This is a genomic window from Vagococcus hydrophili (assembly GCF_011304195.1).
Lineage (GTDB): Bacteria > Bacillota > Bacilli > Lactobacillales > Vagococcaceae > Vagococcus > Vagococcus hydrophili.
The window spans coordinates 346,028-403,698 of the sequence record NZ_CP049887.1; the positions used below are offsets into that span (position 1 = coordinate 346,028).

Annotated in this window: 51 protein-coding genes and 1 pseudogene (1 of these 52 cut by a window edge); 10 read left to right on the forward strand and 42 right to left on the reverse strand. The window is 34.6% G+C overall.

What is annotated here, in order from left to right; genetic code table 11:
• Both G7082_RS01720 and G7082_RS01725 read left to right on the forward strand, forming a co-directional pair.
• A protein-coding gene (locus tag G7082_RS01720; RefSeq protein WP_166033447.1) for a quaternary amine ABC transporter ATP-binding protein crosses the window boundary here: on the forward strand, positions 1–995 show its 3' portion. It extends 211 nt beyond the left edge of the window; 995 of the gene's 1,206 nt are visible here — the last part of the coding sequence; its start codon lies beyond the left edge, outside the window; the stop codon is at positions 993–995.
• Positions 988–2,723 (forward strand): annotated as a pseudogene (locus G7082_RS01725) (ABC transporter permease/substrate binding protein). Before G7082_RS01720 ends, G7082_RS01725 begins: the two are co-directional and overlap by 8 nt.
• A 59-nt stretch (positions 2,724–2,782) precedes the next feature.
• Here G7082_RS01725 and G7082_RS01730 read toward each other — a convergent pair.
• From G7082_RS01730 to G7082_RS01740, 3 genes are read right to left on the reverse strand one after another with little or no spacing between them, the layout of a single operon-like run.
• A complete protein-coding gene (locus G7082_RS01730) occupies positions 2,783–3,496 on the reverse strand; it encodes an HAD family hydrolase (RefSeq protein ID WP_166033448.1) in 714 nt (237 codons plus the stop codon).
• A gap of 16 nt (positions 3,497–3,512) precedes the next feature.
• The gene (locus G7082_RS01735; protein ID WP_166033449.1) at positions 3,513–5,318 is read right to left on the reverse strand and encodes a glycerophosphoryl diester phosphodiesterase membrane domain-containing protein; all 1,806 of its coding nucleotides are present in this window, start codon (positions 5,316–5,318) and stop codon (positions 3,513–3,515) included.
• 32 nt (positions 5,319–5,350) lie between these two features.
• The gene (locus G7082_RS01740) at positions 5,351–5,890 is read right to left on the reverse strand and encodes a DUF924 family protein (RefSeq protein WP_166033450.1); all 540 of its coding nucleotides are present in this window, start codon (positions 5,888–5,890) and stop codon (positions 5,351–5,353) included.
• Positions 5,891–5,970: 80 nt separating this feature from the next.
• Here G7082_RS01740 and G7082_RS01745 point away from each other — a divergent pair, with 80 nt between their 5' ends.
• A complete protein-coding gene (locus tag G7082_RS01745) occupies positions 5,971–6,336 on the forward strand; it encodes a YbgA family protein (RefSeq protein ID WP_166033451.1) in 366 nt (121 codons plus the stop codon).
• A 43-nt stretch (positions 6,337–6,379) separates the two neighbouring features.
• Here the strand turns inward: G7082_RS01745 and G7082_RS01750 are convergent, their stop codons facing one another.
• The 4 genes from G7082_RS01750 to G7082_RS01765 all read right to left on the reverse strand — a co-directional run bounded on the left by G7082_RS01750 (position 6,380) and on the right by G7082_RS01765 (position 12,203).
• Positions 6,380–7,630 carry a PTS sugar transporter subunit IIC gene (locus tag G7082_RS01750; protein ID WP_166033452.1) on the reverse strand — a complete coding sequence of 417 codons (1,251 nt, stop codon included), beginning with the start codon at positions 7,628–7,630 and terminating at the stop codon, positions 6,380–6,382.
• Between the two features lie 414 nt (positions 7,631–8,044).
• Positions 8,045–9,055: a LacI family DNA-binding transcriptional regulator gene (locus G7082_RS01755; RefSeq protein WP_166033453.1), complete on the reverse strand. Its 1,011-nt coding sequence runs from the start codon at positions 9,053–9,055 to the stop codon at positions 8,045–8,047.
• A 13-nt stretch (positions 9,056–9,068) separates the two neighbouring features.
• Entirely contained in the window at positions 9,069–9,887 is an 819-nt protein-coding gene (locus tag G7082_RS01760) for an endonuclease/exonuclease/phosphatase family protein (protein ID WP_166033454.1), read from the reverse strand.
• Positions 9,888–10,028: 141 nt separating this feature from the next.
• Positions 10,029–12,203: a PTS transporter subunit IIBC gene (locus G7082_RS01765; RefSeq protein ID WP_166033455.1), complete on the reverse strand. Its 2,175-nt coding sequence runs from the start codon at positions 12,201–12,203 to the stop codon at positions 10,029–10,031.
• A gap of 221 nt (positions 12,204–12,424) precedes the next feature.
• Between G7082_RS01765 and G7082_RS01770 the strand changes: the two genes are divergently transcribed.
• The 3 genes from G7082_RS01770 (at position 12,425) to G7082_RS01780 (ending at position 16,439) form a co-directional block, all read left to right on the forward strand.
• The gene (locus G7082_RS01770) at positions 12,425–14,689 is read left to right on the forward strand and encodes a glycoside hydrolase family 65 protein (protein WP_166033456.1); all 2,265 of its coding nucleotides are present in this window, start codon (positions 12,425–12,427) and stop codon (positions 14,687–14,689) included.
• A gap of 108 nt (positions 14,690–14,797) precedes the next feature.
• Complete coding sequence (pgmB, locus tag G7082_RS01775; RefSeq protein ID WP_166033457.1) at positions 14,798–15,460, forward strand: beta-phosphoglucomutase; 663 nt, start codon at positions 14,798–14,800, stop codon at positions 15,458–15,460.
• Position 15,461: 1 nt separating this feature from the next.
• On the forward strand, positions 15,462–16,439 hold the full coding sequence (locus G7082_RS01780; RefSeq protein ID WP_166033458.1) for an aldose epimerase family protein: 978 nt from the start codon (positions 15,462–15,464) through the stop codon (positions 16,437–16,439).
• Between the two features lie 329 nt (positions 16,440–16,768).
• Here the strand turns inward: G7082_RS01780 and G7082_RS01785 are convergent, their stop codons facing one another.
• Positions 16,769–17,164: a hypothetical protein gene (locus G7082_RS01785; RefSeq protein ID WP_166033459.1), complete on the reverse strand. Its 396-nt coding sequence runs from the start codon at positions 17,162–17,164 to the stop codon at positions 16,769–16,771.
• 161 nt (positions 17,165–17,325) lie between these two features.
• Here G7082_RS01785 and G7082_RS01790 point away from each other — a divergent pair, with 161 nt between their 5' ends.
• The gene (locus G7082_RS01790) at positions 17,326–17,553 is read left to right on the forward strand and encodes a helix-turn-helix domain-containing protein (RefSeq protein WP_166033460.1); all 228 of its coding nucleotides are present in this window, start codon (positions 17,326–17,328) and stop codon (positions 17,551–17,553) included.
• A gap of 24 nt (positions 17,554–17,577) precedes the next feature.
• On the opposite strand, the gene G7082_RS01795 is transcribed toward G7082_RS01790, so the two are convergent.
• From G7082_RS01795 to G7082_RS01830, 8 genes are all read right to left on the reverse strand, one after another.
• Positions 17,578–18,441: an ROK family protein gene (locus G7082_RS01795; RefSeq protein ID WP_166033461.1), complete on the reverse strand. Its 864-nt coding sequence runs from the start codon at positions 18,439–18,441 to the stop codon at positions 17,578–17,580.
• A complete protein-coding gene (locus G7082_RS01800) occupies positions 18,441–19,829 on the reverse strand; it encodes a glycoside hydrolase family 1 protein (RefSeq protein WP_166033462.1) in 1,389 nt (462 codons plus the stop codon). Before G7082_RS01800 ends, G7082_RS01795 begins: the two co-directional genes overlap by 1 nt.
• 195 nt (positions 19,830–20,024) lie before the next feature.
• Entirely contained in the window at positions 20,025–21,080 is a 1,056-nt protein-coding gene (locus G7082_RS01805; RefSeq protein ID WP_166033463.1) for a WxLIP family cell surface protein, read from the reverse strand.
• Between the two features lie 169 nt (positions 21,081–21,249).
• Entirely contained in the window at positions 21,250–21,855 is a 606-nt protein-coding gene (locus G7082_RS01810) for a WxL domain-containing protein (RefSeq protein WP_238842679.1), read from the reverse strand.
• 52 nt (positions 21,856–21,907) lie between these two features.
• On the reverse strand, positions 21,908–22,480 hold the full coding sequence (locus G7082_RS01815) for a hypothetical protein (RefSeq protein ID WP_166033464.1): 573 nt from the start codon (positions 22,478–22,480) through the stop codon (positions 21,908–21,910).
• Positions 22,473–22,769, reverse strand: coding sequence for an LPXTG cell wall anchor domain-containing protein (locus G7082_RS01820; RefSeq protein ID WP_166033465.1), 297 nt, complete (start codon positions 22,767–22,769; stop codon positions 22,473–22,475). The genes G7082_RS01815 and G7082_RS01820 overlap by 8 nt, the downstream gene beginning before the upstream one ends.
• Before the next feature lie 9 nt (positions 22,770–22,778).
• Positions 22,779–25,064 carry a lectin-like domain-containing protein gene (locus tag G7082_RS01825; protein ID WP_166033466.1) on the reverse strand — a complete coding sequence of 762 codons (2,286 nt, stop codon included), beginning with the start codon at positions 25,062–25,064 and terminating at the stop codon, positions 22,779–22,781.
• Positions 25,065–25,398: 334 nt separating this feature from the next.
• The gene (locus tag G7082_RS01830) at positions 25,399–26,223 is read right to left on the reverse strand and encodes a MerR family transcriptional regulator (protein WP_166033467.1); all 825 of its coding nucleotides are present in this window, start codon (positions 26,221–26,223) and stop codon (positions 25,399–25,401) included.
• 325 nt (positions 26,224–26,548) lie between these two features.
• Between G7082_RS01830 and G7082_RS01835 the strand changes: the two genes are divergently transcribed.
• Entirely contained in the window at positions 26,549–27,886 is a 1,338-nt protein-coding gene (locus G7082_RS01835) for an FAD-dependent oxidoreductase (RefSeq protein WP_166033468.1), read from the forward strand.
• A 41-nt stretch (positions 27,887–27,927) separates the two neighbouring features.
• Here G7082_RS01835 and G7082_RS01840 read toward each other — a convergent pair whose 3' ends face one another.
• Positions 27,928–28,770 (reverse strand): VOC family protein, encoded by an 843-nt coding sequence (locus G7082_RS01840; protein WP_238842680.1) that lies wholly within the window; start codon positions 28,768–28,770, stop codon positions 27,928–27,930.
• 103 nt (positions 28,771–28,873) lie between these two features.
• Entirely contained in the window at positions 28,874–29,722 is an 849-nt protein-coding gene (locus G7082_RS01845) for a hypothetical protein (RefSeq protein ID WP_166033470.1), read from the reverse strand.
• Positions 29,723–30,238: 516 nt separating this feature from the next.
• Between G7082_RS01845 and apf the strand changes: the two genes are divergently transcribed.
• Positions 30,239–30,805, forward strand: coding sequence for an aggregation-promoting factor (gene apf / locus G7082_RS01850; RefSeq protein ID WP_166033471.1), 567 nt, complete (start codon positions 30,239–30,241; stop codon positions 30,803–30,805).
• 507 nt (positions 30,806–31,312) lie between these two features.
• On the opposite strand, the gene G7082_RS01855 is transcribed toward apf, so the two are convergent.
• From G7082_RS01855 to G7082_RS01915, 13 genes are all read right to left on the reverse strand, one after another.
• On the reverse strand, positions 31,313–32,650 hold the full coding sequence (locus tag G7082_RS01855) for an amidohydrolase (RefSeq protein WP_166033472.1): 1,338 nt from the start codon (positions 32,648–32,650) through the stop codon (positions 31,313–31,315).
• Complete coding sequence (locus G7082_RS01860) at positions 32,634–34,379, reverse strand: adenine deaminase C-terminal domain-containing protein (RefSeq protein WP_166033473.1); 1,746 nt, start codon at positions 34,377–34,379, stop codon at positions 32,634–32,636. Before G7082_RS01860 ends, G7082_RS01855 begins: the two co-directional genes overlap by 17 nt.
• A gap of 19 nt (positions 34,380–34,398) precedes the next feature.
• Complete coding sequence (locus G7082_RS01865; protein ID WP_166033474.1) at positions 34,399–35,463, reverse strand: ABC transporter substrate-binding protein; 1,065 nt, start codon at positions 35,461–35,463, stop codon at positions 34,399–34,401.
• Positions 35,464–35,482: 19 nt separating this feature from the next.
• On the reverse strand, positions 35,483–36,514 hold the full coding sequence (locus G7082_RS01870; RefSeq protein WP_166033475.1) for an ABC transporter ATP-binding protein: 1,032 nt from the start codon (positions 36,512–36,514) through the stop codon (positions 35,483–35,485).
• A 16-nt stretch (positions 36,515–36,530) separates the two neighbouring features.
• On the reverse strand, positions 36,531–37,310 hold the full coding sequence (locus tag G7082_RS01875; protein WP_166033476.1) for an ABC transporter permease: 780 nt from the start codon (positions 37,308–37,310) through the stop codon (positions 36,531–36,533).
• On the reverse strand, positions 37,303–38,139 hold the full coding sequence (locus tag G7082_RS01880) for an ABC transporter permease (RefSeq protein WP_166033477.1): 837 nt from the start codon (positions 38,137–38,139) through the stop codon (positions 37,303–37,305). Before G7082_RS01880 ends, G7082_RS01875 begins: the two co-directional genes overlap by 8 nt.
• A gap of 166 nt (positions 38,140–38,305) precedes the next feature.
• Positions 38,306–40,765 (reverse strand): heavy metal translocating P-type ATPase, encoded by a 2,460-nt coding sequence (locus tag G7082_RS01885; protein ID WP_166035994.1) that lies wholly within the window; start codon positions 40,763–40,765, stop codon positions 38,306–38,308.
• A 24-nt stretch (positions 40,766–40,789) separates the two neighbouring features.
• A complete protein-coding gene (locus tag G7082_RS01890; RefSeq protein ID WP_166033478.1) occupies positions 40,790–41,218 on the reverse strand; it encodes a CopY/TcrY family copper transport repressor in 429 nt (142 codons plus the stop codon).
• A 125-nt stretch (positions 41,219–41,343) separates the two neighbouring features.
• On the reverse strand, positions 41,344–42,405 hold the full coding sequence (locus G7082_RS01895; RefSeq protein WP_166033479.1) for a sensor histidine kinase: 1,062 nt from the start codon (positions 42,403–42,405) through the stop codon (positions 41,344–41,346).
• Complete coding sequence (locus G7082_RS01900; protein ID WP_166033480.1) at positions 42,393–43,085, reverse strand: hypothetical protein; 693 nt, start codon at positions 43,083–43,085, stop codon at positions 42,393–42,395. Before G7082_RS01900 ends, G7082_RS01895 begins: the two co-directional genes overlap by 13 nt.
• Positions 43,082–43,789: a response regulator transcription factor gene (locus tag G7082_RS01905; RefSeq protein ID WP_166033481.1), complete on the reverse strand. Its 708-nt coding sequence runs from the start codon at positions 43,787–43,789 to the stop codon at positions 43,082–43,084. Before G7082_RS01905 ends, G7082_RS01900 begins: the two co-directional genes overlap by 4 nt.
• 71 nt (positions 43,790–43,860) lie before the next feature.
• A complete protein-coding gene (locus tag G7082_RS01910) occupies positions 43,861–44,757 on the reverse strand; it encodes a phosphate ABC transporter substrate-binding protein PstS family protein (protein ID WP_166033482.1) in 897 nt (298 codons plus the stop codon).
• Positions 44,758–44,940: 183 nt separating this feature from the next.
• Entirely contained in the window at positions 44,941–45,450 is a 510-nt protein-coding gene (locus tag G7082_RS01915; protein ID WP_166033483.1) for a DUF4865 family protein, read from the reverse strand.
• Positions 45,451–45,570: 120 nt separating this feature from the next.
• Between G7082_RS01915 and G7082_RS01920 the strand changes: the two genes are divergently transcribed.
• Positions 45,571–46,374, forward strand: a complete 804-nt coding sequence (locus tag G7082_RS01920) for a LysR family transcriptional regulator (protein WP_166033484.1) — start codon at positions 45,571–45,573, stop codon at positions 46,372–46,374.
• Between the two features lie 292 nt (positions 46,375–46,666).
• On the opposite strand, the gene clpX is transcribed toward G7082_RS01920, so the two are convergent.
• From clpX to G7082_RS01975, 11 genes are all read right to left on the reverse strand, one after another.
• Positions 46,667–47,917 carry an ATP-dependent Clp protease ATP-binding subunit ClpX gene (gene clpX / locus G7082_RS01925; protein WP_166033485.1) on the reverse strand — a complete coding sequence of 417 codons (1,251 nt, stop codon included), beginning with the start codon at positions 47,915–47,917 and terminating at the stop codon, positions 46,667–46,669.
• A gap of 153 nt (positions 47,918–48,070) precedes the next feature.
• Positions 48,071–49,354, reverse strand: coding sequence for a trigger factor (gene tig, locus G7082_RS01930; RefSeq protein ID WP_166033486.1), 1,284 nt, complete (start codon positions 49,352–49,354; stop codon positions 48,071–48,073).
• A gap of 103 nt (positions 49,355–49,457) precedes the next feature.
• Complete coding sequence (locus tag G7082_RS01935) at positions 49,458–50,393, reverse strand: hypothetical protein (RefSeq protein WP_166033487.1); 936 nt, start codon at positions 50,391–50,393, stop codon at positions 49,458–49,460.
• A 108-nt stretch (positions 50,394–50,501) separates the two neighbouring features.
• Complete coding sequence (locus G7082_RS01940) at positions 50,502–50,735, reverse strand: YkuJ family protein (RefSeq protein WP_166033488.1); 234 nt, start codon at positions 50,733–50,735, stop codon at positions 50,502–50,504.
• Between the two features lie 98 nt (positions 50,736–50,833).
• Positions 50,834–51,700 (reverse strand): NAD(P)-dependent oxidoreductase, encoded by an 867-nt coding sequence (locus G7082_RS01945; RefSeq protein ID WP_166033489.1) that lies wholly within the window; start codon positions 51,698–51,700, stop codon positions 50,834–50,836.
• Positions 51,701–51,766: 66 nt separating this feature from the next.
• Positions 51,767–52,801 carry a lysylphosphatidylglycerol synthase transmembrane domain-containing protein gene (locus G7082_RS01950; RefSeq protein ID WP_166033490.1) on the reverse strand — a complete coding sequence of 345 codons (1,035 nt, stop codon included), beginning with the start codon at positions 52,799–52,801 and terminating at the stop codon, positions 51,767–51,769.
• A 12-nt stretch (positions 52,802–52,813) separates the two neighbouring features.
• Positions 52,814–54,028 carry a glycosyltransferase family 4 protein gene (locus G7082_RS01955; RefSeq protein ID WP_166033491.1) on the reverse strand — a complete coding sequence of 405 codons (1,215 nt, stop codon included), beginning with the start codon at positions 54,026–54,028 and terminating at the stop codon, positions 52,814–52,816.
• 15 nt (positions 54,029–54,043) lie between these two features.
• On the reverse strand, positions 54,044–55,066 hold the full coding sequence (locus G7082_RS01960) for a glycosyltransferase family 4 protein (protein ID WP_166033492.1): 1,023 nt from the start codon (positions 55,064–55,066) through the stop codon (positions 54,044–54,046).
• Positions 55,067–55,310: 244 nt separating this feature from the next.
• Positions 55,311–57,035 carry a phosphoenolpyruvate--protein phosphotransferase gene (gene ptsP / locus G7082_RS01965; protein ID WP_166033493.1) on the reverse strand — a complete coding sequence of 575 codons (1,725 nt, stop codon included), beginning with the start codon at positions 57,033–57,035 and terminating at the stop codon, positions 55,311–55,313.
• Positions 57,035–57,301: a phosphocarrier protein HPr gene (locus G7082_RS01970; RefSeq protein ID WP_086950570.1), complete on the reverse strand. Its 267-nt coding sequence runs from the start codon at positions 57,299–57,301 to the stop codon at positions 57,035–57,037. Before G7082_RS01970 ends, ptsP begins: the two co-directional genes overlap by 1 nt.
• Before the next feature lie 171 nt (positions 57,302–57,472).
• A complete protein-coding gene (locus G7082_RS01975) occupies positions 57,473–57,655 on the reverse strand; it encodes a hypothetical protein (protein ID WP_166033494.1) in 183 nt (60 codons plus the stop codon).
• Between the last annotated feature and the right edge of the window lie 16 nt (positions 57,656–57,671).

The window sequence follows — 57,671 nt, forward strand, 5'->3', positions numbered from 1 at the left end:
GCTTAATCAATCGCCTCATCGAACCAACATCTGGTGATATTTATATCGACGGCAAAGACATTGCCAAAATGGATAAAGATGAATTGAGAGAAGTCAGAAGACACAAAATGAGCATGGTTTTCCAAAACTTTGGTCTCTTCCCTCATCGAACAATTTTAGAAAATACCGAATTTGGTTTAGAAGTTCGTGGTATTTCTAAAGAAGAAAGAACCCAACGTGCTGAAAAAGCTTTAGAAAATTCAGGTTTAATTTCTTTTAAAGACCAATACCCAGGTCAACTTTCAGGTGGGATGCAACAACGTGTAGGTTTAGCACGTGCCTTAGCCAATGATCCTGAAATTTTATTAATGGATGAGGCTTTCTCAGCTCTTGATCCTTTAATCAGAAGAGAAATGCAAGATGAGTTAATTGATCTCCAAGCAAATGTGCAAAAGACAATTATTTTTATCACTCATGATTTAAACGAAGCCCTTCGTATTGGGGACAGAATTGCGCTGATGAAGGACGGTCAAATTATGCAGATTGGAACAGGTGAAGAAATTCTAACGAACCCTGCTAATGACTACGTACGTGAATTTGTGGAAGATGTGGATCGCTCGAAAGTCTTAACTGCCAACAATATTATGGTACCAGCTTTAACAACTAATATTGAATTAGACGGACCAAACGTGGCTCTTCAAAGAATGCGTAACGAAGAAGTGAGTATGTTACTTGCCGTCAACAAAAAGCGTCAACTGAAAGGTTATATTACCGCTGACAACGCCCATCGTGCTAGAAAGAAAGGCTTGTCTTTAGAGGAAGTTATGACTGAAGAAGTGACTACCGTTCCAAAAGACATGCTAGTCAGTGACATTTTCAATATTATTTATGACTCACCAATGCCACTTGCAGTTGTTGAAAATGACCGTTTGCTTGGCGTTATTATTCGCGGTCGCGTTATCGAAGCCTTAACTGGTACAAGTGACCAAACTGAGGAAGGAGAATCACATGAATAACCTATTACTCGTTTCAAAAATACCTGTCGCTGATTGGGTGGAGTCTATCACTGCTTGGACAACAGATACCTTTTCAGGTCTCTTCTCCTTTATTCAAGTCTTAGGACAAAATATCATGGACGGGATAACCAATGGCTTATTATTCATCCCGCCAATCGTGTTTATTTTATTATTAACAGTCGCAGCCTTCTTTGTTTCTAATAAAAAATGGGGCTTAACCTCTTTTACATTCTTTGGCTTAGCCTTTATTTTAAATCAAGGACTATGGACAGATTTAATGAATACATTGACCCTTGTTTTAATATCTAGTGTGATCTCGATTATTATTGGGGTACCATTAGGAATTTTAATGGCTAAAAATGAGACAGCTCAAAAAATTATTACACCAATTCTTGATTTCATGCAGACAATGCCAGGGTTTGTTTACTTGATTCCGGCAGTTGCTTTCTTTGGAATTGGAATGGTTCCTGGGGTATTTGCCTCAGTGATTTTCGCCTTACCTCCAACCGTTCGTTTTACCAATTTAGGGATTCGACAAGTGCCTAAAGAACTCGTTGAAGCGAGTGATTCTTTTGGTGGAACTGGGAAACAAAAATTATTCAAACTAGAATTACCTCTTGCTAAAAACACAATTTTAGCAGGAATTAATCAAACAACGATGTTATCACTATCAATGGTAGTCATTGCATCAATGATTGGTGCTCCTGGTCTTGGACGTGGTGTTTTATCAGCTTTACAACGTGCTCAAGTCGGTAATGGTTTTGTGAATGGTGTTGCTTTGGTTATCTTAGCGATTATTATTGATCGTTTTACCCAACACTTAAATAAACCAAAACAGCTAGCTGAAAAGAAAGTTGTTTCAAAAGAAGCTAAAAAAAGAAAAATTATCATTGCTTCAACTGCAGTTATTTTATTAATCGGTGGGTCGGTTGTTAGTTCAATTTTTGCCAATAAAAACAGCAAAGACAACACCATTAATTTAACTTATGTTGAATGGGATTCAGAAGTTGCTTCAACACACGTTTTAGGTGAAGTTTTAAAACAACAAGGTTTCAAAGTTAATATGACACCTCTTGATAATGCGATCATGTGGGAATCTGTTGCTAAAGGTGAATCAGATGCTATGGTCTCTGCTTGGTTGCCAAGTACTCATGAGGCTCAATTTAAACAATATAAAGATTCAATCGATCTTTTAGGAACTAACCTTGAAGGCGCAAAAGTCGGCTTAGTTGTTCCTAGCTATATGGATGTGGATAGTATTGATGACTTGAAAGACGAAGCTGGTAAAGTAATTACGGGGATCGAACCTGGTGCTGGTGTCGTTTCTGCGGCTGAAAGAACGATGTCTGATTATTCTAATCTAAGTGATTGGAAATTAGAAACTTCATCATCTGGTGCTATGGTGGTTACATTAGATCAAGCCATTAAAAACAAAGAACCCATCGTTATTACAGGTTGGTCACCTCACTGGATGTTTTCAAAATATGATTTAAAATATCTAGAAGATCCTAAAAAATCTATGGGGACGCAGAATCAATTAATACAATTGCTCGTAAAGGGTTAAAAGAAGATCAACCAGACGCTTATAAAATCATAGAAAAATTCAATTGGGAAACCAAAGATATTGAAGAAGTGATGTTAAAAGTGAATAACGGAACTTCTCCAGAAGATGCTGCTAAAGAATGGATTGAAGCAAATCCTAAAAAAGTAGCTGAATGGACTAAGTAATGAGATAAAAACGCCAACAGATGAAGGTATATATTTCCTTCGTATCTGTTGACGTTTTTTTATTTGATCATTTCCAAAAGTACTTGGCGAATTTGTGTATAGTCTACTAATTCAATATCTGGTTGAATGACTTCTTCTCTGATATCTTTTTCGTATTTATTTAACCAAATACATTGCCAATCAGATGATTTAGCACCAACCACATCGTTCTCGTAGGAATCCCCAATGTAGATAAATTGCTCACTACGTTTACCTAACTTCGTCTCAATATGCTTAAAAATTTCTCGGCTAGGTTTGGCTAGACCAACTTCACCTGAAATAAAAATAGTTTCACTCGAGATTAAACTAGCTATTCCTAATTGTTCCAACTTAGCTTTTTGATGCTCAGTTGGTCCATTAGTTAAAATACCTAAATCAATATCCAGAGCCAATAATTCATTCATCAGCCTCGTCATCTCAGGCTTCATTACTAATTTCCCTTGGTTATCTCGGTAAGCTTGTTGGAAATCCTCCGCCTCTTTATTAGTGATACTTATCCCAAAATCTTTTAATGCTTCTTGGATTCGGTAAACGCGCATCTCCTCTAAAGAAAGAGTCCCCTCTTCAGTTAAGTGAAACACCTTATCACTGTAATAGCGAAAGCGAATATAAAGAGATTTTAACTCTTTTTTAAGCTCTTGACTTGCATGAGGTAAACTTACTTGTAACGCCTCTTCAAAAGGAACTATCTGATCATAAAGAGTATCATCTACATCAAAAATAACGACTTTCATCTCTTCCTCCATATCTTTAACCCATTCCAATCACAAAATAGAGTAGTTTATCTGAATAGGTTATTTGTGTTTCATCAACCAATGTACTATTTAACATGTCCATCTGGTCTGTAATAATCCCATCAATTCCGTAGAACATCATTCGTGTCATCGTTTCTTCGTCATTAGGCGTCCATGCGTACACATCCTTACCTTCTGCGTTGGCTGTATTAATAAAACTTGAATTTAAGGTCGTATATTCTAAGGTAAAGAAATCCATTTCTCCTTCTGGTGGTCCAGCCACACTAAACGGCATAATGTAACCAACCACGATCTTAGGCTCTTTCTTTTTAAGTTCCTCTACAATATCAAAAGATAAGGACTGAATAATATGCCCATGTTCCAAAATATCTGCTTTGTACTTCGCTAAGAAATTATCAATCATCTCTGGACTATCATTTTTAGTCGGTTTAATTTCAATCATTAGCTTTTGATTCTGACGATTAGCTTCTGCTAAATACTCATCAAAAGAAGCAATCTTTTCTTCCATACCGTTTTCGTGAACAGTGATTTCAGTTAATTCTTTCAGGTTTAGTTCATAAGGTTTCTTCTTAACGCCTGTTAAACCCTTCAAATTAAAATCATGATAGACCACAAATTGATGATCTTTGGTTTCTTGAATATCCATTTCAATGTAGTCTGGATGTGTGTCTTGACTCGTTTTTTTAAGTGCTGCTATCGAATTTTGAACCCCATTAGCATTATCCACACCTCTATGGGAAACGGTAATCGGTCTTGTCGTAGATGGGTTACTTAAAAAATCTTCATTAAAAGTTCCCACAACGACAGCCACACAAAGAACTAATACGAAAGTGCCTGCATATTTTAACCCTTTGATAATTTTTCTTGTTTCTCTTTTTTCTTCTTCTTCAAACCATGAAGGACGAGCTGGCAAGAAGTCTCCTTGCGCCATATAGTCGATAGTAACAAAGAAAATACCCACAGTAGATAGAATTAAATTTAGTAACCAAACCATTTGCAAGGTGGTCATTAAAACGATTGCTGTTCCTAGTGCATATTGCGGAATATTCTCTTCCACTAAGTACTGTACAAAAATAATCAGTGCATAAGATATCCCACTTAGTCCAACAAAGGTTCCCATTACCACTAAAAATTGACTCAATATTTTAATAAAATTACCTTTTGTTTCATTCCAACTAAATCTAACCGAATCCTTAAATTTACGATCTTTTAAAATCATCTCTGGTAAGGCAAAAATAAAGCGAATCGCTAAATAGATAAGTAAAAGATAGAATAGTACAAATAACGCCACAAAGATAATTCGGTTCTCAAAAATAAAATCCAATAAAAAGACGGGGATTTTAAATTTCGTTAATAACTCTGAATTAAACTTAATGCCACTAATCGGTAAAACTAAGAAAAAATAAAAAAGGAAAAATAATAGTGTTCCTGGTTTAATTTTCTTAAGTTGTAATAAGGTCCCTTTGATTAACTGTTTCAATGAAATTGGTTGTCTGATTTGAATAAAATAAATACTCAAAAGTAAAAACGTAAATTCAAAAAAGACGGCGACCACTAAGAGTAGCATCATGGTAATCAATCCTAAAAATACAAAAGGATGGTCTTTGGCAATCATGCCTATATTGTCATAAGACACATAAGCCACGTTCCCTTGTCTCAAAATAAAGCGAGTGGCACTTAGTAAAAATGGGTTCAGAATAAACATTAAAAACCCATGCATCAATAAAACATCTCTAAAATAGGACTTAGCTTCTCCAATAAACGCCCACGTCTTAATAAAATTCTCTCTAATATACTTCATCATAAACTCCTAACTAAATCCTTTTTACTCTTTTAAAAAGATGAACCTGGTTCCTTTAAAAACGTGATTTCTTCTTGGGTTGACTCTCTATCTAAAATCTCATTTCTATGTGGATATCTTGAAAAACGTTTGATAATCTCAAAATGACGCTTTTCAAAATCAAGCTGATTTTCTAAACCTTCCTCTGAAAATAAGAGCAGTGCCTCTTCATGAATTTTGACAGATTCCGAATGCATAAAAGGCATATACAAAAAGCCTCTTTCATTCACAGTTAATTGATCTAACTTACCTGTTGCAATGGCTTCTTGGGCTAAAATAAGCGCCATGCCATCAAAAGTAAAAGATTCTTTTTTATCTCTAAATAGATTCCTAGAAAACTGATCTAACACAATAATCTCAGCAAGTCGTCCGTGAACTGTTTGGCGCCACTCTGCATATTCACCTTGCGCTACTTTAGTGTGTAATTCTAAAAAACGCTCCTTGATTAACGCGTCAAAGTTATCATCTTTTTTAAAATGTTGTGCTGGTGTGGCTTCTTTAAACCAGAAATCTAATATTTCTCGGTAGTTCATTATCTAAATATCCCTTTCATTTCATCTTGTGATAGTTTTATTATATAATACTTTTAATAAAAAAGTGGAGGTATTTGATTATGAAGCAAACACTTGAAAAAGAATGGGCGTATCAAAAATACTTTATCATGTCACATTCACAAAAAGAATACTTATATATTAGACAATTGTTTTCGACTAATAATGATGATTTAGAAAAAAAGTTTAACGAATCGATCTTACGAGCAGAACAAACACCACCTACAAAAGGTTCTCTAACCAATGCCTACCAACATGTTTGGGGCTATTTCAAAAAAAGTGCCACATCAGAAGAAAAAGAAAAGTTTCAAGCATTGTTAAATAGTCTGCCCCTTGATGAAAAAGACATTCAAAGATTTTGTCAAAAGCTGAGTATTCAATATGATAAAAAATATCTCTTACAATCCCGAATTTTATTTCCAAAGTAAAAAATCATCTCACCCGAAATAACTGTCGAGTGAGATGATTTTTTTAAATATTAGCTTCTTTTTTCAATTCTTGAATCACACTAATTTTTACAAATGGAATGTAGATGACGATTGAAATTAATAAGTTAACGGCCGCTAAGATAGCGCCTTTGAAACTTGCTGTTGCAATTAAGCCTCCTAAAATTGGAGGTGTTACCCAAGGTGGGATAACCGTTGCAACTGGTACAATGCCCATTTTAGTTGAGAAGTACGCTGTTGTTACTAAAATCATTGGTACTAAAATAAACGGAATAAACATAATTGGGTTTAATACAATTGGTAAACCAAATAGCATTGGCTCATTAATATTGAACAAACCAGGTCCTGCACTTAATTTATTAACCATCATGAAAGATTTATGCTTTCTTCCTACTAAAAAGATAGCAATAATTAATCCTAATGTTGCACCTGTTCCACCTAAGTTTACAAAAGAATCAATAAATGGTTTGTTAACGATATAAGGTGCTTTTTCTCCTGCTGATACTGCTAATGCGTTAGCATCGATTGCTGGTATATTGATTGTTTGTAAAAACGGATCAATCATATTAGCACCATGTAAACCAAAGAACCATAAGAACGGTGTAATAAAAGCAATTAAAAGTGCTGATGGATAAGTATTAGCTAGTCCCATAAACGGCTCTTGGACTGCTGCATAGAATGAGGCAACAATATCTGTTACACCAAAAGCAGCAAAAATAGCAGCTACTAAACCAAATAAACTAATAATAATCATAGCTGGTAGTAAAGAAGCAAAAGATTTTGCCACAGCTGGTGGAACACCCTCAGGCATTTTAATCACTAATTTTTCATTCCCAATTAAGCGAACAAATAATTCTGCTGAAACGATAGCGACGATTAAAGCGATAAAAAGACCTGTTGAAGCCATCCCTGTCGCGCCACCTAAAGCAAAGAATGAACCTAAAGATACAATCCCAGATGCTACACCATCTTTTCCGTATCCTGTTGCTAAGTTATATGCTACTAAAAAGGCAATTGCCACTGAAATAATTGCAAATGTTCCGTTCCAAACACTACCACCGAAACCTTTCCAAGCTTCGCCACCGAAAATACTGTTCATGAAATCTTGGAAAAATTGGATTGGCAGGTTATTAATCATTACTGCTAACGCACCAAGAATCATTAGTGGCATTGTTACCATAAATGAATCACGAATCGCTACTAAATGACGTTGTGCCCCAATTTTTGAAGCAACAGGTATAAATTTTGCTTCCATGAATTTGACAAATCCATCCATTAAAAACTCCCCCTAAAAATTTTTATTTTTATCAGTAAGTTATCTGATACCTTACTATATGCAATCATCGTGCCAACTCTTAAAACGCTTTCTACAATTGGCATAGTCCTTTACTGATTGCACACTAATTATACTGTGTTACACACTAGAGTGGTGAAAAAGGCGTACAGCTCTGAGTAACTGGAAGAAACTAGAAATAATCCACGCTTTTCGGATTGTTTCTAGTTTTTGAAGTTACCGAAGGAGCTGCCTTTTGAACCCGGACTACACTAGAGTGGTGAAAAATCCGCTTAGCTCTGAGTAACTGGCGGAACGTAAAAAAAGAGGATTAGCCTGCACGCTAGTCCTCTTTGGCATTGATACACAACACTTCTTTATGTATAAACTATACAATATTTAGTAAATTCTCTCAAACTACTTTATCTTCATCACCGTTTCATTCTCAATCAACATATGAGGAATAATCACTCTTTTTTTCAATTCTGTGGGTTCTTTCAACTGAGTTAAGAATTCTTCCACAGCTGTTTTTCCTAATTGGGTCGCATTTACATCAATCGACGTGATATAAGGATGTAACAATGTAGTGAAAACTGAATTATTAAAACTAATCACTGAAATATCATCAGGCACTTTGTAACCTGATAAGTTGATCATTTGAATTAATCTTAAAGCAAACATGTCATCAATGGCGATACATGCTGTTGGTTTTTCTTCCTTTAAAAATTTGTCAAAGGCTAAATAACTTTCTGGCTCAATTAAAGGCATCGCTTGATACATCTCTAAATTTTCTTCCATTAAGCATTTTTGATAACCAAAGAAGCGCTCTTTAAAGAAGTTTTCTTTTTGATTGTTGGTTGTGAAGACAATTTTTGTATGTCCTTTATCAAGTAAATGCTTCGTGGCTGTATATCCTAGCAACTGGTTATCATTATCCACACAACTTGTTTCATTAAAGTATTTGTAAGGTTGACCAATCATAGTGAATGGCACTTTGTTTTTAACGAGATAATCAAGAACCATGTCGTCTTCTTCTACGTAAAGTAAGATAAAACCATCCACTCGTTTTTGACGGTACATGAGTTCCACATTGGCTAACAACTCTTCTTGCGTTGGGGCTGAAGCAACCGAAATCGTCACTTTTTGTTTACTGGCTTCTTCGTTCATCGCTGTTATAATTTCTAGATAGAAGGGATTACTCTTTCTTTCTTTTGAACCAATCACAGGTAAAATAATTCCGATGGTATCCACATACTTATTGGCTAAATTTTGTGCTGAAACATTCGGCACATAACCTAGCTTATCCATGGCCTTACGAACTTTTTCTTTTGTTTCTTGAGAAATACTTGGATGATCTTTTAAAGTTCTTGAAACAGTTGAAGGTGCCACACCAACTTCTTTCGCAACATCTTTAATCGTTACACTCATATACTCTCTCCTCTTACAGTTTCATGTCTAATAAAATACCAAAGTGATCACTCACAACAGGTCCTGTTACACCATTAAAAATAACTTCATAAGACGCTACTTCGACCTGTTGCTTAACAAATCCAAAATCAATTCGTAATCGCTCTTTATTATCTGCCCAACCATCAATGTTACTTTCTACTGTAAACTCGCCCTTTTTCTCTTTAGCTAAATGGTAAACATCTGAGAATGTTTGACTAACTAAAGAATAGCCTTCTCCTTCGAGATGAGCAGGTGCATTAAAATCACCTAATAACAAAACTTGATGAGTCACTTTTTGCGTATTTTCTAATAGTTGATTCCATTCATAGATAAAACCTTCGTCAGGATCTTCTGAATACCATGAATAATGGCAACTTCCTACAGTTAACTTTTCTTGATTTAAATGAGCGAGTAAAATTCGGCGGGTATGATAATCTGTTCTATCTTTTGTAGGAGAAACAAGCAAGCTCTCTGCTTCAAAAGGATATTTTGATAGGATAGCAGAACCTTCATCATAAATATCATAACCAATATGGCTACATGTCCAACCCCAATAAAAAGTTTGCCCCTTCTCTTTTAGATAATCAACTAACAATTTAGCAAAATTATCTGCTTTAATCTCAACTTCTGCTCCTTCATATGAACAATAAAATTCATCTGGGTTAATCGCTTCAGCTGAAATTCTTTGATTCACTTCTTGAAGAGCAATGATTTCTGCTCCTTCCTTTAAAATAAAATCCCCTATTTGAACTAATTTCTCTAAAGGATTTTCTTCAATCCAACTATGGGTGTTTAAACTAATAACTTTCATTTTATATCCTTCCTATTCAAAAGAAAAAGACTAGGCATCGTGCCATAGCCTTTTCTTATACATGATTTTGATCATTGGCGGGGTAAATTCAGCTTTTCACTCCAGTTACTCAGAGCAAAACGACTTTTCTATCACCCTTATTTACAAACTAACTTTTCCAACCACACTAGCTTTTGTTTGTTGTCCGACTTGGTCTAATGTTAATGATTGTAATTTATCGCTATTGGTAAATATTACCACAATTGTTGTGCCTTTGCCTGCTTTTTTAACGGCATCCCAATCAGCTTTTGCTAATAATTCACCTGCTGCTAATGTGTCGCCTTCTTTGACAACCACATCAAAGGCTGAGTTTTCCATCTCAACTGTGTCTAAGCCCATGTGAACTAAGATTTCTAAGCCATCTTCTGTGACTAAACCAATGGCATGTTTTGAAGGGAATACTGTCATAACTTTTGCTGCTACTGGTGAAACGACTTCACCACTTGTTGGGATAACACCAAATCCGTCACCCATCATTTTTTGTGAGAATACTTCATCTTGAACTTCTTCAATTGAAATAACTTCACCTTCAGCAACAGCTAATAATTCAACTGTTTTGTTTAACGCACTTGTTTCTGTTACAACTTCTTCTTTTGCTGCATTATCGAAGTTTGATTTTGGAATTTCGATATTGGCATCTAATGCATCTTGAATATCTGATTTTAAGATATCCGCTTTAGGTCCATAAACTGCTTGAACACCATTATCTTTAATGATTAAGCCCATTGCACCACATTTTTTCCATGCTTCTTCACTACCAACTAAACCACGGTCATTGACTGAAACACGTAAACGCGTCATACAAGCATCCACATCATCGATATTTTCTTTACCACCTAAAAGGTTGATGACATCAATGACTTGTTGGCTAATGCCTGAAGCATCTGTACTTGGTGCTGCAGTATCAGTTGCCATATCTACTTCATAGTTTCCATTACGTCCTGGTGTTCCAAAGTTAAATTTCTTGATTAAGAAGTTAGCTAAGAAGTAAGTACCTACTCCAAAGACAACCGTACAAATCACAAAGTTAACAATATCCATACCTAGTCCAGCTTTAATTGAAATTGGTAATCTTGTTAATAACTCAATGTTACCGAATGAGTGAATACGTAAGTTAATAATATCTGCCATAGCAAATGCTAACCCTTGAATTACAGCATAAACACCGTATAAAGGCATTGCGACAAACATGAACATAAATTCTAGAGGTTCTGTTACCCCTGTTAAGAATACTGCAAGTGCTGCTGAGAAATACATTGATTTATATTGAGGTTTTTTGTCAGCGTCAACGTTTTTATACATTGCATACGCCATCCCCATTAAAATACCTGAAGAACCAATCATTTGACCAACTTTGAAACGTGCTGGTGTGAAGCTTGTTAAAACATGGTTATATTGGCTCATGTCACCTGATTGTTTCAAGTTTAATAAGTCCGTTGCCCATGCTAACCATAATGGATCTTGACCGTAAACCATTGTCCCAGCTTGTGCACCTGAAAGAATTTCATAAGTACCACCAAGTTGTGTGTAGTTAATAGGAATTGTTAACATATGGTGTAAACCAAATGGTAATAATAAACGCTCTAATGTTCCGTATAGGAATGGTGCTAAGATTGGTGCTGTGTCTTGACTTGTTGCAATCCATAAACCAAAGTTGTTAATTCCTGATTGGATAAATGGCCAAATGATTGCTAATGCGAATGACACTAGAACTGACCAAAGGATAACAACAAATGGGACAAAACGTTTACCATTAAAGAATGATAACGCATCTGGTAATTTACGATAGTTGTAATATTTGTTGAAAGCCATTGCCCCAACAAAACCGGCAATAATACCAACAAAAACACCCATGTTTAAGGCTGGTGCTTCTAAAACACTTGTAAAGAAACCTTTAACCATGATTTTAGTACCAAATAAAGTATGTGTGTAAGCGTCAGGATTACTTAACATGTCGCTTGTTACACCAAAAATTGATCCTGTAATACGGTTAATTAAAACAAAAGAGATACCAGCGGCAAATGCACCACCTGCTTTATCTTTCGCCCAGCTACCACCGATGGCTAATGCAAATAGTAAATGAAGATTTCCAATAATTGCCCAACCGATGTTTTCAACAACACCACCTGTCGTAACTAACATGCCCATATCTGGATTGATTAGTGGAATGGATTTACCAATACTAATCATTAATCCTGCTGCTGGCATAACTGCGATAACAACCATTAAGGCTTTACCAAATTTTTGCCAAAACTCAAAACTTAATAATTTTTTCATTTTATTCACCTTTCTTAATTCAATTACGTTAAGTGCCTCTTAACGCAATCGGTTTCGTAATTAAATTATATCCTCCCCCACTTTTTTTGTAAAGATGTATTAATAGAAACAAAATAAATCGTTACCGGTAACAAGTTTCATTATCTGACTATTTATTATTGCTTTCGCAAACGATTGCGTTTATCATGAATTCATACATCAAACTAAGGGGGAATTTTTAAGTGGAACATTTAAAAAGATTATTCGATATCGATCCATGGAAATTAGCAACGAATGAATTACACAACACTGACATTCGCTTACAAGAATCATTAACAAGTACTGGTAATGGTTATATGGGAATGCGCGGGAACTTTGAAGAAGGATTTAGCGGTGACAACCATCAAGGAACTTATATTGCAGGAGTTTGGTATCCAGACAAAACGCGTGTAGGTTGGTGGAAAAATGGTTACCCAGAATATTTTGGTAAAGTAATCAATGCCATTAACTTCATCGCAATGGACTTATACATCAACGACACAAAAGTTGACTTAGCGACACAAACTGTTTCAGACTTCTACCAAGAATTAGATATGGAACACGGTGTTTTATCTCGTCACTTCACAATTGAAACAAATGACATGAAAGTTAAGTTCTCTTTTGAGCGTTTCTTAAGTATCACGACGAAAGAATTAGGTGTGGTTTCACTTAAAGCTGAAGTTTTAGAAGGAAATGGAACAATCAAAGTTGTCTCAAAATTAGATAATAACGTTCATAACGAAGATAGCAACTACGAAGAAATGTTCTGGGAAGAACGTCAAGTTTCTGAAAATGTAGTGACTGCTCGTACTGTACCAAATAACTTTGGTATTGAGCAATTCACTATTACTGCTTTAATGGAAAACACTGCAACTGGTACTCACACAAGTGAAAAAGAAACAGCTGCCTTCTTAGCAACTGAAAGCTTCACTTTTGAGGTTAAATCTGGTGACGTGGTTTCTCTAGATAAAAAAGTAGTCATTACAACAAGTCGTGACATCGAAGAAGCGAAACAATTAACAGCTGCTCAAACTATCATGACGGAAGTTAACGCCTCTTCTATTGAAGAATTAAAACAAGCTCATGCTACTGCATGGGAAAAACGTTGGGAATTAGCTGATGTGGTTATCGAAGGTGATGACGAAGCACAACAAGGAATTCGTTTTAACTTATTCCAATTATTCTCTACTTATTACGGTGAAGATGATCGCTTAAACATTGGACCAAAAGGCTTCACTGGTGAAAAATACGGCGGTGCTACTTATTGGGATACTGAAGCTTACGCCGTTCCTTTATACTTAGCTTTAGCTGATCCAAGTGTGACTAAAAACTTATTAAAATACCGTCACAACCAATTACCACAAGCACAACACAATGCCCGCCAACAAGGTCTTAAAGGTGCATTATACCCAATGGTTACTTTCACTGGTGTGGAGTGTCACAACGAGTGGGAAATTACTTTTGAAGAAATTCACCGTAATGGCGCGATTGCTTATGCTGTTTATAACTATACAAACTACACAGGCGATACCGAATATATTAAAAATGAAGGTTTAGAAGTGCTTTCTGAAATCGCTCGTTTCTGGGCTGATCGTATTCACTATTCTAAACGTAACAAACAATACATGATGCACGGTGTGACTGGTCCTAACGAATATGAAAACAACGTTAACAACAACTGGTACACTAACTACATCGCTGTTTGGGTTCTTAAATACACATTAGAAAACTACAAAAAATACCAAGCTGAAACAACTGTTAAATTAACTGATGAAGAAATCAGCCACTGGGAAGATATCATTGCGAACATGTACTTCCCTAAAGATGATGAATTAGGTGTTTACGTTCAACATGATACTTTCTTAGATAAAGAATTAATGCCAGTTTCTGATTTAGCAGCAACTGATGTGCCTTTAAACCAAAACTGGTCATGGGATCACATCTTACGTTCATGCTTCATCAAACAAGCGGATGTTCTTCAAGGAATTTACTTCTTTAACGATGAGTTCACTATGGAAGAAAAACGTAAAAACTTTGAATTCTATGAACCAATGACAGTACATGAATCATCACTTTCTCCATGTATTCACTCGATCTTAGCTGCTGAATTAGGCATGGAAGAAAAAGCAGTTGAAATGTATCAACGTACAGCCCGACTAGACCTTGATAACTACAACAATGATACTGATGACGGATTACATATCACTTCAATGACAGGTAGCTGGTTAGGAATCGTTCAAGGATTCGCTCAAATGAAGACTTACAACGAAAAATTAAGCTTTGCCCCATTCTTACCTGAAAAATGGAGTAAATATGCTTTCCACATTAACTACCGCGGACGTTTACTACATGTCTTAATTGATACTGATGTAACCATTACTTTATTAAGTGGCGATGCTCTTGATATTGAAGTTTATGGTGACGTTCATCACGTTGAAGGAACAATGACTACCCCAGTCAAAAAATAAACTTGTATAGACAACTAGTTTGAAATACATTAAAATAAAGATAATTATAAATAGAGAGTGTGACACGATTGTCCCACTCTCCTTTTTAAAACGAAAGGATGTTTTATTATGTTTAAAGGTGTTTTATTTGATTTAGATGGTGTTATTACTGATACAGCTGAGTACCATTTCTTAGCTTGGAAAAAATTAGCGGATGATTTAGGAATTTCAATTGACCGTGAGTTCAATGAAAAATTAAAAGGTGTATCTCGTGAAGATTCATTAACTTTAATTTTAGAACACGGCAATAAAGCTGGAGAAATCAGTGCTGAAAAATTTGCTGAATTAGCTAAAGTTAAAAATGACAACTATGTTGAAATGATTCAAGCTATTTCACCTAAAGATATCTACCCTGGTATTTTAGAATTATTAGAAGAATTAAAAGCTGCGGACATTAAGATTGCTTTAGCTTCTGCAAGTAAAAACGGTCCTCTTTTATTAGATAAAATGGAAATCAGTCACTTCTTCGACGCAATTGTTGATCCAGGATCAGTTGCTGCTGGAAAACCAGCTCCAGATATCTTTGTTGCTGCTGCTGAAGCAGTGAATGTTTCAATTAAAGAAGCTGTTGGGATTGAAGATTCTCAAGCTGGAATTACAGCCATTAAAGCAAGTGGTTCTCTTCCAGTCGGTGTGGGCTCACCTAAAGACTTAGGAGACGATATTGCGATTGTTCCAGATACAAGTAAACTTTCTTTAGCTTATTTAGAAACTGTTTGGAACGGTAAATAAGATGTCTCATCAAATTAAGATCGATGAAAAAACAGGAATTGCTTATATTACCTTAATAAATGGTGATTTATCTGCAACTTTCTTAAACTTTGGTGCAAGATGGCATAACTTTTTAACCCCTGATAAAGATGGCAACAAAGAAAATATCTTACTTTCTTTAGATACACCAGAAAGTATTTTAGCTGACAACGCTCAATTTGGTGCTTTAGTGGGACCCGTTGCTGGTCGTATCAAAAATGCAGAGTGGAACGGTGTTACTTTAGAAAAAAACTTTCATGAAGCTCACCATATTCATGGCGGTAGTCATGGTTGGTGGTGTCAATTTTGGGACTACGAGATGATGAGTGACACAAAAGTTGCGTTTACTTTAGTTGATACTGCTTCAGGTTTCCCAGGTCCAATAACGGTTGTTAATACTTATGAATTAACATCAACAGCCGTTGTCATGACTACAAAGGTGACTTCAGAAAGTCAAACAATTGTGAATCCGACCAATCATGTTTACTTTAACCTTTCAGGTAATGCTAAACGAGATATTACAAGTCATGATTTACTCGTTAAAAGTAATGGGATTCTTGAAACAGATAGCATCAACTTACCCACAGGAAAAATCTTAACTGTTGATAACACAGGCTATGATTTTAGAAAAACAACCTCTTTAGCTGATAATTTAGCTAAATTATCAGCTGGAATTGATGATGCTTTCATTTTAGAATCAAGTCATCCACAGATTTGTTTAACTGAAACAAAAAGTGGTCGTAAATTAAACATCTCTTCTAACCGAGAAGCAGCCGTTATCTTCTCCACAACTGGATTTAACGATGACTTTAAAGTGAACGGACAAAGCATGCATTCTGAAATCGGGATTGCCATCGAAACCCAAGAATTACCTGATATCGTCAACCACCCAGAATGGGGTTCGATTGAATTAAACCCAGGACATACTAAAGTGTTTAAGACTGTGTATGAAATAGAGTGATGAAAAAGGTGTTTAGCTTTGAGTAACTGGAGGAAATTAAAAATAATTCACGCATTTCGAATTAATTTTGATTTTTGAAGTTACCGAAAGAGCTGCCTTTTGAATCCGGACTACACAGCGTGATGAAAAAGGCGTTTAGCTTTGAGTAACTGGAGGAAATTAAAAATAATTCACGCATTTCGAATTAATTTTGATTTTTGAAGTTACCGAAAGAGCTGCCTTTTGAATCCGGACTACACAGCGTGATGAAAAAGGCGTTTAGCTCCAAGCAACTGACATGGAGCTAAACGCCTTTTTATTTGATGATATCTTTTGTTAGAAACTAATCCCTACAACCCAAAAACAACAACTCTCTTATCCATCTCAATCGCCTTTTCACAGATAGAAACAATCTGAGTCAACTGGTTCATGATGTCTTTCTTTTGATAAATACACGGTATTGCTTCACCTGTTTGTGAATCAATACTTGTTGAGATATCAATGGTGTCAGGTAATAATTCAAATGACTTTTGCCAATTCACTAAAATTTCCATTAATTTCTTGATATCTTTTTCCACAGTTGAAACGCCACAGTAGTCAAAACCCTTTCGTTTAATGCCATCGACCCAAACAGATTCTAGTGTATCAAATGACAAATAAATATAATCATACAACTCATCATCCATATCACATTCACCTAAACTAGGCATTTTCTCACCTTCAATACTAAATGTAAAAAATGACACTGCCTTCCACCTCTTTCAGCTAGATACTTCAATTATTCCATAAAGTAAACTAACTACCTAGCACCTTTTAGTTTACATTCTAAATAATTTATCCGTCTCTATTAACTACTGAAAAAAGAAGTCGATATAGTTTATAAAAATATCGAAGGAGGCGATTTTAAATGACTTTAGGAAAACAATTGAAAAAAAGTAGGATTGAGAAACATCTCTCTCAAATTGATGTTTCTCATCATTTAAATATTTCTAGACAGTCTATTTCTAAATGGGAAACTGATAGAACTTTTCCAAGTCTTGAAAATTTATTACGCTTAAGTATCCTTTATGATATTTCACCAAATAATTTAATTAGATATTATAAAGTGGCTCAATCAAAAAATAAGGAAGCATGATAAAATTATCACACTTCCCTTTCATTATTTATTCAAATTAATAAAATTCATAGCTGCCCCAACTAAATTAGCATCATTTAAATAATGACATCTCTTAATCTCTGGCATGATTTCTCGAACGAGATGTTTTTCTAACAATTCTTGAAGTCTACGACCAATTTCAATGGGTAGTTCTTCTCTTGCTGACACACCCCCACCAATAATCACTAATTCTGGATCTATCGAAACTTGCACATTGTATAACGCATGAGCAATTACCCAGTACATGTCATCTAAAAGCTTCATTGCTAGTTCATCTTTGTTCTCAACTAACTCAAAAATATCTTTCCCATTAACTTCTTTCCCAGTTAATTCCTTGTATTTGTTAGCCACTTTTACAATGGTTCCGATACTACTTAAGGTTGTCTCTTGATCATTAACAAGTAAACCAAGTTCGCCACCAAATAAATGAGACCCTTTATAGATTTGACGGTTAATAAAAATCGAACCGCCTACACCTGTACCAAGAACGATGAACACCGCATTGGTTGCATTTTTCCCCGCACCTAGTTCAATCTCAGAAATCCCTGCACAGTTCGCATCATTTTCAATCGTCACTGGTAAGGCAAAATAACTTTCTAACTCATCAAAAATGGGGCAATGATGTAAATAGGGTACCGCACTGATTCCGTCAATTCGACGTTCTTTGACATTTACCGCACCAGGAGAGCTGATTCCTACACCTGTAACACTTTTATTCTTATGGGCTTCAATGACTTCAAGCATTTGTTCCTTCATCTCTTTTAGTGTTTCTGGTGTTTTAAATTGAGCTTGTTCTGACAAGGTTTCGTCTTGCCAAAAACCATGTTTGACTGCTGAGCCACCAATATCAAAAACGACTAATCCCATTATCTTTCTCCTATTTCAAAGCCATTATTTTGACTTAACTCTTTATACCATAAACCACTTTTCTTAAGTGAACGCTCAAAATTATTATCTAAATCTACACGGTAGAAACCATATCTGTTACGGTAGCCATTTAACCATGACCAACAATCCACGAAAGTCCAAGTATGGTAACCAAAACAATTACTGCCTGCTTCAATCCCTTTATGTAACTGCTCCAAATGATCTTCCATAAATTCAATGCGGTAATCATCTTCAATCATGCCATTGTCATTCATAAAGCGTTCTTCCTCAGCCACACCCATACCGTTTTCAGAGACATACCACGGAATATTATTGTAATCATTTTTCATCATTAAAGAAACATCGTATAATGCTTCTGGATAAATTTCCCAACCACGATATGGATTCATGCGTTTTTCTGGCCAGTCGTAATGGGCAAACAAGTCACTCGTCGTCACAGCTGGTGTGCGTGGGTTTTCTGCTGCTTGGACACGCATTGGTTGGTAGTAATTAATCCCAATAAAATCAACTGGATACTCTTTAATAATCTCTTTATCACCTGCTTCAGTGACAGGTGTTAATTCGTGTTCATTCACTAAATCAACTAATTCAGCCGGAATAGTTCCTAAAACACATGGATCTAAGAAACTTTTGATAATTAATACGTCTGCATTTTGTTTGGCTTTTTGATCCATAGTTTCTTCACTTCTAGCGTAAGTTGGCGTGACATTTAAAATAATCCCGATACGTCCTGTTTGTTTTGTTTCACGATATGCTTTAACAGCCAAGAAATGAGCCATTAAGGTATGATAACCTACTTGAATTGCTTTTTTAAAATCAACAATCGCTGGGTAGTGGAACCCGTATAGGTAACCGCATTCAATATGAACTAAAGGTTCGTTGAAAGTTGCCCATTCATCCACTAAATCACCGAATTCTTCAAAGGCGGTCTTAGCATAAAAAGCAAAGGCATCTACTGATTCCCGAGTTTCCCAACCACCTTTTTCCATTAACCACCAAGGCATATCAAAATGGAATAAATTGATAATTGGTTTAATTCCTGCTTGATTCATTTTTTCAAAATAATCACGGTAAAAAGCAACCGCTTCTTTGTTTAATGTTTTGCCATCCGGCAGTAAACGCGCCCAAGAAATAGAAGTGCGGTATGAGTTCATGCCAATCTCCACCATACGTTTGATGTCATCTTCATATAATTCATACACATTAGATGTGTCTTTTGGTCCTTGACCTGCGTTGAATTTTTCTGGATTTAGTTCAATCCACTTATCCCATGTTGTGTGACTTTTACCGTTTAATAGTGCGTGCCCTTCTGTTTGAGGTGCAGATGCTGCTGAACCCCACAAAAAGTTATCTGGAAATTTTATCATTAGCTTAACCCCTTACTTAAGTCTTTTTATAAATATCGATTCAAAGACATTCTAACATTATCTAGACCAAAATATAAAGCATTTTCATAAATACTAAAAATAGTTTATAGATTACCATTGTTTGTTGCTTATTCTTCCAAAATAAAAAAGCAATCCTATTCTAAAATGAATAAAATTGCTTTAAGATATACTTGATTACTTACTACTTTTTTTCTTCTTTTTCTTAGATTTTGATTTCTTATTGTTAGCAGAATTCTTTTTCTTTCTTACGTAAATAATTATGCCAATCACTAGCACTAATACTATTACACCTATGATAATCCATAGATATGGGAAATCTTTCTGATTGTCTTCTGTTACCGTTAGATCATTGACTTTTTTAGCATCCTCACTAGTAATTTCAAATTTTTCATTGAATTCCCATTTATTATCCTTGGCATCCGAAACAATTAAATGTAGCTTATAGTTTCCTTTTTTCAATGACTTGTTATCCCAATCGATTGCTAAACGATAAGAGGAGGTCGGTGCCATTTGCATATCTCCGCCGTAAGTCGTCTCTTTAATGGTTTCTTCAGTCTTCTCATCTGTAATTTTCACGTCATACTTTAAGTGTCCAATTGAATCCATTGTAGGATTTTCAAGTTCTACAACGACACTGGTTTTTCCAAAAGAAACAGCTGGTTCAATTTTTTTTAACTTAATATCTCTTTTAACTGCTTTATCCGTTTCTGTTAATTTTAATCCTAGAACATAACCATAGCTATTAGTAATTTTACTTGATTCTTTTTTGCCTTTTTTGATCACTTGAATTCCTGAAAGAATCTGACCGTCAAAGCTTTCTTTTGGCATCGTTAATTTTATTGGTACTTTTTTTACTGATCTAGGAGCTACTTTGACACTCTTTTCTACTTCAGCAATATCTTCAATGGCATACTTTACTAATTTACTTTTTTTAGGCTCACTGTAATCGATAAATCCTTGAGCATTTGTGTAGGCTTGATTAACAGCGACTTCATATTCAGACTCTTCTTCAGACGTATTACTAATCGCAAATTCGATTGTTTGTTTTTCTCCTGGTTTCATTCTCAAATCAAAATAACTTTTTTCTTTATCCAATTGATTTTTAGGTATCATCGCTTGGATATGGTAACCAATATCCGATTCTGATTCTTCTGCTTGAGAAGTGTTTCCAGTTACAAAGATTAACACTAGCCCAATAATGACCCATAACCATTTTTTATTTTTTTTCATTTCATATTTTCCCCTTCAAAATAAGACTATTTTTCTCTTCTTTATACATTAATCACTCATTGTTGTATATCTAAACTAGTTAAAAAAACTAACTTAGATATGCATCAATAAATTGATTGAAATAGAAGAATAAGGAGCTCTTCCAAATTCTTCTATTTCATCGTTAGTACTATTCTGCTGTAGCTGTGTTATATAATTTATATTGAATTGTACCGTTGATTTTATCATTTACTTTTAAGACGTTACTTGCATCTGAAAAATCAATGTTAACTTTATTTACTGCTGTTTTTAATGAACCCGTGTTGTTTTCAGCTGTCATACCCTCAGCATTTTTAGCAACGATACCATTTGCACCAGTTTTGGCGATTTCAATGTCATTAATTTTGAATGAAGTGATTGGTAGTTTATTAGCACTTTCACCCACAGTAATTTCATCACCTTTTACGTTGGCTTTTACTGACCATTCGCGTGAAACACGATCGTTGAATACTTCAATTGTATTTTCGCTATCTAAAACTGCACTTAAAGCATAGTTTTTATTTTGTAGCTTACTTGTAAAATCATAATTAGCTGGTACTTTTTCTAATGTTAAGTGTTTTTGATCTGGATCTGTTGGATCAAGTGGATCTGTTGGATCAACTTCATCTTGGATTGTTACTTGAGTTTTTGTTTCTTTTTCTTGACCGACAAGAGGTGCTGCATGAGTAGTTGCTGCTCCTAATCCTAAAACTGTCATACTTAATAAACTAATACTTACTATTTTTTTTGCTTTCATTTTTACTGCCTCCACAATTTATTTATATCATTATTTAAAATTGATATCTCGTTTAGTCTGGTAACTCGGCATTGACCAAAGTTACCGTTTGTAACGCTTCATACTTTCCTACTTCTATATTCTTGGGGATTATCAGCTCAATATCTTGATTAGAAATGATGTATCGATATTTTTTACCGCTGCTCTTACCCACTCTTAAAATCTCCTTCTCATGCTCATCATTGATCGTCGCATTTAAAGAAGTAACATTATCTTTTTTTAGTTTTCCATCTTGATAAAAATTACCTTTACCTAGTGAAATTTGTGTTCTTATCTTCTTATCCGTCTGGTCTTTTCTTTCAAACATTGAAAGGTTATAAAATAATTGCCATGGACTATTTTTTTGCTCTCTATTATCTTCCACATCAATGAAAATATCTGACTGTGAATTAATTTTTTGAACCTTAGAAGTTGCTATGTATTTACCAAAAACTGGGGCTTTTACTTTTGTAATTCGAATGGGACTTGGCTGTATTTCAATACTTAATGCCGATTCAGATTTACCCACAGAACTAGCAAAAACTTCATGAAAGGATATCCAAGGAACAATCAACAATAATAACAATCTTACTTTTTTCTTATTCACTTGGCACCTTCTTTTTTCTTAACCACAACACACTAGCTAGAGATAGAAATATAAATCCTTCAAAAAATAAATACCTATCTACTTGCTCATTGGTTTTTGGTAAGAAACGTTTTCCTTCAATTACTGGTTTCTTTTCATTATCTGTGTTTTCCTTTATTTCAAAAGTCACAGGTAATTCATTTCGGTCATAATTATCATCTTCTGACGCACTAACTTTGACCGATACAAATAAACAAACTAGTAAAGTAGCTAATCCAATATTTTTTAATAACACGTTAAAATTCTTCATACCTACCTCCTATTCTGGACTCTCTGTATCGAAAAGCTGCCAAACAATTTTTACCTTTTCACTATAATTTTTAATTGGTAAATAGTCATGACTTTCAAGCAGTAAGCCCATATCTGACTGCCACTCTTTTGTATATAAATAATTAGCAGGCTTAATCGAATCTTGATTCATAACAATTCTTGACTCTGCTCCCAATCTTTGGATATCAGAAGAAGCATTGTCTTTCCAAACAAAATCAAAAGGCACCGTTTCACGACTTGTATTTTCAGTTTTCGCTCTAATCGACCACGATTTATTTTTCTCTTCTCGACTATCACTCACTGATAATTTCATTTTATTAGCCTTATCCCGACTTAATACTCCTTTTGTTTCATAAGGGATCATCTTTGTCCAAGACAATAATTCGGGTGCTTCTTTAAATACTAAGGATCCTGTGAGTTTAATTTCTAGCTCTAACTGATCCATTACCTCGCTTAAATTACCTGCTTGGTCTACTTCATAAACTTTAAGTACTAGTTGATTACTACCATAATTAAGTTCAGCTGTTGGTACATCAATTGTTTTTTTCAAATACTTATTTTCACCCGTCGTCGTAAACATATCTGTAGAAGCTATTTTTTTATTATCTTTTAAAACATCTATTTTAATTCGATCATTTTGATCAGGGTCTTTATAATAAAATGGGATAGAATAGTTATCTTTATCTAATTCAACTTTATCTCGAAATTCATTTTTCTGTTTGACCTCTTTATCCAATTCCCAAGATAATTTAGTTGGAGTATTTCCTTTTTTCACCATAAAAAGCTTTGTTTTTGCAGAAATAGTATCTACAATCGTTGTTCCTTCTTCAACAATAAACACGGATGACTCAACATTAGCTAGATAATCATCCTTAATTGCTTTATTTACTTTTGTTTCATAAGAAAGAGTAAATTTATCTGAAGCTGTGATTTTTAACGGTTTATCCAACTTAAATTTAATTTTTCCATTTCTAGCTGTCTTTTCTTTAACAGTCACACTATACTTAGTGCCATCACTTTTAGTAATAGTCGGATTTTTCACTATATCAGATTCAGATATATCTACTATTTTTGGATCTAAACTGGTTTCCCATGAATCAACTGTTATCGGTCTCTCAATAGCACCTATATTAAATTCAGAACTAACTTTAAAAGTATCTCCTGACTTAACATAGTTTGCCGCTTTAATTTCTGCCTCAGAGGCGTCTTCATTCAAACTTACCAATTGATTATCTTTGTTATAAACATGACTACTCAAGTGACCAAAAAGTTCGACTGGCGGTTGAGTAAAGGCGACTTTAATTTCTCCACCATTGATCCCATTCGCACCTGTGAATCCCCAATAAGCTTTTTGATTATTTTCAGATAATTTTAGTTTGGCATCTAAATTACTTAACTTAATTGTTGTTATTTCTGACCTCTTTTTTGTAGTTGGATTCACAAAACAATAATCGAAATTACGAGCTGCTCTATTAAAACGGTAACGAAATTCATACCATGTTCCATCTGTGATATTATTTGTTACCACACCATCATTCATATTTCTATCATCTCTATGAATGACACGACCCATAGCTTCAGACTTTACCATGCCACCAAAACCACCATAAAACCATTCATTTATATCTGATAGTTTTGAATCCATAGGTTGATATCCTTCTTTTGAGTCTCCTGGGTATGTATAAGCTACATGCGGCTGTGAAAATACATTGATGTCAAAAGCATTCGTATCATTCGTATTTTGATATAAATCAAATTCAATAGCCACTGAATTTTGTACTGCTTTTGTGTATGGAAATGTATCTGTTCCGATAAAAGGTGTTCCTTTTTGAGATTTAGCAGAACCATAGACACCCATATTTTGACCATCAGCACTTGTCTGAGCGCCAGTCAAAGCTCTTGTTTTGGTTCGATCATTATGCATGACAAAAGCAATTCCATCTGAACCACCCTTACCAAAATTTATATACATTCTTCCTTCAAAATCACGACTAAAATCCATTTTACTTCTATCATTAGACCAGATCGACATCCAGTTGTTAGTTCCAGAAATAGATACAATAGAATAGGGAACACTATTGTTGCTTGAATCATTAGTTTTTTTGATTCTCACACCAGTGCCATTAGGTGGGGCAAAAAAATTATCAACTGTAATGGCGCCACCAGGAATTTCATTTAGACCACTATCTGCATAACTTTTTCCGCTCATTCCAAAACTGACGAGAAATATGGACATAGTTACCATTAAGTACAAATAGTTTTTCCTTAGAATCATTTTCTCACCCCATTTCATAATTATTTTCCATTAAGAAAACCTTCATAAATTATCAAATAATAACATTTCTTTGTTTTTTTAATCTATTATAGTTATAAAGGTTATAACCATTATAAGGTAAATGGATTTTGTACATTTTTTATATATATTGGGGAGTAAAACGAAAATAGAATGTTTTTAAAACCGTTTACACGTTGTTAAATCTATAATCTTAGTTTTTTTTCTATTTAATAAACTTCTAACTTTCTAATTAAACATTAATTTTTTTAAATAATAAAAAAATTAGACAGCCCATTAAAATAAATTGGTCCATCTAATTACATTTATTAATTATTTAATTTTGAATTTTGACAACAATATTAGTAAGATAATTTTCTTCATTTAGCGTATGATTGAAATCAATAAGATGAAAAGTCATAAAAGGTTCTGATATTTTAAGTGATCTTTCATCCGCATATTTTTTAATTTCATTGACCATTTCTTTTGTTTTTTCATAACTCCCTCTATAAAATAACGAAATAAACTGACCTGAAGGAATCTCTAGTAAATTTCCAACCTTTGTTTTTTGACGCGCTATAAAAAAAAGACCTTGGTAACTTAACTCTTTTTTGTCAGTTGTAATCATTGATCCCATTAAATTAAAGGTATACAAATCTTCGATCTCTGATATATCCGATAGTAGAAGTCTTTTTTCTTCCTCAAAAAATTCTACAAACGCTTCATAAGAAGATAGCGTGTGTATCCCCTCTCTAACATAAGCATATTCTTTAGTTCTTTCAATCAATTCAATTGTCCATTTATCAACTTTTTTCTCAATACCTGATAGTTGATTCATAACTTGAAGTCGATGTTCTATACCTTTTTTTTGCTTTTTAATCAATTCAAACTCTTCATTTAACTTAGTCAAATTATCTTCTAACATCTTTTTTGTCTCGGAAAAACTTCGCTTATCCAAGTAAAGCTTAATGTCATTCAGAGGAACTCCTAGGGTTCTTAGATCTCTAATTATATTCAATTGACAAATTTCTTTGAAAGAAAAACATCGATAATTATTTTTTAAACGTTTTGGTTCTATCAAACCAATTTTTTCATAATGTCTAATGATATGACTAGAAATACCATACATTTCTGAAACCTCTTTTATATTTAAACTCTCCACTCTCAAGCCCCCCTAACTCATAGTCACTAAAATTATCCTATCTTTCTTTCAATTAATTGTACTACAAATTAATTTATTTCGTGACTATATTTTTATTTTCACAAAACAGACTAACTAAAAACTTTGTGAAATAAATATTTAAACTCTTATTTCATGACGTATAATAATCACAATCCCCTTTATTCCAGTTTATAAAACACACTTTTTTTGATGTGTTAGTCACAAGCATAAATATCGAATTATGCTTTTTTCTTTGCTATATTCAACTCAGGTCACAAAGATAGACTCTTATGTGACACATTGAATTTGAAAGGACTAACTAATAATGAAAATTGTAGTTATCGGTTGTACCCATGCAGGAACATCTGCTGTTAAAAATATTTTAAGTAATAACCCTGAGGCAGAGGTACTTGTTTATGAAAGAAACAATAATATTTCTTTCCTATCATGTGGGATTGCCCTTTATGTTGGTGGCGTTGTTAAAAATGCCCAAGATTTATTTTATTCAAATCCTGCTGAGTTAGCATCTCTAGGTGCAGAGGTTAAAATGGAGCATAGTGTGACATCCATTGACACTGTTGGTAAATCAGTTACCGCTAAAAACTTAAACACTGGAGAATTTGAAACAGCAAGTTATGACAAATTAGTTATGACGACTGGTTCATGGCCAATTGTACCACCAATCCCTGGTATTCAATCAGACAATATTTTACTGTGTAAAAACTTTAATCAAGCCAATGAAATCATTGCTAAAGCTGATGATGCGAAGAAAATCGTCGTTGTTGGTGGCGGCTATATTGGGATTGAATTAGTCGAAGCTTTTGTAGAGTCTGGTAAAGAAGTAACATTAATCGACGGTTTAGACCGTATTTTAAATAAATATTTAGATCAATCATTTACTGATAAATTAGAATCTGAATTAAAAGAACGTGGCGTTAAGATTGCTTTAGGTGAAAATGTTCAATCATTTGATACAGACGCAACTGGTAAAGTCAGTAAAGTTCATACACCAAGCCAATCATTCGATGCTGACATGGTAATTATGTGTGTTGGATTTATGCCAACAACTGAACTTTTAAAAGACAAAGTTGATATGTTACCAAATGGTGCGATCATTGTTGATAAATTTATGAAAACAAGCAATCCTGATATTTTTGCTGCAGGCGACAGTGCAGTGGTTCACTACAACCCAACACAACAACCAAGCTATATTCCACTTGCAACCAACGCTGTAAGACAAGGAATGTTAGTCGGTACAAATATCAAAGAAGATAAGCTCGCTTACCGCGGAACACAAGGAACTTCCGGTCTTTACCTATTCGGTTGGAAAATCGGTTCAACAGGTATGACCATTGAATCAGCAAAACAAGCTGGTATTGATGCTGACTTTGCTTACCTTGAAGATAACTACCGTCCAGAATTCATGCCAACAACTGAAAACGTGATGATGCAACTTGTTTTTGAAAAACAAACAAAACGTATCCTTGGTGCGCAACTTATGTCTAAATACGACATTACACAATCCGCGAATACGTTGTCACTTGCTATTCAAAACAATATGACCGTTGAAGATTTAGCTTTAACAGACTTCTTCTTCCAACCTCATTTTGATCGTCCGTGGAACTACTTAAACCTGCTAGCACAAGAAGCATTGAAAAAATAAACACTAAACTGCCAAAACGTTGCCGCGTTTTGGCAATTTTTTTATTTTAGAATCATCGTGATCATAATTCCGTTTGGATCTAATATTTCAAACTGTTTCGGCGTTTCATTAAGTAACTCTTTACCTGATACATTCAGAGTTTTTCTAACTTGTTGAAAGACTTCTTCTGTCTCCCAAACGATTTCATAATGATTAATTCCAGGTGTTTCTAGTTTAGGTTGTTTTAACCCTGTTCCTAACCAATTGTTTGTCCCAATATGATGATGATAGCCATCCATTCCAAAGAATCTTGCATAACCACCTAAATCATCTGTTAGTTGAAAACCAAGAATGTCACGATAGAAAGTTTCATTCGCTTCAAAATCAGCAACACTTAAGTGAACATGCCCCATTTTAGTACCAATTGGCATTTTAGATAGTAATTCTGAACCTTCTGCTAAAACACCCTCAGCATCCATTTCAAAAGTGACACCTTTTATTTGACCATTTTCTTTAATATCCCACTGACTCCGTTCTTTATCTCGGTAAATTTCAATGCCATTTCCTTCCGGATCTTGCAGGTACAAAGCTTCACTATAGCCATGATCAGAAGCACCAATTAAAGGAGCTTTGATTGCTAGTAAATGACGTAAGATACCACCTAAGGCTTTTCTTGTTGGTAATAAGAGTGCTAAATGGTACAAGCCAGTCATTTTTTCTTGAGGTATCTCCTCTTTTGTATCAACTAAAGAAACTAAAATATCCTTCATTCCTTCGATTCCTAAATCAACTTTTTTATCACTTTCTTCTATTATATAAAGACCAATTGTGTTTTGATAAAATTCTTTTTGTTTTTCTAAGTTTTTAACGTTTAATGAGACTGCTCCTAGTTCGATTGTTTTCATTTCACTCATCCCTTACTTTTTATTAGTAAGTAAACATTAACACTTATTTTTTGTAAGCTCAAATAAAAAGCCTCACAGAATACAAATTCTGTAAGACTTTCTTTTATTTCTCAATATATCCTTCAATTAGTTGCTCATCCTTTTCTTCTTCCTTAAAAGAAACTCGGCGATGAACTTTTTTGAATGTTTCAATTGAAAAGTTTAAATCATTATAATTAGCAATCTTTTCAGCCACCTCTAACATTAAAATCTCCATCTTTTTAGTAAAAGATTCTAACATATCAGGTGTACAAGGCGTATAAGATAGTAAGAAGTTGGTTTCTAGGTGTGAAAGTTTTGTTTTTCGCCCCTCATATTTCGCCCAATCTAAATTAGAATGAGGGATATAACCTTTTGAGACATACCACATAGACACTAAACTATGTTTAATCGCTAAGGTTAAATCTTCCATATAATTGTACTCTTCACGTTTCCAGCTACGGTATAACTCAAAATAGTAACCATAATACTGATTAACATACTGATCAAACTCTTCTTGGGTCATTTTATAAGCAATCGACTGAGACGCTTCTGACATTTCTTTTAAAGAACCATAGTCTTTAACGATTTCAATTTCTCTTAACCAAATATTTGGCTTGATTTGTTCTTTTCTATAAATAAACAAATTCAACTTAATAAATGTTGCGTAGTGAATGACTGAGGATCTCTCTGTAAAATTCTCAATAAATAAATATTCACCAATTGAGCGAATCACTTCTTGTTGTTTTCGTAAGAGATTAACATTTTCTTTAACAATAATTCTTGCATCAATATCTGAATAAAAATCTTCTGTCTTGGTTCCAATCGATCCTGCAAAAAAACAGCCGATAATTTCATCATCTTCTTTAACTAAACGAATTAATCTATTTTTTAATCGGTCACGATCGACAGGTAAATTAGAATCTACTAACATTTTTTGTTCCTACTTTCATCTTTTCTTCCATTATAAAGGTTAAATCTAGTGAAGTAAAAAAATAAAACTAAAAAAACTTTACTTTTTTGTACATTTAACCCTCTTTAAGTGCTAATCGTATTAATACAATAATATTTCTAGAACGATATTTAAGTAATAGTCGTAACATATTAAACTTTAGTTTTATAAACGGAAGTCTTTTGGCTTGACCTTTTTGCGCACCAAAATTACTCAACACCACCTATTATAATCACCAATATTCTAAAATTTCACAAATTATCGGACTTATTTTTTTATTATGAAAAGAAACTACTTAATTTATTATTAAGTTATTATAAGAAACTTTCAGAAAAACTTAATATTTCTAAATTAATAGCCTTGTTACAAAACGCCTTTCCTTGTAATCAAACTAAACAATTTTCTTCACCTACGAAATATAAATCGATGATAAAGTATGTTCTGTCGTCAGCGAGACGATCAAAAAAATAATTAAACGAGAAGGGGATTTTTATTTTTATGAAATCACTAAAAACAATTTTATTTGGAACGACTGCTGCATTAGGATTAGGATTCTTCGGAACTAGCGCTTTAGCTGATACTTTATATACAGTAAAATCAGGAGATACTTTATCAAAAATCTCAAATGAATTTGCAGGCAACAATAGTCTAGTACAACAAATTGCAAAAGAAAATAATATTAACGATGTTAACTTAATTCATGTAGGACAACAATTAACTATTAGAACAAACGGTGAGGTTGCACCTGTACAAGAAACTCAACCAGCAGTAGAAGCTGCTCCAACTCAAGAAGTTCAACAAGAAGTAGCAGTACAACCAGAAGCGACAACTTCATACTCAGGTGACTCATCAAGCGCTAAGGAATGGATTGCACAAAAAGAATCAGGCGGTAGCTATACAGCATCAAATGGATACCACGTGGGACGTTACCAATTAGATCCAAACTACTTAAATGGTGACTACTCTGCTGAAAACCAAGAACGTGTTGCAGACAAATATGTTGCTGATCGTTACGGTTCATGGGAAAATGCTCAAAGCTTCTGGATGAGTAATGGTTGGTATTAAGAAATAAATATAAATTTAAAAACAGGAGATTATTCTTCTGTTTTTTTCTTCCTTCCAAGTGTAAACGTTTGCAAAAAATAATAGATCATGGTATAAATATAAGTGTAAGGAGCATATAAATTGCCAAAGGTAGTAGAAGTAAAGTTTTATATTTAGTTCAACACATTGTTAAAATTTATATGTATCTCAGAAAAGAAGTAAAGGATGTGGGAATTTGATTCTCCTTACTGATTACTTTAAGGTTAGCGAGTTCAAAGGTTAGGCTTCATCAAGTAGTTAAAATGATCTATGTATTTTCGAATGAATGTAACATAAGAGTTAATTTTTAAGATGAACAACTTTAAGAACGATCCATTAACAAATCTTTCTATTTTTAATTAAATGAAATAAAACGTTTAGAGCTAACAACACATTTACTGATAAAAGAGTTAATCGTTAAAATAGTCGAACAATATTAAATAAAACCTCGCTAACCTTAATGATTTAAAAAAAGCAACAGAGGCTGACTTAAATGTCGGCCTCTGTTTTATTTATTTTACTTACTTCTTCTCTAAATTCAACCATACAACTATCTAAACCTTCACGTAAGGTCTTTAAGTTTTGTTCCACTAACTCATGATTAGAAACTACTTGTACACCGTTTATCCACGTACTTTCCACATTGCTTGCATTAGCTGAGTAGACAATTGCTGAATAGGAATCAAAAATTGGAAACATATTGACTGAGTTCGTTTCAATCAATGTGATATCTGCTTGTTTCCCAACTTCTAAGCTCCCAATTTTACCATCAAGTCCTAATGCCTTAGCACCACCATACGTTGCTAGCTTGACTATTTCTTTGGCTGGAAACGCTGATCGGTCCCTTAAGTGTGTTTTTTGGAAATTCGCCATCATTCGCATTTGAGTAAACATATCTAAGGTGTTACCACTACTTGGTCCATCGGTTCCTAGACCGACACAAACACCCTTTTCCAGTAAAGACTTAATTGGCGCCACCCCTTTAGCAGACTTAGTGTTAGCACCAATACAATGCGCCACACTAACTAAGCCTCTAGCATTTGATAACAGCTCTATTTCTGAGTCACTTAGCAAAATACCGTGAGCCATAATTAAGTGACAGTCCAAAAAGCCTAACTCATTTAAAAACTCAACAGGTGAAAATCCGTAAGCTTCTTTAATTTCAGTTAACTCGTAATCCATCTCTGAAACGTGCATCATAATCGGTGCGCCTGTCTCTAAACTTAAAGCCACAATTGATTTAAAGTCTTCAACCCTATTCGTATTCGTCGCATGAGGGGCAATCATTGGTGTCACTAGTTCATGATTTTGCCACCCATTTATAAACTCTCGACATCCCTCAATTGCTTCTGCTGCTGTTCGATAATCACAGGTTGTCATGTCAATAATCGTTTGTCCCACAAACCCACGCATTTTCATTTTCTCGCAGCTTTTAGCCACTACGTCTTCAAAATAATACATGTCTGAAAATGTTGTCGTCCCTGATAACATCAACTCAGCCATAGCATACTCACTGCTGGCAGCGACCAACTCAGGTGTCATAACTTGCTCTAGTGGAAATAAAAAGCGGCGTAATCTATCTGGTGTATCATCTCCTAAAGAACGAAAAGGAATCATGCCTAGATGGGTGTGTAAATTAATAAATCCAGGCAACAATAAACCGCCTTTAGCGTCTACAACTTCCATACTTTCTGAATCTACAGCTAACTTACTCATCTCACCAATCATTTTAATCTGACTATCTTCAATTAACAAAAAGCCACATTCATACTCTGTCAACTGGTCATCCATCGTTAATATATGCGCATTTTTAATAAGTGTTGCCATTGAGTAACTCCCCGTCCTCTTTATGGATTAAATCATAAAATACTTGAGTCTTTGTATCCATCATGCCCACATCTGTCACCTTGATTGCTGGTGAGACCGGCAGTGATAAGGTTGAAAATGACATAATTTCGTTCATATTTTTATAACCAATCACTTGCATACCTCGTCTAATCTCTTTCAGACGTTCCCCTAAAATAGCAATTGGTTCTGTGGACACAATTCCACCTAATGGCAGTGGACAACGCCCAATAATCTCTTGACTATGTGATACACAGTAGCCACCTTTCATCTCAATCAATTCATGCTGGACTTTAAGTAAGTCTTCCTTCGTATTTCCCATAATCATGATGTTATGGTGATCATGAGCCCAAGTGGTTCCAATGGCTCCTTTTTCTTCGATTGGTTTTTCAATTAACGAATAAGAAATATTACGATTTTTTCCGTAACGCTCCATGATAATCAGAAGAGAACACTCTGCACTTTCCCAATCTAAGTAGCCATCAATCACAGGAATCTCTTTAATAACTGGCTCTGTGAATGTTCCAATCTTATGTTTTCTAATCACTTGGCATCTGACTTTTTCAAGAGTTGTCCCAACTTTTAATGAAACATCCTCTAATGTTAATTTGCGTGTTTGCAGTGTATCAAAGTAATGACTTGGGTAGTAACTATAATCATGTTCTGATGCAACCTGCTCCATGCCTTGACTAAAGACTTGACGACCACTCTTATAGACTTCTTTAATCGAAAAATCTTCTAAATTATCCAGTAAAATAAAATCAGCTATCTTGCCAGGAGCAATCATGCCACGATCATTTAGCCCCATTCTTCTAGCTGGCGTGAAAGTTGTCATGTAAATCGCCTTTTCCATAGGTAAACCACAAGCGACAGCTTTTCTAAGATTCACATCTAAGTGCCCCGATAAAAGCTCATCCGCCATAATATCATCCGTTACAATACTAGCATACTCATAAAAATGCCCCTCTGTGATGACTGCCATATTTTCTTTAGTCATTGATTTAGCTTGCAGTTGAATAAACACACCATTTTCAATGCGTTCTTTGAGTGACTCTGGAAATTGATGGGTATGATCAGATGAAATGCCACTGTATAAAAAGTCAGATAGGTCCGTCCCTTGAATCTTCGGACAATGACCTTCTAATGGCATTGTCGGTCTTTTCTCTTGAATTAAACGAATAATTTGGGCAATTAATGAATCCGGCTCGTAAGAAATCCCTTTAAAGTTCATCGCTTCCCCTAAACAAATAACTTTAGGATTATTTAATAGCTCCTCAACTTCTTTAAAAGCAATCACACCACCTGTTGTTTCAAGTTCTGTCGTTGTTGAAGGAACCGACGAAGGAATTCCGTGAAAAATATCAAGCTCTGTTTGAGCTGACATAAAGTGATTCAAGCCTTCAATGCCAAAGACATTACCAATCTCGTGAGCATCAGCCACGACTGTTGTCACGCCAAACTGAAGCACAGCATCAGAAAAGCTCTCAGGTGTACACATAGAGCTTTCAATATGCATGTGACTATCAATCAAGCCAGGAACCATAAATAGTCCCTGGCCGTCAATGACGCTATTAGCAGTGATTGTTTTCTCTTCTTCACTTGAAATATGATAAATTTTTTCTTTTTTAATATAAATATGTTTTGTTACAAATGATTGTGTCACCGCTTGAAACAAGGACACGTTTTTGATTTGAATATCAACCACTGTCATTTCTAATAACCTCTTTTTCTTATTGATTCATGATTTTGTTCCACTCGTCTAACCAAGTAGCTAAGTTCTCATTTACAAAATTAAAATCAACCATTTTCGCGCGTTCAGCTACTTCACCGTATGTTTTATTGCCTTGTTCTTCTTTTGATAAAGTTACTTTTTTGTTTGTTGGTCCTTCATTTAAAGATAAAGCTTTTGTTTTTTGGTTTTCTTCACTAATTCTAAAGTTAACAAAATCATAAGCTAATTCTTTATTTTTAGCTTCTTTAGGAACGTTTACTGTGTTGTAGTTCGCATAAGTTCCAGATGCTGGTACCATGTATTCTAAACTCTCTGATGATGATTTAATAATGTCCACAGCAAAATCAGCCACCACTGCCACTTCAATTTCACCAGCTTGGAACATGTTAGCTAAGTCTGAAGATTTCGTATAAGTTTTAACCACGTTTGGTTTTAGTTTTTCCATTTCAGCAAAAGCAGCTTTTCCTTTATCAGAAGTAATATCTGTCTTAGCGTGCTCACTTGCTACGTATAACATTAAAGGACCTGCTGTTGTTGAAATATCTGGGACTGATATTTTACCCTTTAAGGCTGGATCCCATAAATCATCCCAACTCTTAATTTCTTTGCCAACTTTTTCTTTATCATAGATAATTCCGATACTATTAACAGCAATTGGTACACCGCCACCATTGTCAAAAACTTCTTTAGCGCCGTCTGTTAAATTAGCCAAGTTAGGCACTTCTTTTTCAGTTAACTTTTCAAACATATCTGAGGCATTACCTTCTGTTGAATTTGCTTGAGCTAGTTCAATAATATCAATATTAGCTTTTTTATTGTTTTTAAGTTTTGTGAAACGATCTGAACTATTCCCTAAATCCAGTGTCACTTTCGTTGAACTTTCTTTTTCAAACGGGTTAATGATATCTTTTTTAACGATATCTTCACTTAAACCAAATGTTGACACAACCATTGTGTTGTCTGCTTTCTTACTACCTTCTTTTTTGACGTTAGCGTCACTGTTTCCACAAGCTGTTAAGGCTAATAATGCTACGGCTGATACGGCTAATAAACTTTTTTTCATGATGTTAAAAATCCCCTATCTATTTTTTTAATAAAATAATTTTTTCTTTTGGAAAATCTAATGTTAATTCTTGATCCACTTCATACATTACTTGGTCGTCTCCATTAACTAAGAGAGTTCCCACTTCTGTTTCCACTTCGTACTGATAGCTTTTACCTAAGAAAGTTCTGACTAAAACACGTCCCTTAATGCTTCCAGTTTCAGATATCACAATATCTTCTGGTCTAATCGTTGCTGTCACTTCTCCTGTTAATTCTTGATAACGGTCTGAAACAGCTAGTTTTACACCTGTTTCTGTTGTTACCGATACTCCTTGAGCAGTTACTTTAAAGAAATTTTCAAAACCAATGAATCTTGCCACAAATTCTGTTTTTGGGTAACGATAAATCATCTCTGGTGTATCATATTGTTCAATCACTCCTTGATTCATAATCGCTACACGATCAGAAATTGAGAAACACTCTTCTTGATCATGGGTGACGAAAACTGTTGTAATCCCTAATTTTTGTTGAATGCGTTTAATCTCAATTCGCATCGCCACACGTAATTTTGCGTCTAAGTTACTTAATGGCTCATCAAGTAGTAATAAATCTGGTTCAACCACTAAAGCTCTTGCTAAAGCTACACGTTGTCTTTGTCCTCCTGAAAGTTGTTTTGGATATCTCTTACCAAAATCATCTAACCCACAAGCATGTAACATGGCTTCTACTTTTTGATCCATAACTTCCTTTTTTTCTTTACGCAGTTTCAAACCAAAAGCCACATTTTCTGCCACTGTTAAATGAGGAAACAAAGCGTAACTTTGAAACACCATTCCAAACTGACGTTTATGGACTGGAACATGAGTCAAATCTTTTTCGTTCACAGTAAACTCACCACTGTTTGGCTTAATTAGTCCCGCAATCACACGAAGGGTTGTTGTTTTTCCACAACCACTTGGGCCGAGTAAGGAAACTAATTCTCCTTTTTCCATAGAAATATTTAACTCTTTTAAAATCGACTGCTTACCATCATAGCTCACATCAATATCTTTTAAATTAACAAATGACACAAAAATCTCTCCTTAATTATGAAATGGAAGCAAGTCCCAATGTTTTTTCAATAATGACCATCATCACAACGGTTAAAAGCATAATCATCACAGATAACGCAGAAACGGTTGGATCATAGTTGTATTCCATAAAACTTAAAATCGATGTTGGTAACATGTTAACGCCTGGTCCTGATAAAAACATTGAAACAGGAACATTATTAAATGAATTAACAAATGCTAACATGAATGATGCGAAAATTCCTGATGAAATATTCGGTAAAACAATTTTAGTAAAAGCTTTTTGTCTCGTACAACCTAACGTCCAAGCGGCTTCTTCCACTGAAATATCCATCTGCTCTAAACTTGAACCTACCACTCGAATAATATAAGGCAAACTAATTAAGAAATGCCCAATCAGAAGTCCCATAAAAACAGGTAAGCCTAAAGCAATCACAATCCATTGAAATAAAACATATCCCACAACAATTCCTGGAATAATCGTTGGTGATAAGAAAAAGCTTTTAAACTGACTTTTTCCTGTAATATGGTAACGACTTAAGACATAAGAAATCGGCACACCAATCAAAAGAGCTAGTAATGTTGCTAATACACCAATCGTTAAGCTTAATTTAAATCCTGCGATAAAGCTTTCCGTTTGAAACACATTAGCATACCAATCCAGTGTAAAACCTTTAATCGGAAACTTAATCGCTGACTCAGTCCCAAACGAAGTCACAATAATTAATAAAAGGGGTAAGAATAAAAAAGCAAAAACCAAAATGGCGATAATCGTCATTCCTTTTTGTTTACGCATGTTGCTCAACTCTCCTATCTGCTTTTTTAGCTAGCCAATTTAAGCCGCTCATCACAAAGAGTGTTGTGACAATCATGATAAATGCTAAAATACTCGCTTGGGTCCAATCACCTAATGTATTAGCTTTTTGATAAAGTAAGGTTGAAAGAACCATTTTTTGATTACCACCTAATAATTGTGGTGTTGTGTAAGCTGTTAGTGTTCCTGTGAAAACTAAAATACTGCCCACAATCGCACCAGGTATTGATAAAGGTAAAATAATTTTTCTGAAAGCTGTAAAAGGGTGAGCACCTAATGTTTCTGCCGCCTCTAACATCTCAGGTTCAATACTTTCCATCACACCAACAAGGGTCATAATCATTGTTGGTAAGAAGAGATAAACTGAACCAATAATAATCGCAAACTCTGAATAAAGTAAATTCATAGGTTGATCGATTAAATGCATCTTCATCAATAAGGAATTAATAATGCCATTTTTCCCTAAAATATTAATCCAAGCAAAACTACGAATGACTGAATTCGTTAATAATGGGAATAAGGTCATTGCCATTAATAAACCTTTCCACTTTTTATCCACACCTGCAATAAAGTATGCTGTGGGAATCCCTAGAAAGACACAGACAATCATCACTATCACTGAAATACGAATCGTTCTGATTAAAACTGACTGATTATACGGATCCTTAAAAAATTGAATGTATTGATTTAAACTTAACTGCCCTTCAGTAAAGAAAGTCGGAAAAAGACTTGTTAATAAAGGGATAATCATAAAAAATAAGACAATAATAGTACCTGTTAAAAGAAACAAATACGGAACTTTTTTACTCATCACTTAACTCCTCGTTCGTTTTTTACTCAACAAAGTATATATTACCCGAACACTAAAATCAATACAATAATTGTTTTTTAATTAAATAATGTTCGTGTTTGAAAAAGAGTTCAAAAAAATATGTTGCGATATACCTTGATATACCGCAACATATTACTGTTTTTTCTTATTTAATTGGTTTGAACCTTTTTAATCGTAACGCATTTAATAAGACTGATACCGAACTAAAACTCATCGCTGCCCCGGCAATCATCGGATTTAATAGTGGACCGCCGAATAAGTAAAGAACACCCATCGCCACTGGAATACCTAATGTATTATAAGCAAAAGCCCAGAAGAGATTTTCTTTAATATTTTTAATGGTTGCATGACTTAATTCAATGGCTGTTGGAACATCCATCAAGTCACTTCTCATTAAGACAATGTCTGCTGATTCCATTGCCACATCTGTTCCTGAACCAATGGCAATTCCAATATCTGCTTGAGCTAAAGCTGGGGCATCATTGATACCATCTCCAACCATAGCTACTTTTTTGCCTTCTTGTTGTAACTTTTTAACTTCGTTTGCTTTGTCTTCTGGTAAAACATCGCTCAAGACACGATCAATCCCTACTTGTTTAGCAATCGCTTCAGCAGTTCGTCTGTTATCCCCAGTAATCATCGCTACTTCAATTCCCATACGGTGTAATTTATCAATCGCTTTAATACTACTTGGTTTAATCGTATCTGCGACAGCAATAATTCCTAGTAACTCTGATCCATTCCCAATATACATGGGTGTTTTACCTTCTTGAGCTAATTTATTCGATGTCTCTTCGAAGCCACCTAACGCAATATTTCGTTGATTCATTAATTTTTTGTTCCCTAAAATAAGGATTTGACCTTCAATTGACACTTCAATTCCGTGACCTGGAATCGCTTCAAAAGAATCTAATGTGGATAAGTTGAAGTTTTTCTCTTCAGCTGCTTGAACAATCGCTTCCCCTAAAGGATGTTCTGACCCTTTTTCAGCGGCAGCGGCTAAAGTAAGTAATGTATCTTCTGTTAAGTTACCTGCCACCACAATATCTGTTACAACTGGTTTACCTTCTGTGATTGTTCCTGTTTTATCAAAAACAATGGTTTTAATTTTGTGAGTTGTTTCTAAAGCATCCCCACTTTTAATTAACACGCCATTTTCAGCACCTTTACCAGTCCCAACCATAATCGCTGTTGGGGTCGCTAAACCTAGGGCACAAGGACAGGCAATAACTAAGACAGAAATCGTAATTGTTAAAGCGAAAATCCATGATTCTTGACCTAGGAAGAACCAAGCCACACCAGCTAAGATTGCTAAGACAATAACAATCGGTACAAAAACACCAGATACTTTATCTGCTAGTTGGGCAATTGGCGCTTTAGAACCTTGTGCGTCTTCCACTAGTTTGATAATTTGAGATAACGTCGTATCTTTACCGACTTTCGTTGCTTCAAATTGGAAAGAGCCGTTTTTATTAATACTCGCTCCAATCACTTTATCCCCAACTTTTTTCTCAACTGGCATACTTTCCCCAGTTATCATCGCTTCATCCACAGCACTTGTTCCAGAGACAATCACACCATCAACAGGAATTTTTTCACCTGGTTTTACCACAATGATATCTCCTGTTTTTACTTCATCCACAGAAATTTCAACTTCTTTTCCATCTTTAATAATCATCGCTGTTTTTGGAGCTAATCCCATTAATTTTTTGATAGCTTCTGACGTTTTACCTTTAGAGACTGCTTCAAAATATTTACCTAATGTGATTAAGGTTAAAATAACGGCTGCTGACTCATAATATAAGTTCATTACAAAATGTTCGCTACCTAAAAGAGTCATGATTGTTCCATACAAACTATATAAAAAGGCAGCACTTGTACCTAAAGCAACTAAAGAATCCATATTAGGATGCCCTTTAAATAAAGCTTTAAACCCAACCATGAAGAAAGCACGTCCGATAATAATAACAGGTAAAGCTAAGACAAGTTGTAATACAGCAAATCGTTCAGGATAGATCATTGGTTGGATAAATTCTGGAAGTGGCAAGCCAACCATCTCTCCCATGGCAATATACAACAATGGCACTGTTAAAACTGCTGATTGCCAGAAACGACGCCACATTTCTTTGATATGTTTCTCTTTCTTTTCTTTATCTAAATCTGCTTGGGCCTCTTGATCCAAACTTTCTTTCGCATGATAACCCGCATTTTCCACAGCTGAAACGATATCTGTTGATAAAACAAGGGATTCATCAAAATCTACCGTCATTTTCTCTGTAGCTAAGTTAACATTAACAGTCTTGATTCCTTCTAATTTACCCACAACTTTTTCGATCGTTTGGGCACATGAGGCACAGGTCATTCCTTCAATATCGTACTGTTTATGAGACGTTTCCATCACTAAATGATAACCAGCATCCTCAACAGCTTTAGCGATTGTTTCATCGTTTAATTCAGCTGTGTCATAAGTCATACTTAATTTTTCAGTTGCTAAATTGACACTTGATTCCACAACGCCTGGTAATTTAGCCGTTACTTTTTCTATTGTTTGAGCACAAGAGGCACAGGTCATTCCCTCTATTTTATAATTATTTTTCTCTGTCATCATTCTTTCTCTCCTCCCTAAACCTTAACACCGACATTGTCCCGGAATGCAGTTGCAAGGGACAATCTCAGGCGCAGTTTGTTTCTTTTCTTTAAGAAGCGCTTCTAATGCTTCTATATCACTAAGGCTCAAAGGTTTTCTTTCAATCATCTCAACTAACATACCACCAACTTTACGATCACAAATTTTATCTAATAATTCATTCCCCGCTGACTTGATTGCTTTTTGTTCTGATACGACAGCATAGTAGATAAATTGTTTGCCTTCTTTTCTTGTTTCTAAATATCCTTTAGTGACTAAGCGAGTTAAGAGTGTTTTCACTGTAGAAGGTTTCCACGCCATCTTTTCCTCTAAAATTTCAATCACTTCCGTACTTGTTGTTTCATTTTTGGTCCAAACAACACGCATGATTTCCCACTCTGCATCTGTTATTAATTCTATTTTTTTAGTCATGATTTTCGCTCCCTTTTTTTATGTTCTCTCATTCGATAAACCTATCATATCTCTATCGTTTACAATTGTCAATTATAAGATTTAAAAAAACGAGTCCCTTTTTAGGAGAACTCGTTTCACTCTACTTATTCTTCAATCGGCAACCTCACAATAACTGTGGTTCCTTCGCCTAAATCACTAGATAACTTCACCACACCACCTAAAATCTCAGCATAATGTTGAACAATCGATAGACCTAAGCCAGAACCGCCCGTATTTCTTTGTCTTGATTGACTGACACGGTAAAAACGCTCGAAAATTCGTTTACGGTCCTTCTCAGAAATCCCGACACCAGTGTCTTCTACTGAAAAAATTAACTCACCTTCAGATTCTTTTAAATAAATAAAAATATCATCGGCTTCTTTTGTATACTCCACCGCATTTTCTAGTAGGTTTTTAACAATCAATTGAAAGGCATTGCCCGGTAAGTTAATCTCACGACTAATGGTGCTATCAAAGGTCACATTGAGCGCCTTTTGACTGATTTTATATTGATAACGTTCTAACTCTTCTTCTACCACGGTTTCAGGGTTACTAACGACGGTATCTAGCATATAAATATCTTTTTCTGTTTTTAATAACATCATAATGTTTTGAATCAATCCTAGTAATCGTTGTCCTTCACATTCAATGATTTTCAAAAACTCATCTGAAGCCTCCGGATCATCCTTCGCTCCTGCTAATAAGGTTTCCGCAAAACCAATAATCGACGTTGTTGGGGTTTTTAATTCATGAGAAATATTGCTAATAAAATCTTCATGAACTTTTTCAATCTGTTTCACTTCTGTCACATCATAAATAATACCCACATATTCAGTGGTACTTGATTCAAGAATGCGAATAATGACGTTTAAATCATGATTTTTAGGTTGCCTTATCCTAACGTCTCCTTGAACTTGTTCCTTAGTTGTGACTGCTTCAGTTATTAATTGATACATTTTTTTATGATTAAACCAAGTTTCAAAAGATTCTTGGTTTCTCTTTTTAGAAAAGAGATTCTCCGTCACACTATTAGCTAAAACCAGTTCCAATTTCTCATTAAGAATAAAAATACCAATATCTAAGTTTTCGAAAAGAAAAGCTAATTTCTCTTCATTTTGCAATTGCTTATAATATAAAAGGTTGGCTTCATCCATTAATTTATACACAGTTTGATACAACTCCTGCCATTCTTCTGGGCATCCACGACTGTTTGTTTTTTTTCTGGATTCTGAATTGCATTTTTCAAAATCGGTAAAATAAATTGAATCGGTTGTCTATTTTGCTTCAAAATATAAAAATACATGGATAAAATAATAATACCTATTAAAAGAAGGACGAGAAAGATTTGTACTTGAAAGGCTCTTAATGACTGAGTAATCCCTGTATAAGGCTCAGATAACCGCAAAATCCCAACCAACTCTTGATCCACATAAATCCCTTTAGCCATGTAAATCATTTTAGTATTGACAGTTTGGCTTTCTCTAATCGCATAGCCTTGAATTTTATGATTCTCTAAAATCTCTCTTACTTCCGGTCGATGTTCTCTAGTACCTTTAGCTAATTTTTCATGAGAGGAATCATATAAAATATCGCCTTTTGGATCAAGAATAGTCAAACGTTCCGATTTCCCAATACTTTGATCCAACTTTTCTTCATCAAGCTTTAACTTTTCACCCTCTAATAGATAAGGAGTTAAAATATCAATCTCACTTAGTAATTTATCCTGTTGTTCACTTAATACTTGAGATTTAAAAAAGTAGGCAGTGTATAATCCACCACCTACTAACAATAGGACAACTAAGCTAATAATCACACGTGGACTCATTAGTTTCGTTCTTTGTTTCATTCTGATATCTCCTGAAACTTGTAACCAAACCCACGAATCGTTTTAATGTATTGTGGTTTTTTAGGATCATCTTCAATTTTTTCTCTTAAATGGCTCACATGAATATCCACTGTTCGAGATAAATGGTACATCTCATCTTGCCAAATGGATGTCATTAATTCATCTCGACTAATAATCCGATTTTGCCTTTTCATAAAGTATATTAAAAGCTCGAATTCTTTTTTAGTGAAATTCAATTCTTCTCCGTTCTTAGTGACACGGTAGTCATTGGGATATGCAATTAATTCTCCAACAACAATTTTTTCAGAGGGATTAACTTTAGGAATTTTGTCACCCTTCACATCTAAACGTCTTTCTACTGCGCGAATTCTTGCGATTAATTCTCTTGGGCTAAAAGGTTTTGTCAAATAATCATCTGCACCCATCTCTAAACCGACAATTTTATCCACGGTTTCATCTTTGGCTGTTAACATTAAAATTGGTGTTTGAATCTTTTCTTTACGCAAATGTTTCGTAATATCTAAACCATTTACTTTTGGTAACATTAAATCTAATATAATAAAATCGTAGTTGCCACTCATGCCTAAAGCGATAGCTTCCTCACCGTCATGGCAGACATCTACTGTAAAGTTTTCTTTTTCTAAATTATATTTCAAAAGTGTGGTAATCGACACCTCGTCGTCTACTACTAAAACTTTTTTCATACAAAAAACACGTCCTTTCTAGTAGTCATCAATCTCTTACACTATACCATAGAAAGGCCGTGTCTTATCAATTATTTGATGTTGCCTTTTAAGTCTCTTTCAACTTTCATATCTGAGATTGCAATGTAACCTAATTCTTTAATAACATTTTTTTGAACGTCATCTGTTTTCATGTACTCTACAAATTGAGTAGCTTCTTTTTTACCATCTTTTTGTGTATACATATGCTCATATGCCCAAATTTTCCATGAGTTATCAGCAACTTTTTCATCTTTTGGTTCTACGCCATCAATCGATAGCCCTTGGATTGACTCATCAATATAAGAGAAAGCTAAGTAACTAATTGCTCCTGGTGTTTCTGCAACAATCTTACGAACTGTTCCTGAAGAATCCTGTTCTTGGCCTTTAGCTGGCTCTTCTCCATCTAGTCCCCATTGTTCAAAGGTTGCACGTGTTCCACTTCCTGCGGCACGGTTAATGATTTCGATTTTTTGATCTTTCCCACCGACTTCTTTCCAGTTAGTAATCTTTCCAGTAAAGATGCCTTTTAATTGATCTTTGGTAATATCTTTCACGCCAGTTTCTTTGTTAATAACTGGTGCCACACCAACAACGGCGATTCGGTGATCTTCAATTTTAGAAGCATCAATACCGTCTTTCTCCTCAGCGTAAACGTCCGAGTTACCGATATCCACAGCGCCACTTGAAACTTGGGTTAAACCAGTTCCACTTCCGCCACCTTGGACTGTGATTGTATAGTTAGGATTATCTGTCATATAAATTTCAGCTACTTTTTCTACTAATGGTTGAAGAGCTGTTGAACCAACAGAGGTAATTTCGACTTTTTCATTTGAAGCAGCCTTTTTACTTCCTCCTGTTGAATCTTTTGTATCTTTTGCGCCACCACCACATGCTGCTAATGTAAATAAAATACCGACTGTTGTTAACGATAATAAGATTTTCTTCATAGTTGTAATAACTCCTTAAGTTTTTTGATTACACACAGAGTGTAACAACTAAATGTAAAATCTATTCCCAATAACGTGTAAAAATTTCGTAAAAATAACTTTTGTTAGCTTTTTTACTTGAAACGTTGTCAGATAAGCGTAAACTTCATGACAAAGAGATGTATATTGTAAATAGAATGTAAACTACGTAGATATATGCAAGACTTCATAGAAACTACCAAAGCATTCTAATTCTTTTGATTTTTCTTTAAAAAAGTAAAACTCAACTTGTTTCCATTTATCAGGATTATAAACTAAAAGCTTACCAAGAGCATCTTTTGGTGTTATTGAAAATTCAGGAGCCTTCATTTTTGTGACTTCCTTTATATCTTTTTCAATTTCTAAAACCCAATGACTTGCTTTTACCTTTTGATTCACCTCTACTATGAGTGGAATTGCTATGTTAATCTGTCGCCAACCAAATGAGGATAAAATATTGTCATAATAACCATCAAAAATAAAATGGTTCATTCCTTTTTCTGATTTCCATAAATAGAGAGGGGCATATTCTTTACTTTCTTCCCTAATCAAATAGACTTTCATTAATAAATCTAAAAAGCCATCTGTTTTAACCCCATTATTAGCAACTCTTTCTCTGATTTTCTCCATCCCATATTCTTTAGGTAATTTAATTTTATATTGCATAACATTCATTTAAAGCACTTCCTTTTATTTATTTTCTCTCATTATACAAAGCTTTGTTTTTCTTGTATAATGGCTATAAATCATCTTGGTATGCCAAAATGGAATACCAAGATTAAGGAGGATATCCCTGTGGAACTTAGTGATTTAAAGATTTTTTACGAGGTTGCCAGATTCGAATCAATCAGTCACGCTGCTAATAAATTAGGTTACGTTCAATCTAATGTCAGTAAAAGAATTAAAGTCTTAGAAAAAGAATTAAACACCATTTTATTTACTAGAAACAATCGCGGTATGAAGCTAACATGTGAAGGTGAGATTCTAAAAAAACACACCGAAAACATTTTAATCTCACTAACCATATTAAAAGCTGAATTAAAAGGACAAGAAGAAATTATTAAAATTGGAGCAACACAAACGATTTCTATTAATTATTTACAATCTCTATTTTTAGAAAAGACATACGATTGCTATACATTTAATCAACAAGAGCTCTTAGAAAAATTGATCTATAAAGAAGTAGATGTGATTATTACAAATCAAGTTGTTTCAGAAGATGAATTTAAAAGTGACATACTTTTAGATGAAGCTGTTTTTTGGACGAAACATCAATCAGCTTCTAGCTCTTTGAATCAAGCTAATATCATCGTTAATCGTCAATTAGATTGTCCTTATCGAAAGGCTACCTTAAACTATTTAAAAAAACACCAGATAACTGATTTTACCCTAATTGAAGTTGACACCTTGGAACTTTTAATCACAGGAATTGAAAAATACCAGGCACTTAGTATGTTGCCAGAAATAATGCTAGAGGATAGACCATCATTAGAAAATTTTGGGACAAAAATAAACGTTCCGGTTCATTTATATTATCTAAAAACACTTCAAAAGAATCTTAATATCGAACAACTTAAAAATCTAATAATAAAAAAATAAGCAGACCCATTTTTGAGTCTGCTTATTTTTTATTCACTCTGATGTAATCCGGGTTCAAATGGCAACTCCTTCGGCAACTTCAGAACCAAAAATTAATTCGAAAACCGTGAATTATTTTTTGGTTCTTCCAGTTGCTCGGAGCTAAACGCCATTTTCACCACTCTGATATAGTCCGGAATTAAAAATCTGCTCCTTCGGTAACTTCACTATCCTCAATTAATCCGAAAATCGTGGATTATTTGAGGGTAGCTCCAGTTACTCAGAGCAAAACGATTTTTTATTCACTCTGATATTAACTTACTTTTTTAGTCTTCAATTCTGGTTCGCCTTCGCCTACGACGGCTTCTTTTGTAATAACGACTTTTTCCACGTCTTCACGAGTTGGAATTTCGTACATCACATTCATCATCACGTGCTCAATGATTGATCTTAAACCACGGGCACCTGTATCACGCTCAATGGCTTGATTAGCAATAGCATTTAAAGCACCTGGTGTGAATTCAAGATTTACTTCATCAAGTGATAATAATTTTTTGTATTGTTTGGTCAAAGCATTTTTAGGTTCAGTTAAGATACTAACTAAATCTTCCTCAGTTAATTTCTCTAGAGAAGCAATAACTGGTAATCGTCCAATAAACTCAGGGATTAAACCGAATTTTAGTAAATCTTCGGGAATAATTTGAGACATGATACTTTTCTCTTCATCACGTTTTTTATTATTTGTTCCAAAACCAATTACTTTTTCACCTAAACGTTCTTTAACGATTGTTTCAATCCCTGCAAAAGCACCACCAACGATAAATAATATCTCAGTCGTGTCAATTTGAATCAGTTCTTGTTGTGGGTGTTTACGTCCGCCTTGAGGTGGGACGCTGGCAACAGTTCCTTCTAAAATTTTAAGTAAGGCTTGTTGTACCCCTTCACCAGAAACATCACGTGTAATCGAAACATTTTCACTTTTACGAGCAATTTTATCAATCTCATCAATATAGATAATACCACGTTGGGCTTTCTCTACATTAAAGTCTGCCGCTTGCAAAAGCTTCAAGAGGATATTTTCCACATCTTCCCCTACATAACCTGCTTCAGTTAAACTAGTAGCATCTGCAATAGCAAATGGTACGTTTAGCGTTTTAGCTAAGGTTTGGGCTAAGAATGTTTTACCTGATCCAGTTGGACCAATCAAACAAATATTACTCTTTTGAAGTTCTACTTCGTCATTAATTTCTTCTGGAATTTCTAAAGACATTTGTTGGACACGTTTATAGTGGTTATAAACTGCTACTGACAACACTCGTTTCGCGCGATCTTGTCCAATGACATAACCGTTTAAAATTTCTAAAATTTCTTTTGGTTTCAATACATTGATTAAATCTGAAGAAATCTCATCTTGAATTTCTTCATCAATGATTTCCTTACATAAATCAATACATTCATTACATATATAGACACCAGGACCGGCTACTAATTTTTTTACTTCATCTTGTGATTTTCCACAAAAAGAACAACGAACTTCATTATTCTCATCTGTATTATCGTACATATGCTTCCCTCCTGTTAAATGAAGACACGTCGTTATAACACGTGTATCTCCCATCGACGTATATTCTAACACAATATAATGTTGGATGCATTAAATAAGCAGTGATTAAAAAAGACGGGGTAACTAGACCCCGTCCCTTTTTAAGCGTTAAATTTAAGCTTCTTTAACAGTTGATGTAATAGTTTCTACAGCACGTTTCATTTTAATGTCATGAGCTAACATGTCATTGTTTAATGCACCACGTACAGCATTTTCGTCCATTCCATATTGTTCTGCTAAGTCTTTAATTTCTGCTTCAATATCAGCATCTGTTACTTCATGTTTTTCAGCAGCAACGATTGCTTCAATGACTAAGTTAGTCTTAGTTCTTGTTTCAGCTTCGCCTTCAAACTGTTCATGTAAGTCTTTCTCAGTTGTACCAGTCATTTGGTAGTATAATTCTGGAGAAATTCCTTGTTGTTGCATGTTACCTAAGAATTCGTTCATGCCACGGTGTACTTCGTCATGAACCATAACGTGTGGTAATTCAACGATTTCAGCATTTTCAACTGCTAATGCAATAGCTGCTTCTTCAATAGCGTTTGTTGCTGCTTCTTCTTTAGCAGTCGTTAATTCAGCTTTGATTTTTTCTTTTAATTCAGCTAATGTTTCAACTTCTTCGTCGATATCTTTAGCAAATTCGTCGTCTAAAGCTGGTAATTCTTTTGCTTTAACTTCGTGTACTTTAACTTTGAATACTGCTTCTTGACCAGCTAAGTCTTCTGCTTGGTATTCTTCAGGGAAAGTAACTGTTACGTCTAATTCGTCATTCGCTTTTGTTCCAACTAATTGGTCTTCAAAACCTGGAATGAATGAAGAAGATCCTAATTCTAATGAATAGTTTTCGCCTTTTCCACCTTCAAAAGCAACATCACCTTTGAAACCTTCGAAGTCGATAACAACAGTGTCGCCGTTTTCAGCAGCAGCGTCTTCTTTGATAACTAATTCAGCTTGGCTAGCTTGTTTTTGTGCTAAGTTTTCTTCAACGTCAGCATCTGTTACTTCACGGTCTTGTTTTGGAACTGTTAAGTTTTTGTACTCGCCTAATTTAACTTCAGGTTTTACAGTAACTTCAGCAGTAACAACCCATGCTTTACCTTTTTCCATGCTTAAAACATCGATTTTTGGTTGAGATACTGGATCAATTCCAGCTTCTTCGATTGCTAATCCGTAAACTTCTGGTAATACGTGATTTAAAGCATCTTCAAACAATGCTTCTTCACCGTACATTTGGTTAAACATTTGACGTGACACTTTCCCTTTACGGAATCCTGGTACGCTGATGTTTTTCTTCACTTTGTTAAAGGCAGCTTTTAAGCCTTCTTCGATTTTATTTTCGGCAACTTCAAATGTTAAAAGACCATCATTAGTTCCTTTTTTTTCCCATTTTGTAGACATAGTTATTGTCCCTCCAGATTATCTATTCATCATAGTTTTAGTTTCTTACATACCATACAATCTTACACTAAAGGTCGTTATTTGTAAACATTTTTCCCTTTAATTACTCGTGAAAGAGCATGGATTGCATGAGCTTCTCCTCGATTTCCTTTTGACAGTTTAAGACATCTCTTAATTCTGTTGATAAATCACTATTTCCTTCTGATAAACCAGATTTTATTAAGTAACTTGAAACCCAGATATCATCAAGGTTCATCCATACTTCTTCAAAAGGATATAGACAACCAATATGTAATTTTACTTCGCTGGTAATCATTTCTTTTAAACTGGGATCTGAATTGTCAAAGTACTGAGTTAACTGATTTAGAACCTGATTATTAGCATACACTTGTTTTAAAGGGACATAATCATTTGGATTAAACGGGACCACAACACCTTCCCAAGTCATTGTTTCCAAATTTTCATTCACATTAAGCTGGGTTAGTTGATTTATCCATTCACTTTTAACAAGTAAAGACACACCAGAGTCAATCAGTACCACTTTTGTTAATGCTAAAAAAGATTCTTTAGGTAAATAGTGAATCAGCTTCAATCTTTGTTTTTGTTTAGCAAGTGACACACTACCTATATCGGCTAATTCTCGCTCTTTTTCTAGTATCTTTTCTTTGTTCACCGTTAAATGATACTCTTTTGTGACTTGATAAACCTTCTCCCAGTCTTCACGTTTAACATGTGTTGTCTGGATTAAAAATTTTTCAACTTCTAAAAATAAAGTCATTTTAATTAATAACTGGAAATAAACTTCTTGAAATTGTGGCTCTTGAAGATAGTACTTCTTTTTCTCACTCATTACTTCATAGGCTTCTTGATATTTTTCTAAAACCAGCAAGGTATTTGTTAAGTAAAGATTAGCTATTTCGTCATCTTTTAAATTATACGCTTGATTAAAATGATCCCTCGCTACGTCATATTCTTTATCCTCAAAAGATTGTTTTCCCAATGTCATGTGTCGCTCAAATAATTCTGGCATCTCAATCACTTATGTCACCTCTTTTTTTACTCAGATTATAATAAAAAGAGACTGACCATAAAGTCACCCTCTTTTTGATTTTGAGCAATCCTAATCTAATTTAGTTTGCAGTTTTTCTTAATCTTGTAATAACTCAAAAATTTCTAAAGCTACTAAATCAATATCATCGAATTGATATACTTGTTGAGAACCTGCTTCTGTTAACTCAAACATCTCAGTACTGCTATCAAATGTTACGATGCATCGCTCTTGTCCTTCACGTTCAAAACGACGTACTTGAACCTCGCTGTCTTCAGCCTCTATCATTGCGCTCAATCTTTTTAAGATTGCTGTTAGTTGTGAACTTTTCATAGAGCTAGCCTCCTTCAAATTTCTTCTGCTTTATTGTAACAGAAAGTGAGGTAACATGCATTGAAAATTTGTTTTTTTTTTATTAAATTTAAAAAAAATTATTCTTGCCACCAAAGTTTAATCAATGCTTGTGTCCCATCATTTTCAAAACCTTGCTCTATCAACATATTATAAAGATTTCGTGCTTCTTTTGTTGCAGGCAAGTTTATTTTCATTTTTTCAGCTTCTTCTAATGCAATATTAAGGTCCTTCACAAAATGTTTAACAAAAAATCCCGCTGTGTAATCTTCTTTTAGTATTCTTGGTGCGTAGTTACTTAGTGACCAGTTAGCTGCACTGCCTCCGCCCACTGTATCGAGAACTTTTTCAAGGTTCAAATTAGCTGCTTTGGCGTATACTAACAACTCCGTCATCCCAGTCATCGTTCCAGCTATCATGATTTGATTGGCCATCTTTGTGTGCTGACCACTACCAGCCTCACCCTGTAGATTAACTTTCCCACTAAACACATTAAGAATTTCTTCCACTTGATTAAAGGTTGCTTTTTCCCCACCAACCATGGTTGTTAGCGTCCCATTTTTTGCTCCCAAATCGCCACCAGAAACAGGCGCATCCAAGCTCTTTCCACCTAATTCTTTTGCTGTTTCTGCAATTTTCACCGCTAAGGACGGTGTGCTTGTTGTCATATCAATCACAATTTTATCTTTAATATTTGTACTAAATATTCCAAATTCACCATAATAAATACCTTCTACATCTGCCGGGAATCCCACCATACTAAAGACGATATCACTTACTTTTGTTACCTCTTGAGGCGTGTCACACCAAGTAGCACCTAATTCAACTAAGGAATCTGTTTTAGCCTTTGTACGGTTATAAACAGCCACTTCATAATTTGCATTTAATAGATGTTTAACGATTGATGCTCCCATAACGCCCGTTCCGATAAAACCAATTTTTTGCATTTTTCCACCTCTTTATCTTAGTAACTCTATTATAACAATCCCTTATAAATAATAAAGAGCCTAATACTAAGTATCAGACTCAGGTACTTTATTTCCATCTAAATCCGGCTGAATCACCAAGGCTATCAACCCTAAGATAATTCCCATATAATACGTGACGATTCGCCATAAAAAGATCGCTAAAACAAGCTTACTCTTAATCACAACAAATGTCCCGAAGAGTAAAGTAAAACTATACTCCGCCCCTCCTGCGCCACCTGGAATAGGAAATAAAGAGATAATCATAATAATAAACGCATGAAAAACTATCACTTTAAGAACATTTACATCTTCTGTATTCAATGCCAGTAAAATAAAATAAGGCACAATATAGTAAACTAATAACTGTGCAATCGTTAAGATACTCGTTTTAAGCATCAAAACAGGTTCATTTTTCATGTACCGACTATGTTCGTAAAAATTATCCATTTTAGCTAATGTGGATTCACGTTTTCGCTCTAACTTACGACCGATTTTAAATCGACGTGCCAGATTAAAAAAGCCATTGACTATCTTTTGTGTTCCAGTATGCCAAAACATCACCATAAGTAAACAAAAAACAACAAAGAAATGAATCGCAAATCCAATCAAAATAAAATAAGATAACTTTTCTAAATTCCCTGACACCCAGTGAAATCCTAAAATAATACAAAGAACAAAATTAACTACAATCCAGATTTGATAGATGACAAACTTCATCAACGACACCGAAGCTGAGACACCGTAATCAACACCCGATTTACCTAAAGCTAAAATCTGAGCGGGTTGTCCACCTGTGGAAAAAGGCGTAATAGCATTAAATAAATGTTCAATTAAAGGAATACGGAACGCATTTTTAAAAGAAAAATCTGGATTACTTCTTTTTAAAAATAATTGAATCATTCGCGCTTCCACTGCCCAATGTAGCAGCATACAAATAACCGCCACTACTAACCATTGCCATTTAATGGTCACTAATTCCAAATAGACCTCACTTAGGCTGACCTTCCTAAGCTCATTCCAAATCACAACTCCCCCAAGTAAAAAAGCAATCCCTAAGTATATGATATTTTTTCTATTCATCTGTTACCTCATTTATTCATTTTTAAACCCTTCGACTGAATCAGGACCTTCTAATAAATTTTCTCCTCGATCTTTTTCAAAAAGTTGGTAATGTTTTTTAGATTCCTCATAAAAAGATTCAACACTTTCACCAAAAGCTTCACTAGAAATTTCATAAAGTTTACGCTTAATGAGCGACTCATTGACGGGATGTTCTTCTTTAAGATAAGTAATCAGACTGTCTGAGAAATCATCATTTTCTTTATAGGTGACTCCTAAACTCAAATCATCAAATAAGGCATTTAAATAATCATTTCCTTTAGCAACAACTTTCGTTTTAGCCGCCATGGCTTCTGTGTACGTCAATCCTTGAGTTTCAGAATCCGAGGCACTCACAAAGACATCTGCTGCTTGATAAATTGGGGAGATTTCCTCATTAGGTATCTCTCCTGAAAAAATCACATAGTCCTCTATTTCAAGTTTTGCCACTTGTTTTTCTAAGTCTTTTTTATAAGGTCCATCTCCAACAATTAACAGTTTAACTTGAGGTACTTTTTCAATTACTTCAGGCAGACCATCTAATATTGTTTGAATATTTTTCTCATAGGAAATACGACTCACTGAAAGTAAAAAGATATGCTCGTTGTCAATGTTGTATTTGTCTCGAATTTCTTGCTTTTTCTCACTTGAAACAGCTTTAAATTTTGACACATCAATCCCTGTTGGAATAATAAACTTAGGTATATCAATATCGTACTCTTCTAACTTATCCACAACTCGTTTACTTGGACAAATAATCCCTGATAAACTAGCTGTGTACAACTTAGAAAACTGCTTAACATGAATCGGTCTAATTAGGCGACCGTTGGCAATATAATGTAGATAATCTTCGTACATCGTGTGATACGTATGAACACAAGGAATATCCAATTGCTTAGCAACTTGTTTGCCTAATAACCCTAAACCGAACTCTGTATGGGTATGAATAATATCAAGCTCTAAGTCTTTTGCCACATAATAAGCATATAGCATACCACGAACAATCAAGCGTCTTTCTTTAAATGAGATAAAAGGAATACTTGGCATTCTGATAATTCTAGGTTCTAGTTCTCTTACGTTGGGGTCAGTCGTTGTGAAAATATAAACCTCGTGACCTCTTTTTTCTAATTCTAATTTTAACGTTCTAATTGACGTTGATACACCACTGACTTGTGGAAAATAGGTATCTGTAAAAAAGCCGATTTTCACAACACTCACCTCCTTTTATTTTTTTAAACTCTTTGTATAGTACTCGTACCAAATTTTTGCGACATTCTCTTCTGAATAATACTTAGCAGACTCTTTGGATTTCTCTTTGTAGATTTGTAACATATTCGGATTATTTTTTAATTGGGTTAAAGCTTTCTGCATCTCTGCTACATTTTTTGTATCGATATACTGATTATCAATAATCGCATGATACAATTCTAAGTCACGAAGCATAATAGGTGTTCCACAATTAAACGCTTCTAAAATGCACATTGGAAATAATTCATTATATGATGGCAACAAAAAGACATCTGCAACATTATAATATTTAACCAATTCATCTCGGTCGATAATGCCTGTGAATTTTAAGTTTTTAGGCGGATTATCATAAACTTTCTTATAACGATCATAACCATCTGTAATTTTTCCAAAAGAAAAACCACCAGCCCAAACAAACTGAATATCAGGATTATCCATGGCTAGTTTGATAAAGTCATCTAAGCCTTTTCTTTGCTGGATTTGACCTGCACCAAAGACAATAAAATCATCTTGTTTATAAGTTAATTCACTACGCCACTTTTCTTTTTCAGCAATTGTCATTTCATAAAAGTCTTCTGAAGACACAAAGTTTGGAATATAAGTTACCTTATCCGTCTTGATTCCAGCCATTTCTAATTTAGGAATAAAAGAGGGATTCACAACAACTAATTGATCCATCCGTTTATAAAATGAAATCAAATAACGATCAAACATTTTTTGGAAAGGTGAAAAAATGGCGATACTACCTTCTAATGTTTCTGGTAAAAAATGAACGTAGCCAATTCTTATACCTCTTCTTTTCTTAAAAAAAGTGGAGATAAAAAAGAACGGGTCTACCGTATGATAATGAGCGATATCTGATTTTGTATATTTATTTATCTTAATGTCAAATTCTTCTGGGAATGTTTTGGTTAACATTTTTATTAATTCTTTGTAGGCACTTCCGACGCCTTGCCCCTTCACCTTGTCAGCAGAAGAAAACATATTAATCTTCAGCAATTATTTCACTCCCTATTGATTACTATACTGAATAACGAATGTCAAAACATCCTACCACAGTCCTAGTTTGTCTTTTTATTATAGCATATTCAAAAAAATGCTAAAAAAGAAACCACCAATCATTTTAACATGTTTTGAGTAATAATCATAAATTTATTACAAAAAACAATGATTTTTTAAGTATATATAAAAAAAGACCTAAAACATAAGTATCAATACTTACGTCATAGGTCTTTGTCAATTTTTATTCTGCTGTATATTCGTTAACTAAAGCCACAACTTCTTCAGCTGTATCACATTCAGTGATTGCTTTGTTAGCTAATTCAGCCATTTTAGTTGAGTCTAAACGTTTCATTAAGCTTCTAGTACGTAAAATACTTGTTGCGCTCATTGAGAATTCGTCTAAACCTAAACCAACTAATAATGGAACAGCTGTTTGATCTCCAGCCATCTCACCACACATACCAGCCCATTTACCTTCAGCGTGAGCTGAGTCAATTACGTTTTTAATTAAACGTAAGATTGCAGGATTATATGGTTGATATAGGTAAGAAACGCGTTCGTTCATACGGTCTGCTGCCATTGTGTATTGAATTAAGTCATTTGTTCCGATACTGAAGAAATCAACTTCTTTAGCAAAGCGATCAGCGATCACGGCTGCAGCTGGGATTTCAATCATGATACCAACTTGGATATCATCAGATACTTTCACACCTTCAGCAACTAATTTAGCTTTTTCTTCTAATAACATTGCTTTAGCATCACGGAATTCTTGTAATGTAGCAATCATTGGGAACATAATGCGTAAGTTACCGTGAGTTGAGGCACGTAAAAGAGCACGCAACTGAGTACGGAACATTTCGTCTTCTGCTAGACAGATACGAATTGCGCGGTAACCTAAGAATGGGTTCATTTCTTCAGGGAACTTCAAGTATGGTAACTCTTTGTCTCCACCGATATCCATAGTACGAACCACAACTGGTTTACCATTCATACCTTCTAATACTGCTTTGTAAGCTTCAAATTGATCATCTTCACTAGGGAAATCTGGTGAGTCCATGTATAGGAATTCTGTACGGTATAAACCAACAGCTTCTCCCCCATGTCCATTAACACCTTCTAAATCTTTAGGTGTTCCAATATTTCCAGCTAATTCAAAATGTTTACCATCGGCTGTAACAGTTTGAGCATTTTTTAATTTATCCCATTCAGCTTTAAGATCTGCGAAAGCTTTTGCTTTTGCTTCAAATTCAGCTATTTCTTCAGTTGATGGGTTAACTGTCACAATACCTTCGCTACCGTCTAAGGCTAACATGTCGCCTTCTGAGACAGCTTCAGTGATGTTTTTAGTTCCAACAACAGCTGGGATTTCTAATGAGCGGGCCATGATAGCTGAATGAGACGTACGTCCACCAATGTTAGTCACAAAGGCTTGAACGAAATTACGATCTAACTGAGCTGTATCACTTGGTGTTAAATCTTCAGCAACAATGATAACTTTTTCGTTAATCATTGATAAATCTGGTAATTTAACGCCTACTAAGTGACTCATCACACGTTTCATTACATCTTTAATATCTGCTGCACGTTCTTGCATGTATGGGTTATCCACCATGCTTTCAAACATACCAACAAACATGTCTGTTACTTCTTTAAGCGCTGATTCTGCGTTGACTTGGTTATCCTTAATGTTACCCTCAATAGCTCCAACTAATTCTGGATCTGAAAGGACCATTAAATGAGCATCAAATACTTGTGCTTCTTCTTCACCTAAACTCTCAGCTGCTTTGTTACGAATAGCTTGTAACTCAGTTGTTGATTGTTTTAATGCATCAGAAAGACGAGCAATTTCTTGATCGACGTTATCAGTTGATTTTTTCTCAAATGATAAGTCAGGCTCAACTAAAAGATAAGCTTTTGCAACCGCAATACCATCACTAACGGCAATACCTTTTAATTGTTTAGTCATTATTCTGATAATCCTTCTTTTTTCATTGTTTCTTCGATAGCTGCGATTGCTTCTACTTCGTCAGCACCTTCAGCAGAGATAGTAACGTCAGCACCTTGACCAACACCTAAAGACATAACGCCCATGATTGATTTTAAGTTTACTGATTTACCTTTGTATTCTAAGTTGATATCTGAACTGAATTTACTTGCAGTTTGTACCAATAAAGTTGCTGGACGTGCGTGGATACCTGTGTCTGCTACTACGTGAAATTCTTTTTTTTCCATAATTAATCATTCTCCTTCAATTATACGAATGTGTTTTTTCGGATTAAAAATTGTTAGCGATTTACTAAAAATTTATAACCCTTTCAATGATAAAGAATACCATGTTTTATTACTTGTGACAACTTTTTTCATTCAAGTTATTGAGTGAACTTGAAAGTATTTGCATTATTTTCATGAGTTCTTTCTATAAATAACCCTTCCACCTAAAATAGCTTCCCCTACAATCTGGTCTTTTTCAGGATGTTTAACCCATACATCCCTAAATAAAAAAAAGTCTTCCTTCTCAACATTGATTTCTTCGATTTCACCTGTCAGTAGTTTTTCTATTTCACTAGTATATTTATTTTCTTCCATAAACCGTCACTTTCTT

Coding starts and splice junctions, on each gene's coding strand:
- G7082_RS01730 (WP_166033448.1), bottom strand. CDS start 3,496: ATGAAAGTCGTTATTTTTGATGTAGATGATACTCTTTATGATCAGATA.
- G7082_RS01735 (WP_166033449.1), bottom strand. CDS start 5,318: ATGAAGTATATTAGAGAGAATTTTATTAAGACGTGGGCGTTTATTGGA.
- G7082_RS01740 (WP_166033450.1), bottom strand. CDS start 5,890: ATGAACTACCGAGAAATATTAGATTTCTGGTTTAAAGAAGCCACACCA.
- G7082_RS01745 (WP_166033451.1), top strand. CDS start 5,971: ATGAAGCAAACACTTGAAAAAGAATGGGCGTATCAAAAATACTTTATC.
- G7082_RS01750 (WP_166033452.1), bottom strand. CDS start 7,630: ATGGATGGATTTGTCAAATTCATGGAAGCAAAATTTATACCTGTTGCT.
- G7082_RS01755 (WP_166033453.1), bottom strand. CDS start 9,055: ATGAGTGTAACGATTAAAGATGTTGCGAAAGAAGTTGGTGTGGCACCT.
- G7082_RS01760 (WP_166033454.1), bottom strand. CDS start 9,887: ATGAAAGTTATTAGTTTAAACACCCATAGTTGGATTGAAGAAAATCCT.
- G7082_RS01765 (WP_166033455.1), bottom strand. CDS start 12,203: ATGAAAAAATTATTAAGTTTTGAGTTTTGGCAAAAATTTGGTAAAGCC.
- pgmB (WP_166033457.1), top strand. CDS start 14,798: ATGTTTAAAGGTGTTTTATTTGATTTAGATGGTGTTATTACTGATACA.
- G7082_RS01780 (WP_166033458.1), top strand. CDS start 15,462: ATGTCTCATCAAATTAAGATCGATGAAAAAACAGGAATTGCTTATATT.
- G7082_RS01790 (WP_166033460.1), top strand. CDS start 17,326: ATGACTTTAGGAAAACAATTGAAAAAAAGTAGGATTGAGAAACATCTC.
- G7082_RS01795 (WP_166033461.1), bottom strand. CDS start 18,441: ATGGGATTAGTCGTTTTTGATATTGGTGGCTCAGCAGTCAAACATGGT.
- G7082_RS01800 (WP_166033462.1), bottom strand. CDS start 19,829: ATGATAAAATTTCCAGATAACTTTTTGTGGGGTTCAGCAGCATCTGCA.
- G7082_RS01805 (WP_166033463.1), bottom strand. CDS start 21,080: ATGAAAAAAAATAAAAAATGGTTATGGGTCATTATTGGGCTAGTGTTA.
- G7082_RS01810 (WP_238842679.1), bottom strand. CDS start 21,855: ATGAAAGCAAAAAAAATAGTAAGTATTAGTTTATTAAGTATGACAGTT.
- G7082_RS01820 (WP_166033465.1), bottom strand. CDS start 22,769: ATGAAGAATTTTAACGTGTTATTAAAAAATATTGGATTAGCTACTTTA.
- G7082_RS01825 (WP_166033466.1), bottom strand. CDS start 25,064: ATGATTCTAAGGAAAAACTATTTGTACTTAATGGTAACTATGTCCATA.
- G7082_RS01835 (WP_166033468.1), top strand. CDS start 26,549: ATGAAAATTGTAGTTATCGGTTGTACCCATGCAGGAACATCTGCTGTT.
- G7082_RS01840 (WP_238842680.1), bottom strand. CDS start 28,770: ATGAAAACAATCGAACTAGGAGCAGTCTCATTAAACGTTAAAAACTTA.
- G7082_RS01845 (WP_166033470.1), bottom strand. CDS start 29,722: ATGTTAGTAGATTCTAATTTACCTGTCGATCGTGACCGATTAAAAAAT.
- apf (WP_166033471.1), top strand. CDS start 30,239: ATGAAATCACTAAAAACAATTTTATTTGGAACGACTGCTGCATTAGGA.
- G7082_RS01855 (WP_166033472.1), bottom strand. CDS start 32,650: ATGGCAACACTTATTAAAAATGCGCATATATTAACGATGGATGACCAG.
- G7082_RS01860 (WP_166033473.1), bottom strand. CDS start 34,379: ATGACAGTGGTTGATATTCAAATCAAAAACGTGTCCTTGTTTCAAGCG.
- G7082_RS01865 (WP_166033474.1), bottom strand. CDS start 35,463: ATGAAAAAAAGTTTATTAGCCGTATCAGCCGTAGCATTATTAGCCTTA.
- G7082_RS01875 (WP_166033476.1), bottom strand. CDS start 37,310: ATGCGTAAACAAAAAGGAATGACGATTATCGCCATTTTGGTTTTTGCT.
- G7082_RS01880 (WP_166033477.1), bottom strand. CDS start 38,139: ATGAGTAAAAAAGTTCCGTATTTGTTTCTTTTAACAGGTACTATTATT.
- G7082_RS01885 (WP_166035994.1), bottom strand. CDS start 40,765: ATGACAGAGAAAAATAATTATAAAATAGAGGGAATGACCTGTGCCTCT.
- G7082_RS01890 (WP_166033478.1), bottom strand. CDS start 41,218: ATGACTAAAAAAATAGAATTAATAACAGATGCAGAGTGGGAAATCATG.
- G7082_RS01900 (WP_166033480.1), bottom strand. CDS start 43,085: ATGAAACAAAGAACGAAACTAATGAGTCCACGTGTGATTATTAGCTTA.
- G7082_RS01905 (WP_166033481.1), bottom strand. CDS start 43,789: ATGAAAAAAGTTTTAGTAGTAGACGACGAGGTGTCGATTACCACACTT.
- G7082_RS01910 (WP_166033482.1), bottom strand. CDS start 44,757: ATGAAGAAAATCTTATTATCGTTAACAACAGTCGGTATTTTATTTACA.
- G7082_RS01915 (WP_166033483.1), bottom strand. CDS start 45,450: ATGAATGTTATGCAATATAAAATTAAATTACCTAAAGAATATGGGATG.
- clpX (WP_166033485.1), bottom strand. CDS start 47,917: ATGTACGATAATACAGATGAGAATAATGAAGTTCGTTGTTCTTTTTGT.
- tig (WP_166033486.1), bottom strand. CDS start 49,354: ATGTCTACAAAATGGGAAAAAAAAGGAACTAATGATGGTCTTTTAACA.
- G7082_RS01940 (WP_166033488.1), bottom strand. CDS start 50,735: ATGAAAAGTTCACAACTAACAGCAATCTTAAAAAGATTGAGCGCAATG.
- G7082_RS01945 (WP_166033489.1), bottom strand. CDS start 51,700: ATGCAAAAAATTGGTTTTATCGGAACGGGCGTTATGGGAGCATCAATC.
- G7082_RS01950 (WP_166033490.1), bottom strand. CDS start 52,801: ATGAATAGAAAAAATATCATATACTTAGGGATTGCTTTTTTACTTGGG.
- ptsP (WP_166033493.1), bottom strand. CDS start 57,035: ATGACTAAACAATTAAAAGGTATTGCCGTTAGTGATGGTATTGCGGTT.
- G7082_RS01970 (WP_086950570.1), bottom strand. CDS start 57,301: ATGGAAAAAAAAGAATTTCACGTAGTAGCAGACACAGGTATCCACGCA.
- G7082_RS01975 (WP_166033494.1), bottom strand. CDS start 57,655: ATGGAAGAAAATAAATATACTAGTGAAATAGAAAAACTACTGACAGGT.